This is a genomic window from Streptomyces sp. NPDC088124 (assembly GCF_040685895.1).
Taxonomy (GTDB): domain Bacteria; phylum Actinomycetota; class Actinomycetes; order Streptomycetales; family Streptomycetaceae; genus Streptomyces.
This window is the reverse complement of the sequence record NZ_JBFBJB010000027.1, coordinates 1-55206: the sequence shown is the minus strand read 5'-3', so window position 1 is coordinate 55206 and position 55206 is coordinate 1. Positions and strand designations below refer to the sequence as shown.

Annotated in this window: 54 protein-coding genes and 3 pseudogenes (1 of these 57 only partly in view); 33 read left to right on the top strand and 24 right to left on the bottom strand. The window is 71.2% G+C overall.

Annotation, left to right across the window (positions count from 1 at the left end; all coding sequences use genetic code 11):
* From AB0P17_RS22895 to AB0P17_RS22840, 12 genes and pseudogenes are all read left to right on the top strand, one after another.
* A protein-coding gene (locus tag AB0P17_RS22895) for a TnsA-like heteromeric transposase endonuclease subunit (RefSeq protein WP_365813711.1) crosses the window boundary here: on the top strand, nt 1-457 show its 3' portion. The gene continues 311 nt to the left of window position 1, outside the view; only the last 457 of its 768 coding nucleotides appear in the window; the start codon falls outside the window, past its left edge; it ends in the stop codon at nt 455-457.
* Nucleotides 423-2510: a transposase gene (locus tag AB0P17_RS22890; RefSeq protein ID WP_365813708.1), complete on the top strand. Its 2088-nt coding sequence runs from the start codon at nt 423-425 to the stop codon at nt 2508-2510. Before AB0P17_RS22895 ends, AB0P17_RS22890 begins: the two co-directional genes overlap by 35 nt.
* A complete protein-coding gene (locus tag AB0P17_RS22885) occupies nt 2501-3550 on the top strand; it encodes an ATP-binding protein (protein WP_365813706.1) in 1050 nt (349 codons plus the stop codon). Before AB0P17_RS22890 ends, AB0P17_RS22885 begins: the two co-directional genes overlap by 10 nt.
* A gap of 32 nt (nt 3551-3582) precedes the next feature.
* Nucleotides 3583-4458, top strand: a complete 876-nt coding sequence (locus tag AB0P17_RS22880) for a hypothetical protein (RefSeq protein WP_365813704.1) — start codon at nt 3583-3585, stop codon at nt 4456-4458.
* A 110-nt stretch (nt 4459-4568) separates the two neighbouring features.
* Complete coding sequence (locus AB0P17_RS22875; protein WP_365813702.1) at nt 4569-5465, top strand: aminoglycoside phosphotransferase family protein; 897 nt, start codon at nt 4569-4571, stop codon at nt 5463-5465.
* 297 nt (nt 5466-5762) lie between these two features.
* A complete protein-coding gene (locus tag AB0P17_RS22870; protein ID WP_365813700.1) occupies nt 5763-6230 on the top strand; it encodes a GntR family transcriptional regulator in 468 nt (155 codons plus the stop codon).
* A 4-nt stretch (nt 6231-6234) separates the two neighbouring features.
* Complete coding sequence (locus AB0P17_RS22865; protein ID WP_365813786.1) at nt 6235-7173, top strand: ABC transporter ATP-binding protein; 939 nt, start codon at nt 6235-6237, stop codon at nt 7171-7173.
* The gene (locus AB0P17_RS22860) at nt 7170-8249 is read left to right on the top strand and encodes an ABC transporter permease subunit (RefSeq protein ID WP_365813698.1); all 1080 of its coding nucleotides are present in this window, start codon (nt 7170-7172) and stop codon (nt 8247-8249) included. The genes AB0P17_RS22865 and AB0P17_RS22860 overlap by 4 nt, the downstream gene beginning before the upstream one ends.
* Before the next feature lie 112 nt (nt 8250-8361).
* A complete protein-coding gene (locus AB0P17_RS22855; RefSeq protein WP_365813696.1) occupies nt 8362-11724 on the top strand; it encodes a S8 family serine peptidase in 3363 nt (1120 codons plus the stop codon).
* 637 nt (nt 11725-12361) lie between these two features.
* Nucleotides 12362-12574 carry a hypothetical protein gene (locus AB0P17_RS22850; RefSeq protein WP_365813695.1) on the top strand — a complete coding sequence of 71 codons (213 nt, stop codon included), beginning with the start codon at nt 12362-12364 and terminating at the stop codon, nt 12572-12574.
* A 253-nt stretch (nt 12575-12827) separates the two neighbouring features.
* Nucleotides 12828-13857: pseudogene (locus AB0P17_RS22845) on the top strand (serine/threonine-protein kinase).
* Between the two features lie 218 nt (nt 13858-14075).
* Entirely contained in the window at nt 14076-14960 is an 885-nt protein-coding gene (locus AB0P17_RS22840) for an aminoglycoside phosphotransferase family protein (RefSeq protein WP_365813693.1), read from the top strand.
* 72 nt (nt 14961-15032) lie between these two features.
* Here AB0P17_RS22840 and AB0P17_RS22835 read toward each other — a convergent pair.
* Nucleotides 15033-16161, bottom strand: a pseudogene (locus AB0P17_RS22835) (NAD(P)/FAD-dependent oxidoreductase).
* A gap of 53 nt (nt 16162-16214) precedes the next feature.
* Here AB0P17_RS22835 and AB0P17_RS22830 point away from each other — a divergent pair.
* The 3 genes from AB0P17_RS22830 to AB0P17_RS22820 all read left to right on the top strand — a co-directional run bounded on the left by AB0P17_RS22830 (nt 16215) and on the right by AB0P17_RS22820 (nt 18850).
* Nucleotides 16215-16907: a TetR/AcrR family transcriptional regulator C-terminal domain-containing protein gene (locus AB0P17_RS22830; RefSeq protein WP_365813691.1), complete on the top strand. Its 693-nt coding sequence runs from the start codon at nt 16215-16217 to the stop codon at nt 16905-16907.
* A gap of 123 nt (nt 16908-17030) precedes the next feature.
* Complete coding sequence (locus AB0P17_RS22825; RefSeq protein WP_365813689.1) at nt 17031-17819, top strand: class I SAM-dependent methyltransferase; 789 nt, start codon at nt 17031-17033, stop codon at nt 17817-17819.
* 407 nt (nt 17820-18226) lie between these two features.
* Entirely contained in the window at nt 18227-18850 is a 624-nt protein-coding gene (locus AB0P17_RS22820) for a histidine phosphatase family protein (protein ID WP_365813785.1), read from the top strand.
* Nucleotides 18851-18860: 10 nt separating this feature from the next.
* Here the strand turns inward: AB0P17_RS22820 and AB0P17_RS22815 are convergent, their stop codons facing one another.
* Nucleotides 18861-19424: a CGNR zinc finger domain-containing protein gene (locus AB0P17_RS22815; RefSeq protein ID WP_365813687.1), complete on the bottom strand. Its 564-nt coding sequence runs from the start codon at nt 19422-19424 to the stop codon at nt 18861-18863.
* A 56-nt stretch (nt 19425-19480) separates the two neighbouring features.
* Here AB0P17_RS22815 and AB0P17_RS22810 point away from each other — a divergent pair, with 56 nt between their 5' ends.
* A complete protein-coding gene (locus tag AB0P17_RS22810; RefSeq protein WP_365813685.1) occupies nt 19481-20707 on the top strand; it encodes an MFS transporter in 1227 nt (408 codons plus the stop codon).
* A 3-nt stretch (nt 20708-20710) separates the two neighbouring features.
* On the opposite strand, the gene AB0P17_RS22805 is transcribed toward AB0P17_RS22810, so the two are convergent.
* From AB0P17_RS22805 to AB0P17_RS22790, 4 genes are all read right to left on the bottom strand, one after another.
* Nucleotides 20711-21370 carry an NAD(P)H-dependent oxidoreductase gene (locus AB0P17_RS22805; protein ID WP_365813683.1) on the bottom strand — a complete coding sequence of 220 codons (660 nt, stop codon included), beginning with the start codon at nt 21368-21370 and terminating at the stop codon, nt 20711-20713.
* Between the two features lie 166 nt (nt 21371-21536).
* A complete protein-coding gene (locus tag AB0P17_RS22800) occupies nt 21537-23723 on the bottom strand; it encodes an ATP-binding domain-containing protein (protein ID WP_365813681.1) in 2187 nt (728 codons plus the stop codon).
* Between the two features lie 68 nt (nt 23724-23791).
* Nucleotides 23792-24475, bottom strand: a complete 684-nt coding sequence (locus AB0P17_RS22795; protein WP_365813679.1) for a TetR family transcriptional regulator — start codon at nt 24473-24475, stop codon at nt 23792-23794.
* Between the two features lie 75 nt (nt 24476-24550).
* Complete coding sequence (locus tag AB0P17_RS22790) at nt 24551-25372, bottom strand: TetR/AcrR family transcriptional regulator (RefSeq protein WP_365813677.1); 822 nt, start codon at nt 25370-25372, stop codon at nt 24551-24553.
* A gap of 114 nt (nt 25373-25486) precedes the next feature.
* On the opposite strand from AB0P17_RS22790, the gene AB0P17_RS22785 reads away from it, so the two are divergent.
* A complete protein-coding gene (locus AB0P17_RS22785; protein ID WP_365813675.1) occupies nt 25487-26455 on the top strand; it encodes an ATP-binding cassette domain-containing protein in 969 nt (322 codons plus the stop codon).
* 70 nt (nt 26456-26525) lie between these two features.
* Nucleotides 26526-27263, top strand: a complete 738-nt coding sequence (locus AB0P17_RS22780; RefSeq protein WP_365813784.1) for an ABC transporter permease — start codon at nt 26526-26528, stop codon at nt 27261-27263.
* Here AB0P17_RS22780 and AB0P17_RS22775 read toward each other — a convergent pair.
* From AB0P17_RS22775 to AB0P17_RS22765, 3 genes are all read right to left on the bottom strand, one after another.
* On the bottom strand, nt 27244-28416 hold the full coding sequence (locus AB0P17_RS22775; protein WP_365813673.1) for a phosphotransferase: 1173 nt from the start codon (nt 28414-28416) through the stop codon (nt 27244-27246). The genes AB0P17_RS22780 and AB0P17_RS22775 overlap by 20 nt on opposite strands.
* Before the next feature lie 240 nt (nt 28417-28656).
* Nucleotides 28657-29040 (bottom strand): HAD family hydrolase, encoded by a 384-nt coding sequence (locus tag AB0P17_RS22770; RefSeq protein WP_365813671.1) that lies wholly within the window; start codon nt 29038-29040, stop codon nt 28657-28659.
* A gap of 469 nt (nt 29041-29509) precedes the next feature.
* Nucleotides 29510-30487 carry a GntR family transcriptional regulator gene (locus tag AB0P17_RS22765; protein ID WP_365813669.1) on the bottom strand — a complete coding sequence of 326 codons (978 nt, stop codon included), beginning with the start codon at nt 30485-30487 and terminating at the stop codon, nt 29510-29512.
* A gap of 154 nt (nt 30488-30641) precedes the next feature.
* On the opposite strand from AB0P17_RS22765, the gene AB0P17_RS22760 reads away from it, so the two are divergent.
* Nucleotides 30642-30833 (top strand): hypothetical protein, encoded by a 192-nt coding sequence (locus AB0P17_RS22760; RefSeq protein WP_365813667.1) that lies wholly within the window; start codon nt 30642-30644, stop codon nt 30831-30833.
* Nucleotides 30834-30902: 69 nt separating this feature from the next.
* Here the strand turns inward: AB0P17_RS22760 and AB0P17_RS22755 are convergent, their stop codons facing one another.
* From AB0P17_RS22755 to AB0P17_RS22745, 3 genes are all read right to left on the bottom strand, one after another.
* Complete coding sequence (locus AB0P17_RS22755; protein ID WP_365813665.1) at nt 30903-32159, bottom strand: GNAT family N-acetyltransferase; 1257 nt, start codon at nt 32157-32159, stop codon at nt 30903-30905.
* Between the two features lie 68 nt (nt 32160-32227).
* Nucleotides 32228-33277, bottom strand: coding sequence for an asparaginase (locus tag AB0P17_RS22750; RefSeq protein ID WP_365813663.1), 1050 nt, complete (start codon nt 33275-33277; stop codon nt 32228-32230).
* A 73-nt stretch (nt 33278-33350) separates the two neighbouring features.
* Nucleotides 33351-34031 (bottom strand): ABC transporter substrate-binding protein, encoded by a 681-nt coding sequence (locus AB0P17_RS22745; RefSeq protein WP_365813661.1) that lies wholly within the window; start codon nt 34029-34031, stop codon nt 33351-33353.
* 166 nt (nt 34032-34197) lie between these two features.
* Here AB0P17_RS22745 and dtd point away from each other — a divergent pair, with 166 nt between their 5' ends.
* Nucleotides 34198-34635, top strand: a complete 438-nt coding sequence (gene dtd / locus AB0P17_RS22740; protein WP_365813658.1) for a D-aminoacyl-tRNA deacylase — start codon at nt 34198-34200, stop codon at nt 34633-34635.
* A gap of 51 nt (nt 34636-34686) precedes the next feature.
* Here the strand turns inward: dtd and AB0P17_RS22735 are convergent, their stop codons facing one another.
* Genes AB0P17_RS22735 through AB0P17_RS22725 form a run of 3 tightly spaced genes read right to left on the bottom strand, consistent with a single transcriptional unit; the run spans nt 34687 to nt 36776 of the window.
* Entirely contained in the window at nt 34687-35667 is a 981-nt protein-coding gene (locus AB0P17_RS22735; protein ID WP_365813783.1) for a folate-binding protein, read from the bottom strand.
* Between the two features lie 37 nt (nt 35668-35704).
* A complete protein-coding gene (locus AB0P17_RS22730; protein ID WP_365813657.1) occupies nt 35705-36148 on the bottom strand; it encodes a transcriptional repressor in 444 nt (147 codons plus the stop codon).
* A 55-nt stretch (nt 36149-36203) separates the two neighbouring features.
* Complete coding sequence (locus tag AB0P17_RS22725) at nt 36204-36776, bottom strand: FABP family protein (RefSeq protein ID WP_365813655.1); 573 nt, start codon at nt 36774-36776, stop codon at nt 36204-36206.
* Between the two features lie 668 nt (nt 36777-37444).
* Here AB0P17_RS22725 and AB0P17_RS22720 point away from each other — a divergent pair.
* The 7 genes and pseudogenes from AB0P17_RS22720 (at nt 37445) to AB0P17_RS22690 (ending at nt 41908) form a co-directional block, all read left to right on the top strand.
* On the top strand, nt 37445-38656 hold the full coding sequence (locus AB0P17_RS22720; RefSeq protein ID WP_365813653.1) for a DMT family transporter: 1212 nt from the start codon (nt 37445-37447) through the stop codon (nt 38654-38656).
* Nucleotides 38657-38697: 41 nt separating this feature from the next.
* Nucleotides 38698-39075, top strand: a complete 378-nt coding sequence (locus AB0P17_RS22715; RefSeq protein WP_365813651.1) for a DsrE family protein — start codon at nt 38698-38700, stop codon at nt 39073-39075.
* 134 nt (nt 39076-39209) lie between these two features.
* Nucleotides 39210-39938 (top strand): VOC family protein, encoded by a 729-nt coding sequence (locus AB0P17_RS22710; RefSeq protein ID WP_365813649.1) that lies wholly within the window; start codon nt 39210-39212, stop codon nt 39936-39938.
* Nucleotides 39939-40130: 192 nt separating this feature from the next.
* On the top strand, nt 40131-40541 hold the full coding sequence (locus AB0P17_RS22705; RefSeq protein ID WP_365813647.1) for an ester cyclase: 411 nt from the start codon (nt 40131-40133) through the stop codon (nt 40539-40541).
* Nucleotides 40542-40679: 138 nt separating this feature from the next.
* A complete protein-coding gene (locus AB0P17_RS22700) occupies nt 40680-40883 on the top strand; it encodes a DUF397 domain-containing protein (RefSeq protein ID WP_365813645.1) in 204 nt (67 codons plus the stop codon).
* A 232-nt stretch (nt 40884-41115) separates the two neighbouring features.
* Nucleotides 41116-41496 carry a hypothetical protein gene (locus tag AB0P17_RS22695; RefSeq protein WP_365813644.1) on the top strand — a complete coding sequence of 127 codons (381 nt, stop codon included), beginning with the start codon at nt 41116-41118 and terminating at the stop codon, nt 41494-41496.
* Nucleotides 41497-41603: 107 nt separating this feature from the next.
* A pseudogene (locus tag AB0P17_RS22690) lies at nt 41604-41908 on the top strand (hypothetical protein).
* Between the two features lie 67 nt (nt 41909-41975).
* On the opposite strand, the gene AB0P17_RS22685 reads toward AB0P17_RS22690, so the two are convergent.
* From AB0P17_RS22685 to AB0P17_RS22655, 7 genes are all read right to left on the bottom strand, one after another.
* Nucleotides 41976-42242 (bottom strand): DUF3099 domain-containing protein, encoded by a 267-nt coding sequence (locus tag AB0P17_RS22685; RefSeq protein WP_365813642.1) that lies wholly within the window; start codon nt 42240-42242, stop codon nt 41976-41978.
* A 151-nt stretch (nt 42243-42393) separates the two neighbouring features.
* Nucleotides 42394-42681 carry a DUF1416 domain-containing protein gene (locus AB0P17_RS22680; RefSeq protein ID WP_030590573.1) on the bottom strand — a complete coding sequence of 96 codons (288 nt, stop codon included), beginning with the start codon at nt 42679-42681 and terminating at the stop codon, nt 42394-42396.
* A 29-nt stretch (nt 42682-42710) separates the two neighbouring features.
* Complete coding sequence (locus AB0P17_RS22675) at nt 42711-43550, bottom strand: sulfurtransferase (protein WP_365813640.1); 840 nt, start codon at nt 43548-43550, stop codon at nt 42711-42713.
* Between the two features lie 157 nt (nt 43551-43707).
* Nucleotides 43708-43815, bottom strand: a complete 108-nt coding sequence (locus AB0P17_RS22670; RefSeq protein WP_365813638.1) for a putative leader peptide — start codon at nt 43813-43815, stop codon at nt 43708-43710.
* A gap of 291 nt (nt 43816-44106) precedes the next feature.
* A complete protein-coding gene (locus AB0P17_RS22665; RefSeq protein ID WP_365813636.1) occupies nt 44107-44856 on the bottom strand; it encodes a DUF2993 domain-containing protein in 750 nt (249 codons plus the stop codon).
* 166 nt (nt 44857-45022) lie between these two features.
* Entirely contained in the window at nt 45023-46369 is a 1347-nt protein-coding gene (locus AB0P17_RS22660; protein WP_365813634.1) for a hypothetical protein, read from the bottom strand.
* 10 nt (nt 46370-46379) lie between these two features.
* A complete protein-coding gene (locus AB0P17_RS22655; protein ID WP_365813632.1) occupies nt 46380-46634 on the bottom strand; it encodes a MoaD/ThiS family protein in 255 nt (84 codons plus the stop codon).
* A 655-nt stretch (nt 46635-47289) separates the two neighbouring features.
* On the opposite strand from AB0P17_RS22655, the gene AB0P17_RS22650 reads away from it, so the two are divergent.
* The 6 genes from AB0P17_RS22650 (at nt 47290) to AB0P17_RS22625 (ending at nt 53121) form a co-directional block, all read left to right on the top strand.
* Nucleotides 47290-48147, top strand: a complete 858-nt coding sequence (locus tag AB0P17_RS22650) for a response regulator transcription factor (protein ID WP_365813630.1) — start codon at nt 47290-47292, stop codon at nt 48145-48147.
* Nucleotides 48148-48171: 24 nt separating this feature from the next.
* The gene (locus AB0P17_RS22645; RefSeq protein ID WP_365813628.1) at nt 48172-49194 is read left to right on the top strand and encodes a LacI family DNA-binding transcriptional regulator; all 1023 of its coding nucleotides are present in this window, start codon (nt 48172-48174) and stop codon (nt 49192-49194) included.
* 199 nt (nt 49195-49393) lie between these two features.
* Complete coding sequence (locus AB0P17_RS22640) at nt 49394-50500, top strand: trypsin-like peptidase domain-containing protein (protein WP_365813626.1); 1107 nt, start codon at nt 49394-49396, stop codon at nt 50498-50500.
* 62 nt (nt 50501-50562) lie between these two features.
* Nucleotides 50563-50748 (top strand): hypothetical protein, encoded by a 186-nt coding sequence (locus AB0P17_RS22635; RefSeq protein ID WP_365813624.1) that lies wholly within the window; start codon nt 50563-50565, stop codon nt 50746-50748.
* Nucleotides 50749-50806: 58 nt separating this feature from the next.
* A complete protein-coding gene (locus AB0P17_RS22630; protein WP_365813622.1) occupies nt 50807-51655 on the top strand; it encodes a response regulator transcription factor in 849 nt (282 codons plus the stop codon).
* Nucleotides 51652-53121 (top strand): HAMP domain-containing sensor histidine kinase, encoded by a 1470-nt coding sequence (locus tag AB0P17_RS22625; RefSeq protein WP_365813620.1) that lies wholly within the window; start codon nt 51652-51654, stop codon nt 53119-53121. The genes AB0P17_RS22630 and AB0P17_RS22625 overlap by 4 nt, the downstream gene beginning before the upstream one ends.
* A 46-nt stretch (nt 53122-53167) precedes the next feature.
* Here AB0P17_RS22625 and AB0P17_RS22620 read toward each other — a convergent pair whose 3' ends face one another.
* Nucleotides 53168-54085, bottom strand: coding sequence for a phosphatidylinositol-specific phospholipase C (locus tag AB0P17_RS22620; protein WP_365813618.1), 918 nt, complete (start codon nt 54083-54085; stop codon nt 53168-53170).
* Nucleotides 54086-54257: 172 nt separating this feature from the next.
* Nucleotides 54258-54665 carry a DUF4157 domain-containing protein gene (locus AB0P17_RS22615; RefSeq protein WP_365813616.1) on the bottom strand — a complete coding sequence of 136 codons (408 nt, stop codon included), beginning with the start codon at nt 54663-54665 and terminating at the stop codon, nt 54258-54260.
* Nucleotides 54666-55206 lie beyond the last annotated feature (541 nt).

Genomic DNA, 55206 nt, shown 5'->3' with positions numbered 1-55206 from the left:
GCCGGACTTCTTCGTCCGCCGGGCCGACGGCACGGCCCTGGTGGTGGACGTGCGCCCTGATGAGCGGATCGAGCCGCAGGACGCGGTGAAGTTCGCGGTGACCGCGGCGGCTTGCCGGTCGGTGGGCTGGGACTTCGCCCGGGTGGGGACGCCGAATGCGGTGCTGATGGCGAACGTGCGGTGGCTGGCCGGCCACCGGCATCCGCGGGTACACCACCCTGACGTCGCAGATCGCCTCGTGGAGGTATTCGCTGACGGCGCCGGTCTACTGGACGGGGCTCGGAGGGTGGGTGATCAGATCGCGGTGCTGCCGGTGCTGTTCCACCTGCTCTGGCGCCGGATTCTGACCACGGACTTGGAGAGCGGCCTGCTGTCGGCGGACACGCAGGTCCGGCACGGTGAAGTGCGGGAGGGAGGCGGGGATGCCGTCGCGTCCGCGGCTGCTGCGTGCGGGTGACTTGGTCCGCTTCGGCGGACGGCTTCATACGGTCGCCGCGTTGGAGGGGACTGCGGTCCGGCTGGTCGACGAGGGCCAGTCAGCGAGCGTGGTGATGCTGGCCCATCTGCTGTCCTCCAACGGCTTCGAAGTGGTCACACCGGCCTCGGTGCGGACGGTCGTCCCACCGGCTGGAGCCCTGGAAGGACTCCCAGCCAGGGCGGTTGAGCGGGCCGAGTGGTGGCAGCGGCACCTGGTGGAGATGCTCACCGGGAGGCCCCTGGAAGATCCACACGGCCCGGTGAAGCCCGAGTACGAACCGGCAGTCTGGTCCCTGCGTCAGCGGGAACTGGCGAAGGCCGCCGAGTTGGCGGCGGCGGGGACGGCGGTGTCGCTGACTGTCCTACAGGACATGCGGGCCCGGTTCGAGCGGGAGGGAATACTCGGGCTGGTCGACCCGCGGCTGCGGACCGTCTCGGACGGCACGGGCCGCACCGACCGGCGGGTAGTCGAGGCTCTTCGGAAGATCGTGGACGAGCAGACCGACCGGTCCACGGTCTCCGCGCAGGTGCTGCGGCGCCGAATGGAACGCCTCCTGGAGGCCGAACACGGCCCTGGAGTGGTGCCACTGCCGTCGCGGGCGACGTTCTACCGGCTGCTGAATGCGGTCAGCTTCGGGCGGCACACGTTGGGCTCGGCCCGCACCCGCCGCTCGCTGGCCAAACAGCCGGACGGCATGTTCGGCCAGCTCACCGCGGCCCGGCCGGGCGAGGTGATGGAGATCGACTCGACTCCGCTGGACGTGCTGGTCGTTCACGACGACGGCACGGTGGACAGCGTCGAACTGACCGGCATCGTCGACATCGCGACCCGCACGCTGGCCGCAGCGGTGCTGCGGCCGTCGACGAAGGCGGTGGACGCAGCACTGCTGCTGGCCCGGGCGATGACGCCGGAGCCGATGCGCCCAGGCTGGGCGGACGCCCTGCGAATGTCCCGCTCGGTGCTGCCGCACACCTCGCTCATGGCGCTGGACGAACGGCTGGCCCAGGCTGCAGCCGTCCCCGTGATCACGCCGGAGACGATCGTCTGCGACCGAGGCAAGGCCTTTATCTCTGACACGTTCCGCTCGGCCTGCCAATCGCTGGGCATCTCCTTCCAGCCCGCCCACCCCGATACCCCGACGGACAAGCCGCACATCGAGAAGACGCTGGGCTCGGTGGCCACGATGTTCGTCCAGCACGTTGCTGGCCACAAGGGACGCAGCACCGAACACCGCGGCGCCCATCCAGCCGCGGAGGCGGTCTGGACGATCCACCAGCTCCAGGAGTTGTTGCAGGAGTGGATCGTCCACTGGCAGAACCGGCCGCACGACGGGCTGCGGGATCCGCTGATGCCCGGGAAGGCGTTGAGTCCGAACGAGAAGTACGCCGCGTTGGTCGCGGCGGCCGGGCACGTCCCGGTCGCGCTCAGCCCAGATGAGTACATCGAGCTGTTGCCCCGGCACTGGCGGACCATCAACTCCTATGGGATCCGCATCAACCACCGCACCTACGACAGCACGGAGTTGAACCCCTTCCGTCGGCAGCCCTCCGGGATGGGCCCTGACGGTCGGAACTGGGAGGTCCACTACGACCCCTATGACATCTCCCGCGTCTGGGTACGCAACCACCGCCAAGGCAGCTGGATCACCGCTGTCTGGCGGCATCTTCGCACCGCACCGACGCCCATGGGCGAGCTGGCCTGGGACCATGCCCGCCGCATTCTGGCCCGGCGCGGCACCGATCCTGTCAGCGAGGAGGAGATTGCCCAGGCCGCCCTCGCGCTGCTGGATCGGGCCAGCGACGGACCACAAGAGTCCGCGGCCATGCCGGCGGAGCCAAAGCGGGGCAGTCGCAGGGATCGCAAGGTCGCCGCCCGCACCCGCACCACCAGTGCGCCCAACCGGCCCTGGACGCCGCCGGACCCACCCGAGTCCGGCAAGGACGACACCGGCGAAGGCGCAGACGACGAACTCGCCGACGTCATCCCGCTGGAGATCTTCGACGCCCGGAAGGAGGCCGAACGATGGTGGTGAAACCGCCCGAGCCGGACGAAGGGGACCCCGCCGGGGAACCACGCACCGACCCGTCCACCACGCTCGCCGGGTGGCGGCACTTCGTGGACGCCGATCCCGCCACGTTCGACCTGCTGCCCGACGACCGCTGGCAGGCGCTGGACGGGGCGCAGAGGGACGCCTACGACGAGGCTCGCATCGCCTACCACTCCGAACTCCAGGTCGTGCGAACCTCCACGGTCAAGGAGATCGCCCACCAGGGCCGACTGCTGACCCTGCTCAACCAACGCGAACACGGGGCTCGTCGCGGACTGATCGTCTCCGGCGAGTGGACCACCGGCAAGACAACCGCCCTCAAGCAGCTCGCTCGCCTCCATGAGCTGCGCGTCCGACAACGCTATCCGGGCAGCGGCCGCATCCCGGTTGTCTACATCACCGCTCCTCCCCGTGGGTCACCCCGCAAGCTGGCGATGGAGTTCGCCCGGTTCCTCGGCCTGCCGGTCATCACGCCTCGGCACAACACCACCGACGTCACCAGCGCGGTCTGCCAAGTACTGATCGAGGCCCGGACGGACCTGGTGCTGGTCGACGAAATCCATCTGATGAATCACGCAACGATCGCGGGTGAGGAGCTGTCGGACCATCTCAAGTACTTCACCGAGCACCTGCCCGCCACGTTCGTATATGCCGGGATCAACGTCGAACACTCCGGGCTGTTCGCCGGAATCCGCGGCAGTCAGCTCGCCGGCCGCTGCGTGCTCATCCGCACCGGCCCCTTCCCGCTCAACGCCGAATGGCGGTCGCTGGTGGCCAGCCTGGAGGGCACCTTACGGCTGCAGCAGCACGAACCCGGGACACTTGTGCGGCTGTCGAAGTATCTCCACCAGCGCACCGGCGGCATGATCGGAAGCCTCTCCCACCTGATCCGCGCCGCAGCCGTCACCGCCATCCTGGACGGCAGCGAGCGCATCACCCGCTCCGCCCTGACCACGATCCGCATCGACCACAGCAGCGAATCCACTCAGTCCGGCAAGCCCACCCCTCGGAAATCCGCTGGATGACCACTCCCTTCCGGCCTGTGATCTTCCGGCCGTTGCCCCGTCCACTCCCCCCGTTCCCGAACGAGACCCTGCAGTCGTACTGCCAGCGGCTGGCCCACGCCAACCGCATTCCCGCAGAACGTCTCCACACCCCCTCACTCTGGCTGGCGCACGACGGCGACTCCGTCACCGCGCTTCTGCGGCGTCTGACGATCCTCACCGGCCTGTCCCGAGAGACGTTCTGGCACGCGCTGCCGGAACTGCGCTGGAGACACGAGCACGGCATGAGCCCTCTGGGCCGCTCCCTGCCGCCGGTCGTGTCCATGCGTCTCCGCCGGCGCTGGGCCTGCCGACGCTGCACAGCCACCCGAACGCCAGGCCAGCACGTCATGACCTGGATTCCCATCTACACCCACGTCTGCCTCCAGCACAGGCTCTGGATCGGCGAAGCCGTCGCTGTCACGCGCGAACAGGTCGACCTCGCGCAGATGCCGGGAACCCTCTGGGCTCAGCGTCGCCACCACCGCCTCGTCCGACGTCATGGAGAGAGAGTCACCGCTGAGTGCTTTCGGACCGGCGGCGCCCTTTGGAAACTGTTCGCGGCGCATCACTACACGCTCGTCCCGGACGCCCTCGGCCAGGGACTCGCCAAGCCCCGCGGCCCCTACCTGTCCTGGGGGCCACAGCTCTACGCGGCGGCCTATCCAGCGGCCGTCACGATGATGTCGCTGGTCGCCTCACCTGCCTGGCGATCCCTCCTCGCCGACAGCATGTTCCCCAGCAATGTCGACCGCTTCATGAAGGAGTTCACGCGACGGCTCCCGCCAAACCACCCCGCCTATGTCACCAACCTGCCCACCCTCCCCAGCAAGACCGGCGCCATGATCCGCCGCGTCACGCAGATCCTGCGCGAGACCAAGGCCGCCTGAATCGGAAATCGACTGAGCATGGGCGCCTCCAGCTCGGGAGATCCAGCCGGGGAGTTGGATCTCCCAAAGTGCAAGGTGGCCTCCGCCTACCTCAAGTACGGTGACTCGGCATGATCGAGTCCGAGATTGAGATCAGCGAGGATCTGGTCCGCGACCTGCTTCGAGAGCAGCATCCAGACCTGGCCGAGCTGCCCATCCGCGAAGTGGCGGGCGGCTGGGGCAACCAAATGTGGCGCCTCGGTGACGAGTTGGCCGTCCGGATGCAGCGGATGGACAGGAGCCCCGATCTGCAGCTCAAGGAGCGCCGGTGGCTGCCGACTCTGGCCGCGCGCCTGCCGCTGCCGATTCCTGTCCCCCTACGGGACGGTGCACCATCCGAGCGCTTCCCCAAGATCTGGACCGTCATGACATGGGTCGACGGCACGCCGCTGGACCACGGCTCGATCACTCGCGGCGACCACGCGGCCGAGACGCTGTCGGACTTCCTCAGGGCGCTGCACGTGGAAGCGCCCACCGACGCACCTACCGCATCGGACTTCGGTGCTCACCCCAAGGACTGCACGAACGGCTTCGAGCACTTCTTCCAGGACGTTGCCCCTGCCGACCTCGCCGACGAGATCCGTGAAGTCTGGGGTGAAGCGGTGGCGGCCCCGGGGTGGGAGGGCCCACCCGTGTGGGTGCACGGCGACCTGCATCCCGCGAACGTCGTCGTCGCGGACGGGACACTGGCGGGTGTCGTCGACTTCGGCGCGCTGGTCGCCGGCGACCCGGCGTGGGACCTCGCGGCCGCCTGGCTGCTACTCCCCGCGGGCGGCGCCGCACGGTTTTTCAACAGCTACGCACAGGCGGACGACGCAGCGGTGCGACGGGCGCGCGGACTGGCCGCGATGAGGAGCCTGTTCCTGATGGCGATGGGCCGAGCCGGGGATCGCGGTCTGCCTGGCGGCAAGCGGAACTGGGGGCCCGCAGGCCGGTCCGCACTTGATCGTGTCCTGAAGGGCCTTTGACGTCGGCATGGATCGACAAGTTACGGATGCTGCCACGGTAGGACAGCTACCCGGAGCAAACTGAGACGATCCCAGATCCGGACGTCTCAGAGTTCTCCGGGCACCCCAGGTCAGAGGGCCCCAGATGCCCGGACCTAGCTGAGACAGGACAAAGATCCACTGCCCGTCCCCGGTGACCGCACCACGAAACCACCGCCCGTCACCGGTCCGAACATCGCTCAACTCCCCTCGTCCCCGGTCGGCATTGACAACCGCCCTCCCACCCTTCCATCATCATTCCACTAATCAAGTAGTGGAATGATGGTGGTGATCGTGGAGTACCGCATCGACAGGCGGAGCGGGGTCCCCGCCTTCCAGCAGATCGTGCAGCAGACCAAGCAGGCCCTCCGGCTGGGCGTACTCGTGCCGGGTGACCGGCTGCCCACCGCCAAGGAGGTCGCCGCGACCAGCACGGTCAACCCGAACACCACCCTCAAGGCGTACCGCGAGCTGGAGCGCGAGGGCCTGGTCGAACCGCGACCGGGCCAGGGCACCTTCGTACGCCGCACGCTGGGCCGCCCCGAGACGGGCACCGACTCGCCGCTGTACGTGGAGCTGGTGGCGTGGATGTCGAAGGCGGCCGGGGCCGGTCTGGAGCAGGAGGACGTTGCCGCGCTGGTCGCGTCGGCGATGGAGAAGCAGTACGCCGCCGGGAACGTGACGGCAACGGGGTCCATGACAACGGGGTCCACGGGGGCCACGACAACCAGGAGCACAGGTGAGTGAAGGTATGTACGCGGGGGAACCGGCGATCGAGGCGTACGGGCTGGGGATGCGCTACCGGCGGGGCTGGGCGTTGCGGGACTGCTCCTTCCGGCTCCCGGCGGGACGGATCTGCGGCCTGGTGGGGCCCAACGGGGCGGGCAAGACCACGCTGCTGAGCATCGCGGCCCATATCCTGCAGCCGACGAACGGCTCGATCAGCCTGTTCGGTGAGGCTCCGGGCTCGGTGGAGTCCGGTCGGCGCACAGCGTTCCTCGCCCAGGAGAAGCCCCTGTTCCGCCGCTTCACCGTGGCGGAGACCCTGCGTCTGGGCCGGGAGCTGAACCCCGGCTGGGACCAGCGTGCCGCCGAGGACATCATCCGCGCGGGCAACGTGCCCTTCGACGCGAAGATCAGCACCCTCTCCGGAGGCCAGCGCACCCGCGTCGCCATCGCCCTCGCCTTCGGAAAGCGCCCCGACCTGCTGATGCTCGACGAGCCGATGTCGGACCTCGACCCGGTCGTGCGCCACGAGATCATGGGCACCCTCCTCGCCGAGGCCGCCGAGCGCGGAACCACCGTGCTGATGTCCACCCACGTCCTGGCCGAACTGGAGAACGTGTGCGACTACCTCGTCGTCGTCTCCGGCGGCGGAGTGCGCCTCGCCGGTGACGTGGACGAGCTGATGTCCGTGCACACCCTGGTCACGGGCGCGAAGGAGGGTGACGGCATGCCTCCCGCCCTCGCCCTCGGGCACCACACCCTCGTCGAGTCCCGGACCAGCGGACGGCAGTTCACCGCGCTCATCCGCCCCGAGGGCCCGGTCACCGGCCCCTGGGACATAAACGCCCCGAACATGGAGGAACTCCTGCTCGCCTATCTCCGCTCACCCGACGCACCACCGCTGATCACCCCCACCGCACAGGTCCACGGCCAGGGGTTCGGCACCGGGGCGGTGGCGGCATGAGCACCTTCACCCGCAGCTCGACCAGCACCTCGACCGGCTCCACGAGCGACGGCAAGAACGGGACCATGAACGGGACCACCGACGGGACCTTGAACGCGACCACCACGGAGGCCAACCGGCGCCCCCGACTCAGCGGTATGACCTGGCTGGTCTGGCGCCAGCACCGGGCCGCGTTCTGGACGATCCTCGCCGCCACCGCGCTCTCCGTGGCCTGGATCGTCTACCAGCGCGGCCAGCTGGTCGACTTCCTCGACGGCTACGGCTATCCCGGCAAGAGCCTCGACGAGGCAGGCGGCAAGTTCCAGCAGTACAACGACGCGTTCTCCTTCGTCTCCACGGGTCTCCAGGCGATACCCATCCTGCTCGGTGTCTTCCTCGGCGCCCCGCTCATCGCGGGCGACCTGGAGAACGGCACCGCCAAGCTGGTCGCCGCCCAGTCCATGAGTCGGACCCGCTGGCTCGCCACGAAGCTGGCGCTGGCCGGACTGGTGGTCGTGGTGAGCACGGGCGTGTTGTCGGCGGTGTTCGGCTGGTGGTGGAACCCCGTCAAGTCCGAGGACACGGTCATGGACTGGACCTCGGGCGCCGCGTTCAACACGACGGGCCCGGTGCCTGTCGCCCTCACCCTCTTCTCCGTCTTCGGCGGGGTGGCGATCGGTGTGGTGCTGCGGCGCACGCTGACGGCCATGGTGGTCACCTTCGGTTTCACCGTCGTCCTCCAGCTCGTCTGGGGCTACCTCCTGCTGTCGTTCGGCAACGTCGTCACGGTCACGACGAACAAGGGTGTCACGGGCGAGAACGTGTCCCCGTCGCTCCCCCGCAGCGCCTACGAAATCGACCAGTCGTATCTCACCGGCAGCGGGGATCTGGTGGGATGGGGCACCTGTTCGGGGTCGCAGACCGACGCGGCACGGCAGGTGTGCCTGGACAAGGCCGATGTCGTGGGCTGGTCGGTGGATTACCTCCCGATGTCGCAGATGAACGCCATGCAGTGGTTCGGGGCGTCGATTCTGTTCGCCCTGACCGCCGGTGTCGTGGCGTTCCTCTTCTTCTGGGGTCGTAAGCGGCTCGTCTGAGTCCGTACGCCCCGCGCCCCTTTGCGAAGGGGCGCCTCTTTCCCCTCTGTTTCTTTGTCCCGTCCGCCGGGCTGCTCTGCCATGCCCGAAGGTCCGGAGAGAAAGGCATGCCTTGAATCACCGTAAGAGGCGAGCGAGTGAGGCATCCGCTCTCGCCGTGCTCGTCGCCGCCGCCCTTACCGCGGCCCTGCTCGGTGCCCCGGAATCCGGGGCCGCACAGTCCGCCGGCGGTACGGCAGGTACGGCCGGCGCCCTCGGCAAGGCCAGGACAGTCACCCTCGTCACCGGCGATCGGGTCACCCTGGACGCCACCGGACAGGTCACCGGTGTGCGGCCCGGCAAGGGGCGGGAAGGTACGGCCTTCCGAATAGCGCGGGACGCCGACCGCACCTACGTCGTGCCGCGTGATGCCGAGCGGCTCCTCGCGAACGGCACCGCCGACCGGCGGCTGTTCGACGTGACGCAGCTGGTCAAGTGGGGTTACGACGACGCGGCCCGCCCCGACCTCCCGCTGATCGTGACGTACGCCAAGGGCCGCACCCTCGCGCCGAGCGCGCTGTCCGCCGCCGGAGCCCGGGTCAGCCGGGACCTGTCCAGCGTCAACGGGGACGCGCTGAAGGCCCGTAAGTCCGAGGGCGCCGAGCTGTGGGAGGCGCTCACCGGGAGCGGGGGGACGGCGCGGGAGAGGTCGGCCGCCGCCGACCGGGTCGAGAAGATCTGGCTCGACGGGAAGGTCGAGGCGGCCCTCGACCGGAGCACCGCCCAGATCGGCGCCCCCGAGGCCTGGGCGGCAGGGTACGACGGCACGGGCGTCAAGGTCGCCGTGCTGGACACCGGGGTCGACGGCACGCACCCGGATCTGAAGGGCCGTATCGACGCGGCGAAGAACTTCTCCGAGGCGGCGGACACCGTCGACCGGGTGGGTCACGGCACGCATGTGGCGTCCACGGTCGCGGGGTCCGGCGCGCACTCCGGGGGGAAGTACAAGGGGGTCGCGCCGGGCGCCCGGCTGATCAGCGGCAAGGTGCTCGACGACGGCGGCTACGGCGAGGAGTCCGGCGTCATCGCCGGTGCGCAGTGGGCCGTCGCGCAGGGCGCCGAGGTGGTCAACCTGAGCCTGGGCGGCCCCGACAGCCCCGGTGACGACCCCCTCGAACAGGCGGTGGACGAGCTGTCCGCCTCCTCCGGCGCCCTCTTCGTGATCGCCGCCGGCAACGAGGGCCCCGCCGCCGGCACCGTCGGTTCGCCGGGCAGCGCCGCCGCCGCGCTCACCGTGGGCGCGGTGGACCGCACCGACGCGATGGCCGATTTCTCAAGCCGCGGCCCGACGGCGGACGGTTCTCTCAAGCCCGACCTCACCGCCCCCGGCGTCGACATCGTCGCCGCGAAGGCCGCCGAGGGCACGGAGGGCGACCCGGCCGCCGACGGCTACGTCTCGATGAGCGGTACGTCGATGGCGACCCCGCATGTCGCGGGCGCCGCCGCGATCCTCGCCCAGCGCCACCCCGACTGGGCCGGTGAGCGCATCAAGGCCGCGCTCACCGCATCCGCCAAGCCGACCGCCGGTGTCTCGGCGTTCGCGCAGGGCACGGGCCGTACGGACCTCACGCGAGCCCTCGACCAGCAGCTCACCACCAACCCGGCCACCCTCGGCTTCCCCGCCCAGCAGTGGCCGCACACCGACGACCGGCCGGCCACGAAGACGGTCACCTACCGCAACGACGGCGACCGCCCCCTCACCCTCGACCTGAGCACCGAGGCGTACGGCGAGGACGGAAAGCCCGCCGCCGAGGGCATGTTCGAGGTCTCGCCGAAGCAGCTCACGGTTCCGGCGGGCGCCACCGCGACCGCCCAGGTCACCGCCGACAGCGGCGCGGGCACGGCCGACGGCTCCTTCGGCGGCGCGCTCACCGCGACGGACGGCGCGGGTACGACCGTACGGACCGGCATCGGCGTACACCGCGAGGTCGAGTCGTACGACCTGACGGTCAAGCACCTCGACCTGCAGGGCAAGACCGCCACCCGTTCGCAGACCGGGGTGCAGGGCCTGGACAACGAGATCTGGCAGGACTACTCCGACGACACGGACGGCGAGTTCACCGTACGGCTACCCAAGGGGCGTTACAGCCTCGAAGGCCGGATCGACACGGGCGCGACCCCCGACGCCGACTCCGGGGAGCTGGCCCTCCTCCTCAACCCGAAGTTCTCGCTCACCCGTGACACCACCCTCGTCATGGACGCCCGCAAGGCCGAGCCGATCCGGATCACCGTGCCGGACAGCAGGGCCAAGCACACCGACGCCACCCTCAACTACGGGTTCGACATCGGCGGGAACCGGAGCACCTCCACATACGACATGGGCGACTTCGGCAGGCTGCGCGTCGGTCAGTTCGGGGCCCGGCTTCCGGCGGGCGAGGCGTTCGCGCAGTACAACGGCACCTGGACGCACGGCAGTACGCACTACCGGCCGACCTGGAACCGTACCGGCGACCTGTCGGGCTTCACCGCGAACCCGAAGCGCGGGCAGTTCGCCAAGGTCACGCTCGCCGCCGGTGCGCCCGCCAGGGGCAAGACGGCGACGCTCGTCGCCGCGCCGATGACTCCGGGCGGCTCGTCGTTCGACTTCCACCTCGACACGCGCTCGCTGCCGGGCGCTTTCACCGAGTACGTCCTGCCGGGCGTGCGGTGGCGGTACTCCGTCTCGCAGAACGGAGGCAAGGACGCGGACGGCGAACCGGTGTGGGAGGCCGGCCAGTGGATCGCGAAGCCCCGCTCATACAGCGCGGGCAGGCAGTACACCGAGCGCTTCAACACCGGCGTCTTCGGCCCGCACCTCACCGGCCCGCTGACGGACGGCGAGGACCGCCCCGGCGCGGTCCGCGTCGGCGACACCTTCCTCGCCTACCTCCCCCTCTTCTCCGACGGCGCCGGCCATATCGGAGACTCCCGGTACAGCAGGGCCAGGAGCACCCTGTACGCGGGCGGCACGCGGGTCTTCGCCGTGGACACGCCGCTGACCGGCGTCCCGTACGAACTCCCCGCTGCCAAGCGCTCGTTCCGTCTCACCACGGACGTCTCCCGCCCCACCACGCTGTCCTCGGTCAGCACCCGGGTCACCGCCGAGTGGACCTTCACCTCCGCGCACGTCACCGGTGTCGGGCAGCGGCTGCCGCTGTCGGTGGTCCGCTTCACGCCCCGGCTGTCCACGGAGAGCACGGCCAAGGCGGGTACCCGCTTCTCCGTCCCGTTCACGGTCGAGGGCGCGGCCACCGCGCGCACCGCCCGCAAGTTGGCCTTCTCCGTCTCGTACGACGACGGCCGGACCTGGCGCCCGGCGAAGGCGGTCGACGGCAAGCGCCTCGACCTGCGTCACCCGGCGAAGGCGGGCGCGGTCTCTCTGCGCGTGACGCTCACGGACGCGGCAGGCAACACCCTGAAGCAGACGATCCACCGGGCCTATCGGACCGTCAAGTAGGCCTCTGTACAGGTGTGTTGGTTGGACGCCCGGGTCGGCTTCGGCCGGCTCGGGCGCTCTTGCCGTGAACGGGACCCGCTGCCGTCGGAAAGTGAGAGGGGCCGGAGGGGAGGAGGGGAGCAGCTCGATCAACAGGGAGACGATCGGCACGAACGGCAACATCGAGGCGAGCTCGTCGCGCAGCGCCTTGGCCTCGGCCGGGATGTCCTCGGCCGACAGCGGCGGGATCACCAGCTTCCCCTGTCGTCCAAGCGGACCGCGCCCACGTCACCCGGAGAGGCGCTCGCCAGAGTCTCCTCCAGATCGGTGAGGGCCCTGGTGGAGCTGCATCCGGGCCCCCGACGGAAGAGACACGCCGATCGTCCCACCGCAAGCCCCCAACCGCCGCAAGGACGCCTACCTGGCCTACGTCGACGCAGCGCGGGCGTTCATACCCGTAACTGAGGAACTGTTCCGCGCCGAGGAACGCGACTACGTCGCCCATCAGACAGTGGCACCGATCTGGAGCCCGAGACGCTAGAGGAGACGATCACCTGGTCGGACACACTCTGGACGCCCTTCCCGGCCGAACCCAGTGCTGCCTCGCGCAAGAAGGCACCCGAGCGTCTGCACGCGTTGACCACCGCGTTCGATCGCATTGACCTGGAGGGTCCGCCGAAGGTCATCGCCCCCAGCGCACCGCCTGATCGCGGGCTCCGAACTCTTCGCCAAGGAAGCTGAGCAGGAAGCCGCCGAGGGCGGCAGCGCCACCGAAATGGATCTGCTGCGCGCCGAGGTCCACCACTACAGGATGCTCTGCGGCGAGTTCCGCAAGCAGGCCAAGAAGGCGCTGGATCTCTCAGGCAGCTGAGGCACATGCCCCAAGCCAGCATGCCCGGAGTCAGCCGAGACGAACACAAGCTGAACCGTCTCACTGATCTCCGGGCACCGCAGGTCACCGACTCGCGCTACCCGGACTTACCTGAGACAGGACACCAGTGCTTGTGCGGGTTACCCGGTGGATCCGCTCAGTAGAGTGATCTGGTCCCGGCCGCTGTGCGCAGTGAGGTCGGCGGCAGTCGGTGGGCACTCGGGTGCATGGTGGAAACGGGGTCGGCATTCCAATGCAGCTATCGGCCGCGCATCCCGATACGCCGGAAAGCACACGCTTGGCCTCCTACAGCACGGTCTCCACGTCCCTCGCCCTGCACAGTGATCGCCGGCTGGGCGAGCTCGTCGACGCCGCCCTACCTCTTGGCTCCGGTATCGGCGGGAGGTCCTCGCTGCTGGAGGTTGGCGGGAAGCCGGTCTTCGTGAAGCGGGTGCCGCTCACGGACATGGAGCGGCTGCCGGAGCACGCACGATCCACGACCAACCTGTTCGGGATTCCCACCTTCTGCCAGTACGGCGTCGGTGGGGGGCCTGGTTTCGGGGCATGGCGGGAGCTCGCCGTTCACACCATGACGAGGGCCGGACACGGCCGCGCTTCCCGAGGAACTCGCGGACGTGGAGCGGGTCGTGGCCTATTGGGGAGGCAGGCCGGAGGTGCGTTGTCGTATCGAGGCGCTCCAGCAGTCCTCTGCGAGCCTCGTGCTGTTCCTGGAGTACATCCCTCAGACGCTCGACGAGTGGCTTACCGAGCAGATACAGGCTGGTGAAGAGTCTGCCGACCGGGCTTGTTCCCTGGTGGAGGGCGAGTTGGAGGCTGGTACGTCCTTCATGAACGCTCGTGGGCTTCTGCACTTCGACGCACATTTTCAGAACATCCTGATCGACGGCCGACGCCTTTACTTCGCCGACTACGGCCTCGCCATCTCGTCCCAATTCGATCTGTCACCGTCCGAGACCAGCTTCTTCGAACTGCACGGGACCTACGATCGCTGCTACACACGCAGTTGGCTGGTGAACAGGCTGATCACGAAGCTTTACGGATACGAGCGGAAAGAACGCGAGGCGCTTGTCCGCGCATGCGCGGAAGGGGAGGACCCGCCGGACGGGCCACAAGAGGCCAGGGCGATCCTCTCCCGCCATGCACCGCTCGCCGCGGTGATGACGGACTTCTACGGCAAGGTCCAGGACGAGAACAGGGAGACCCCGTATCCGTTGGAGGAGCTCCGCCGGGCTCTCCATGGAGACAGGTCCCGTCGCGGCTGAGCAGACACTTCATCTTGTCCTGAGCTCAGATCCGGGGCCCCGTCGGCACATCGCCGTCAATCCCGAAGTCGTGGATGCCATGTCGCTCTACGCCTCCCCTCACCGGCGCCGTCTCCATCAGCGCCGTCACACACCAGAGTTGACGTGAGGCATCTGCCCGGGAAGACCGGCAAAAATCGCTGTCCCCCCGCGGACCGCCTCGTTAGGGTCTCGGACCGATGATGCACGAGAATGAGATTGCGACCGACGGCGCGCTGGTGCGACGGCTGCTCACGCACCAATTCCCGCAATGGGCGGATCTGCCCATCAGCCCGGTGGACTCCGCTGGCACCGAGAACGCGATCTACCGGCTGGGCGACGAGCTTGTGGCCCGGTTGCCCCGGGTGGAGGGTGCTGTCGGCCAAGTGGACTTCGAGCAGGACTGGTTGCCACGGCTCGCCCCCTGCCTCCCCACTGCCGTGCCCGAGCCGATCGCCGTGGGACAACCGGGACACGGGTATCCCTTCCCGTGGGCGATCAGCCGCTGGATCTACGGCTCGCACCCCACCACCGAGCCGGACGAGCTTTCCGACGGCCACCGGCTCGCCAGAGACCTCGGCGAGTTCGTCACAGCCCTGCGCAAGGCCGACACCACTGGGGCCCGCCGGGGCTACCGGAGCGTGCCCCTGCGCACCCGCGACGCCTCCGTACGGGAGTGGACCGCCAAGGCAGCGGACGACATCGACGCCCCCGCTCTCCTGTCCGCCTGGGAACAAGCCCTCGACCAGCCGGACTGGGACGGGCCACCCCAGTGGACACACGGCGATCTCCTCCCCGGCAACATCCTCGTCAACGACGGTCGGCTCCGAGCGGTGATCGACTTCGGCGCTGCGGGCGTGGGCGACCCCGCCTGCGATGCCATCGCCGCATGGACGCTGCTCAGTGCGGAGACCCGGGAAACCTTCCGCGCGGCAGGAGGATTCGACGACGACGCCTGGGCCCGGGGACGAGGCTGGGCACTCACCTTCGTCAGCGGGATCGTCTATTACCGCCACACCAACCCCACCATGGCCGAGCTGGGACGCCGCGCCGTCACCGAGGTCCTCGCAGAACTGGCCGGATGAACCACACCTCTGCGGCGAAGGGCACGGAAACGTGCGGCGAGCTGCTGATGCCGGCGCTCTCGCGTTTGGCGGTCAGGATGGCTGGACTTCGTCGAAGAGGGCCAGAGCTTCGGCGGGGTCCGGGCTCACGAGGCGTTCCAGACCGGCCGTCGTGATCTTCGCCCATCCGCCGGCCCGTGCCCACATCTGTTCTTCGAAGGCGCGGACGGCCTCGTCCAGATCCCCAGGGCCGGTGGCAGTGGCGATGGACTCGGCGAGTTCGGCGCCCTCCAGCATCGCGAGGTTCGCGCCCGCCCCCAACGGGGGCATCAGGTGGGCGGCGTCGCCCAGGAGCGTCACCCCGGGGACGTGGGTCCAGGTGTGGGACACGGGCAGGACGTGGAGGGGGCGGTGGACGAACGCGGTGCCGTGGCGGAGGAGAGCGAGGACGGGCGCGGCCCAGCCGTCGAACAGAGTCAGCAGGCTCGATCGCACAGCCTCGGCGTCGGCCAGGTCCACGTTCGGGTACCAGTCCAGCGGCGCGCGGAACTGGGCGTACACCTTGACGTGACCGCCGCTGTTGCGCTGGGCGACGAGAGCCCGGTTCACGCCGTACACGGCTACGGAGCCGTCGCCGATCAACCGGGCGAGGTCGGGGTGGCGGGTGTCGACGTCGCCGAGGGAGGTCTCGACCAAGGTGACGCCGGTGTAGTGCGGCGTCACCGACGAGACTGCCGGGCGGATCCGGGACCAGGCGCCATCGGCGCCGACCACGAGGTCGAACGTTTCCTGTCGCCCGTCCGCGAAATGGACCAGTACGCCGTCCCGGGTCCCCGGCACCACCCGCGTCACGCCCCGTCCCCACTGGACGTCGAGAGGGCCGAGCAGCAGGTCACGGAGGTGTCCGCGGTCGATCTCGGGATTGGCCCGGTCATCCGGACGGGGCCGCCAGTCACGCAGGACGGTCCCGGCCGTGTCCAGGATGCGCATGGCCTGCCCCTCGGGACGGGACAGACAGTGCCTGGAACTCCGCCAGCAGCCCCGCCTTGTCCAGCGCGAGCTGACCCAGCCCCTCGTGCAGGTCCAGTGTGCCGCCCGGGGGGCGGGCGTCGGGGGCGGGATCGCGTTCGAGGACGGTGACGGGATGGTCATGGCGGTGCAGGACGCGGGCGAAGGCAAGGCCGGCAGGACCGCCCCCGACCACTGCGATGCGGCGTCTCATGTCAATACACTGTATTGCTCACATACGATGTATCGCAACGGTACGGTGTGAGCATGACTGTCTGGGACCGGCCGGAACCGCCGACTCGCCCCGTACCGCTCGACCGGGAGCGGATCGTCGCCGCCGCCATCGCGCTGGCCGACGAGGGCGGGCTGGAGGCGGTGTCGTTGCGCAGGGTCGCCGCCCGGCTGAACGCCGGCCCGATGCGGCTGTACGGATACATCTCCACCAAGGAGGAGCTGTTCGACCTCATGGTGGACGAGGTCCAGGCCGAGATCCTCCCCGAGGAGCAGCCCGGTGGCTGGCGGGAGGCGCTGCGCGTCCTCGCCCACCGCACCAGGCAGGCCGCTCTCCGTCACGAATGGCTGGCCGACCTGCTCGGCGGTCGCCCGTCCCTGGGGCCGAACGGCCTCGCCGTGACCGAGACCACGCTGGCCGCCTTCGACGGCCTCACCGATGTCGACACCGTCATGCGCGCCGTGGAGACTGTCAGCGCCTACTTCACCGGCGCGATCAGGCGCGAGATCGCGAACCTGCGGGCCGAGCGCGCCACGGGCCTGTCCAAGCACGACTGGCAGCGCGCCCACGGCCCTCATGTGACGAGAATGCTGGCCACCGGCCGCTTCCCGGCGCTGGCCAAGGCCGTGTACGACGGCACGGACGTGGACGCCGAGGCATCCTTCACGACCGGCCTGGAGTGGGTCCTGGACGCCGTGGCCGCCCAACTCACCCGGCCGCCGGCGTGACGTCCGGCTCCTGCGGGAGGTGAGCGAGGTCGTGGGCGGTGTCGCCCGGTTCCGGCAGGTGGGAGCCGCCTACCCCGGGAACTCGGGTGACGCCCTCGGAAGCCCTCGGTAGCCTCCCGGATCATGACATCCTCCGCCGCCCCTGCCGCCCCCTCCGCCTCGTCCTCCCCGCCGCCCCTGCACGCCCACCTCGACTTCAACTCGCCGCTCTCACCGGCACGGGCGGCCCGCCTCGTCGAACGCCTCGCCGCGAGCGGACCGTCCACCGTGCTCGATCTCGGCTGCGGCTGGGGTGAGTTGCTGCTCCGGCTGCTGGCGGCGGCGCCGGGTGCCGCCGGTACCGGGGTCGACATGAACGGGGAGCTGCTGGCGCGGGGACGCGCGAACGCCGCGGAGCGCGGACTCGGCGACCGGGCCACGTTCGTCGAAGGGGCCGTCGCCGACTTCGCCCCCGGCCGCGGCGACGTCGTCCTGTGCGTCGGTTCGAGTCACACGTTCGGGGACGCCGCGCCACCGGCTCACACCGAGGTGGCGCTGCGCGCCCTGCGGGAGCGGGTGGACGTCGGCGGCCGGGTGCTGTTCGGCGAGGGATTCTGGCAGCGGCCGCCCACGGACGGCGAACTCGCGGCCATGTGGCCCGACGCGTCCGCGGACGAGCAGACGGACCTGGCCACGCTCGTCGGTCTCGCGGGCGCCGCCGGGTTCCGGCCCCTGTGGATCGAGACGGCCTCCCTCGACGAGTGGGAGCACTTCGAGTCCGGATATCTCGCCGGCAAGGAGGAGTGGCTCGCCGCCAACGGCGGCCATCCCGACGCCGGCTCCGTCCGCGCCGCGGCCGACGCGCACCGGGCGATGTGGCTGGGCTACCGGGGCATCCTCGGTTTCGCCTACCTCACCCTCGTGGCGTGCTGACCCTGAGTGATCTGTTTACGGTGATGTGTACGGGGTCCGTCGCGCGGCGGTCCCCCGCGGGAAGGTCGCCGCGAGGGCTTCCCGGGGTCAGGAGCCCTGGTCCGCGAGGCCCGCGCCTCCTCCGGTATCAGTACTGACGGCTCCTGGCGCATCGACATCGGCCACGACGCGGGGACGGACGCCCTGGTCGTCCGGGTGACCGTGAAGGGCGCCCAAGGAACCGTCACCCTGCGCGCGGACGCCCGGGGCCGCATCACCGAACCCGCCGCCGCACCCCGCTGACCGCCCGTCACCGGACCGCCTCACCGCGGCCCGCGAGGACCCACCGTGCCCCGGAGCCGGCCCATCGGGGAGAGTGGCTGTCTGCAGTCGACCATCAAGGGAACCGATGGAAAGAGGCACGGACGATCATGAGTGACGCACCCCGGTGGCTCTATCTCGCCCGGCACGGCGAGGCGACGGCGGACGAGACCGCGCTGACCGCCAACGGCCGCCGGCAGGCCGTGCTGCTCGGCCGGCGGCTGCGCGACGTACCCCTGTCGGCGGTGCACCACGGGCCGCTCCCCCGGGCCGAGGAGACGGCCGCCCTGCTCACCGCCGAGCTCGACGGCGTACCGGCACACCGGTCGGAGGCGGCCGGCGACTACATCCCGCATCTGCCGCGGCGGGAGGAGCTGCAGCCGGATTCCGCCGACGCCCTGCTCGCCTTTCTCGCGGAGGTGACGGAGGAGGAGGCTCGGCTCGGCAGCGCCCTGGCGCGCGAGGCGCAGGCGCGGTTCACCGGTACGGTCACCGGTGACACGCCCCGCCACGAACTGGTCGTCACACACAACTTCCTCATCGGCTGGCTGGTGCGCGCGGCCCTCGACGCGCCCCCCTCTCGCTGGCTGGGCCTCAACTTCGCCAACGCCGCGCTGACAGTGATCCGTTACGCGCCCGACAGGCCGCCCATCGTGGTCTGCGCGAACGACATGCGGCATCTGCCCGACGAACTGCGCTGGACCGGGTTTCCGCCCGAGTACCGGTTCTGAGCGCCGCGCGTCAGACCGTCCTGGCGGCCCGGCGGTGCGCCGCGACCCTCTCGCGGGTCGCGCACCGCCGGGAGCAGTAGCGGCGGGCCGGCCCCGCGCCCTGGGTGAGGAAGACGTTCCGGCAGCTCGACGAGGCGCAGAGGCCGCCCGGCGGGCGCTGCCGGTCCCAGACCAGGACGGTCAGGGCGAGACAGGACGAGGCGAGCAGCCACTCGCCCCACGGGGCCTCGTCGTCGCTGTCGAGGTGCGGATGCCAGGGCGTGCGGCCCTCGTGCGAGGTGAGGCGCACGGTGCCGAGAGTGCGCCCCAGGAGACGGTTGAGGACCGCCGCGGCGGCGTCCACGCCGGGTGCGGCGAAGACCTCGCGCAGGTGCAGTGCCGCCGAGCGCAGCTCCGCCACGTCGTCCGCCGAGAGCCGTACGGGGCCGGGCTCGCCGTGGGCGAGCAGGACGTCCGCGACGGCGTCCGGTTCCGGCGGGTCCCCGTCCTCCGAGGCAGTCAGGGCGTTGACCAGGGCGACGGTGCGGTCCGCCGCGGCCCGTACCGAGAGCCGGGTCGAGAAAGGGGGCTCCATGGCGCGACTGTAACGCATCTGGCGGATATTTGAGTTACGTGAGTAACGTCCCGCACATGAAGAGGCGTTACGCGCTCCCGGTGTACGTCGCCGGCGCCACGGCGGCCCGTACCGGCGACGAGATGTCCGGCCCAGCCCTGCTGGCGGCCGCACTGGCGGCCACCGGATCCGCGTCCACCGCGTCGTCGCTGCTGGCCGGGGTCATGGTCGCGGCGGCGGTCGGCGGACCGCTCTTCGGCATGCTCCTCGACCGGTCGGCCGCGCCGGGGCGGCTGCTCGGCGGGGCGCTCGCCCTGTACGCGGCGGGGCTCGGCGTCCTTCTGGCCCTGGTGCACCTGGACCGCGTGCCGCTCTGGACCGCCCTCCTCGTCGCGGTGGCCGCCGGGCTGCCCGGGCCGGCCCTGTCCGGGGGCTGGACCTCCCAACTGCCGCGCGTCGTACCGCCGGACGGGCTGCGGCGCGCCACCGCACAGGACGCGATGACCTTCCACGTCGCGAGCCTCGCGGGGCCCGCGCTGGCCGGTGCCGTCGCAGCGCTCCACGGGGCACCGGCCGGGGTGCTCGTGTCCGTCGCGCTGATCTGCGCCGCTCTGCCGTCGGCGCTGACGCTCCCCGTCGTCGGACCGTCCGGCGCCCAGCCGTCCGGCGCCGGGCCGCCCGCCTCTCCTGCTCCGGTCGTCGCCGAACTCGCCGCCGGATTCCGCGCCGTGGCACGCGCCCGGCCGCTGGCCCGCGCGACGGCGGCGTCGGTCGTCTCGTCCGTGGGCAGGGGCATGCTGATCGTCTGCTGCCCCCTGCTGGGCGAGCAGGCCTTCGGTACGGCGGGCCACGGCGCGCTCCTGCTCTCCGTCGTCGCCGCCTCCGCCCTCGCGGCCAACGCGGCGCTCTCCCGGCCGCGGGCCCCGGCCCCCGCGCCGGACGCCGTCCTGTGGCTGGGCAGCCTCGCCGTGGCCGTCGCCCTGGTCCTCGCGGCGACCGGCCGGCCCGCCCTGGTCCTGGCCGCGATGGTGCTGGCCGGTGCCGGGGAAGGCCCGCAGCTCACCGCCCTCTTCGCGATACGCCACCGGGAGGCGCCCGACCGGCTGCGGGGGCAGGTCTTCACCACGGGTGCCAGCCTCAAGATCACCGGATACGCTCTCGGCGCCGCCCTCGCCGGACCGGTCGCCACCTGGTCGCTGCCGGGCGCGCTGCTGACGGCGGCCGCGTTCGAGGCACTGGCGGTCGCGGTGTGCGCCGCGTTCCGCCCACCGCCCGCCTCCCGGAGCCGCCTCAGACCGCCCTGAGGCTCAGACCGCCTTGAGCGTGACGGCCTCGGCGAGCGCCGCCTCGATCGCGCGCTTGCGCCGCTCGGGCCCGTAGTTGATGCCCTCGGCGCGGACGAATTCGAGGTTCCGCACCCCGATGAAGGCGAAGAAGCTGCTGAGGTAGGTCTCCTGGTGGTCGAAGCCCCCCGTCGGGGTGTCCGCCACGTACTCGCCGCCGCGCGAGGAGGCGACGATGACGCGCTTGTCGCCCGCCAGCCCCTCGGGGCCCTGTGAGGTGTAGCGGAAGGTCTTGCCCGAGACCGGCAGGGTGTCGATCCACGACTTGAGCTGGCTGGGGATGCCGAAGTTGTACATCGGGGCACCGATCACGACGACCTCCGCGGCCAGGAACTCGCCCAACGCCTCGTCGAGCCTGCTCAGTTCGCCCAGTGCGCGGGCACCCGCGTCGATGTCCGTACCGGCCGCCACGACCGGGTCCATGGACGCCTCCTGCACCATGGAGGCCAGCTTGAGCTTCTGGACGGCCTCCGAGTGGTGCGGCAGCGGCTCGGCGGCGACATCGCGGTACGTGACCTCAAGGCCGGGGTGCTCGGCCCTGAAGCGGGCGACGACGGCCGCCGAGATCTGGCGGCTGGCCGACTCGGCGCCCGAGATGCTGGAGTCGATGTGCAGAAGCTTCATGAAAATGGCCTCGCTGGTGCGCCCGGAACACCTGGATCCGGTTCATCTGGACATGGACGGAATATCGCTGTACGACCGCATACGGATAAGGCTCCCCACTTCGCCGAGAGCAACGTACAGCCCAGGGCTTCCGTTCCGCTTCCGCCCCCTGCCCGAACGCCGTCCGTCAGCGGCCCGGCGCCGCCAACTCCCCCGGGAGCGGGCGGCTGTGGACGATGTCCAGGCGGGAGACCGCGCGAGTGAGCGCCACGTACAGCCGGTGTGCCCCGCGCGCCTCGGCCGCCATGACGGCCGCCGGTTCGACCAGGACGACATGGTCGTACTCCAGCCCCTTCGCGGCCGTCGCGGGCAGCACCGTCACCCGCGCCGCCGTCGCGCCGAGGTCGTCCGCCGTCGCGGTGGCCACCCCCGCCCCGGCGAGTACGGTACGGAGCCGCTCCGCCTCGGCTCCGGCCGCGATCACGCCGATCGAGCCCTCGCGGGCGAGCGCCCGGCGTACGGCGTCGACCACCGCCGCGTCCAGGCCGCCGGTCCCGTCGTCCGGCCCGCCCGGCGCGCCCGGCCCGTCCGGCCCAGTGATCGTCAGCTCCCCCGCACCCCGCAGGGAACGCGCCGGCGGTACGTCGACGTCGAGCGAGGCGAGCAGCCGGTTGGCGAGTTCCACGACCGCGCCGGGCACCCGGAATCCGGTGGTCAGCGGCGTCACGACCGCGTCGGGGCGGCCGAGATGGGTGAGCAGCTCGGGCCAGGAGCGGGCCGCCCACGGGGTGGTGCCCTGCGCGAGATCCCCCAGCACCGTCAGCGAACCGAAGGACACCCGGCGCGCGATCGCCCGGCACTCCATCGGGGAGAGGTCCTGCGCCTCGTCGATGACGACATGCCCGTACCCCTCGGGGTGTTCGATCAGCCCGGCGAGCTCGTCCAGCAGCACCAGATCGGCCGTGGACCAGCGCAGCGACCGAGCCGCCCGCGGCCCCGAGGGGACGCGCATCCCTGCGCGGCGGAGCGCCCGCCGCTCCTCGGCGGTGAGGATGCCGTCCGCCGGCGCCGCCGGATCGGCCAGCACCCCGGCCAGTACCTCCTCGGGGCTCGCCTTGGGCCAGACCGCGTCCAGATACGCGGTGACGGGGCGCGAGGTGCTCAGCCGCCGTACCCACAGCGCAGGCTGCGGCCCCGCGCGCCGCTCCGCCTGGAGCTGGAGGGCCCGTACGACACGGCTGCGCACCCGCTCCCGGCCGGTGCCGTACGGGGGCGCCTCGGCCCGTACCTCCGCGACGATACGGGCCAGTTCGCCGGGCCCGACGCGCCAGCGGTACGAGCCGTCCGGCACGACCAGGGGCGCCAACTGGGCCGTGTGCGTCGCGACCCGTCCGTACAGCGCGCGGCGCAGCACCTCCGCCATGCGGGCGTCGTGCTTGACGGCCGCGGTCTCCTCCGTGTCCTGGATCCGCACCGGATGGCGCGCGATCTCCTCGCCGACCGTCGACTGGCGGACACCGAGTTCACCGAGGCCGGGCAGGACTTCGGAGATGTAGGAGAGGAAGGTGCGGTTGGGCCCGAGCACCAGCAGCCCGCCGCGCCGCAGCCGCCGCGGGTAGGTGTAGAGGAGGTATGCGGCACGGTGCAGGCCGACGGCGGTCTTGCCGGTGCCGGGGGCGCCCTGGACGCAGAGGGAGCGGCCGAGTTCGGAGCGTACGAGTTCGTCCTGCTCGGGCTGGATGGTGGCGGCGATGTCACGCATGGGCCCGATACGGGGGCGCTCGATCTCACCGGTGAGGATGGCGCTCGCGGCGGGGCCGCTCGCCACCGTATCCGGCCCCAGCGGCTCGTCCTCCAGGCCGGTCAGGTCCGCCGGCTCCCCCTTGCTCCAGGGCGCCCACCCGAACCTGCGGCGTACGGCCACGCCCTGCGGGTCGGCGGCGCTCGCGCGGTAGAAGGCGCGCGAGACGGGCGCGCGCCAGTCGACCACGAGGGGCGGGGCGGCGGGGTGTTCGGTGACCCGGCGGCGGCCGATGTGATAGCTCTGCCCGCTGTGGTCGCCGGCCGCCGGGCCCTCGGTGAAGTCGAGCCGGCCGAAGAACAGCGGGCCCTCCGGCTCCTGCCGCAACTCCTTGGCGTAGCTGCGCAGATAGCGGCCGAGGACCTCGGCGTCCGCACCGGACGCGAAGGCGTTCTCGCCGGTGACGACCTGTTCGTGCGCGTCGTCCACCATGCCGGCCAGGGCGGCGCGGCAGACCTGGTGGTAGGTCCGCTCCTCGTCGAGCGCTTCGGAAGCCGCTTCGGAAGCCGCTTCGGAAGCCGTCCCGGATGCCGCCTCGGATGCCGTCTCGGGTCCCGCCTCGGATGCCGTCATTCCACCGAGAATAGCGTGACCAGGTAAAGAACGTTACTCAGTAAAACAAAAAGGTCGGGTCACCAGGGTCACCAGAGCACGAGCCCGTGGCGCAGCCGCTCGAAGGCCAGCTCCGCCGCCGCGACCGCGTCCGGATGGACCGCCCCGGCCGGTTCGCCCGCCGCGATCCGCCGCCAGTTCTCCTGCGCGAGGATGCGCTGTACGGCGATGATCTGCCCGGCGCCGAGCGCCCCCTCGATCCCGCCCCCGAGGGCGGCTGCCAGCGCCTCCTCGGAGCGCCGCTGGTATCCGTACAACCGGGCCACCAGGCTCGGCGTCCCGTACAGCAGCCGGTGGTACGCGAGCACGCCCTCGTGGTCGTTGAGGCCGGTCACCGGGTCGCGCCCGTCGAGTCCGGCCAGGAAGTGCAGGCGCAGCGCCTCCAGCGGGCGTACGCCGCCGGGCCGGCCCGCGACCACCCGCGCGGCCTGGTCCTCGTGGTCGGCGAACCGGTACAGCGCCAGGTCCTCCTTGGCGGGGAAGTACCGGAAGAGGGTCGGCTTGGAGATCTCGACCGCGGCGGCGACCTCCGCGACCGAGACCCGGTCGAAGCCCTTCGCGAGGAAGAGCGCGATCGCGGTCTCCGAGATGTCCTGGTAGCGGCGCTGCCTCTTGCGCTCGCGCAGGCCGACCTCGGCATGGGGGGAGAAGTGGGGGGCCGGATGGGAGGCCGGGTCGGGGTCGAGGACCTCGTTGTCTTCGTCGCCGTTCATGACGGTGAAGCCTACGCAGCGGCGCCCCGGTGCCGGGGAGGCGGGGCATACGGCCTGACACCCCCGCCCGCCCGCTCACCCCGTGCGCCGGATCAGCGCCTCCACCCCGTCCAGGAGGCAGTTCAGGCCGAAGGCGAACTCGATGTCCGCCTCCTCCTCCCCGCCGGACCCGGCCTCGCCGAACCCTCCCTCGGCCATCACGCGGGCGATCGACGGATAGCGCGCCGGGTCGGCCAGCCGGCGGAGGGTGTTCTCATACCCCTCCATCACCTGCCGGGGCGTGGCACCGCTCGCCTCGACCGCCGCGTCCAGATCCGCCATCAGCAGCGCCTCGTTCCGTACGTAGCCGCTGACCAGCAGGATCACCGAGAGCCTGGTGCCGTCGTCCAGACCCGTGCCGTCCAGCGCCACCATCCCCCGCTCCCACCACGCCACCATGTTCGGCGTGCTGGGCGGGCCCGGGATCGGGAGGCGCAGCGCCCACAGGTTCCGGTGGAACGCCGCCCGCTGGCCCCGCGCCCAGAGCGTCAGCGCCTCGCGCCAGCCGACAGCCGGGTCCGGCGGCGGGGGCGGCGCGCCGAGAGCCGCTTCCATCATGAGGATGTACAGCTCGTTCTTGGCGGCGACGTACCGGTACAGCGACATCGTGGAGACGCCGAGTTCCTTGGCGACCCGCCCCATCGAGACCGCGGCCAGCCCTTCCGCCGCCGCGAGGCCGACCGCCGCGTCGACGATGCGCGCCAGGGTGAGGCCGGGCTTCGGCCCCTTGGACGGGCGGTCGCGCAGCCCCCATGCCGCCTCGATGCTGGCGGGAAGCCCGGGCGGCCCCAGGGGTCCCGAAGAGCCCGGACGCCCCGTACCGCCGTCGCCGGCCGCGCTGTTCGCGTTGCCCGTCATCGCCGCACCTCTCTTCTGCCGCTCCCCGCCGCTTGACGCCCATCCTAGTAATGCGTAACCCTTACACAGTAACGCGTATGTCATACGCAGAAGAGACCCGAAGGGGGAACGATCGTGCGTTCACAACCGGCCGTCGAAGCCACCGGCCTCGAAAAGTCCTACAAGGGGCAGGGGAAAACACCCGTCCACGTCCTCCGCGGTATCGACCTCCGTGTCGAGCCCGGCACCGTCTTCGCCCTCCTCGGACCCAACGGCGCCGGCAAGACCACCGCCGTACGGATCCTCACCACCCTCACCACCCCCGACCGCGGCACCGCCCGCGTCGCCGGGCACGACATCGTCGCCGACCGGCGCCGCGTGCGCGGGACCATCAGCCTGACCGGGCAGTTCGCCGCCGTCGACGAGAAGCAGACCGGCGCCGAGAACCTCCGCATGATGGCCCGCCTCGGCGGACTCCCCCGGGACGCCGCCCGGCGCCGGGCCGCGGAACTCCTCGACCGGTTCGGGCTCACCGACTCCGGCCACCGCCTCGCCGCCACGTACTCCGGCGGCATGCGGCGCAGGCTCGACCTCGCCGCCGGGCTGGTCGGCGCCCCCGAGGTCGTCTTCCTCGACGAGCCGACGACCGGCCTCGACCCGCGCAGCCGCCAGGAGTTGTGGCAGGTCGTACAGGACCTCGCCGCGCAGGGCTCCACCGTCTTCCTCACCACCCAGTACCTGGAGGAGGCCGACCGGCTCGCGGACCGTATCGCGGTCATGGACCAGGGCCTGATCGCCGCCGAGGGCACCGCGGACGAGCTGAAGAGCCTGGTCTCCGGCCACCGGCTCGACCTCGTACTCACCAGCCCCGACGCCTATCTGCGCCTCGCGGACCGCGCGGTGCACCACGTCCCCGGGTCACTCACGCTCGGCCTGCCGACCGACGGCAGCGCCGCCCAGGTGCGCGCCCTGCTGGACGAGATCGACCCGGACGGTACGGAGGTGGCGCGCTTCGCCGTCCACAGCGCCACCCTCGACGACGTGTTCCTGGCCCTCACCCGCTCGTCCGCCCACTCCCACCCGAAGGAGTCCGCCCGTGTCTGAGGCCCTGCCCCGCCCCGGCGCCCGCCCCGCCGCCGGTTCCGCCACCCGTTCCGCAGCCCGTTCCGCCACGCTGGCCGGCACCCTGGCCGGGCGCGGACTCCGCCTCAGCCGGCGCAACACGGACGCCGTCATCACCTCGATGATGCTCCCGGTGATGATGATGCTCGTCTTTGTCTACTTCTTCGGCGGCGCCATCAACACCGGGACCGAGTACGTCACCTACGTCGTCCCCGGCGTCCTGATCCTCTGCGCGGGCTACGGTTCGGCCGGCACCGCCGTCAGCGTCAGCGAGGACATGAAGGACGGCATCATCGACCGCTTCCGCTCCCTCGACGTCGGCGGTGCGCCGATCCTCGCCGGGCATGTCGCGGCGAGCGTCGTCCGCAACCTCGTCTCGACCGCGCTCGTCCTCGGCGTCGCCCTGCTGATCGGCTTCCGTCCCTCCGCGGGGCCGGCCGCCGCGCTCGCCGCCGCCGGGATCCTGATCGCCTTCATCATCGCGATGTCCTGGTTCTCGGCGGCCGTGGGACTGCTCGCCAAGTCCCCCGAGGCGGCCTCCGGTTTCACCTTCTTCGTACTGTTCCTGCCCTACCCGAGCAGCGCCTTCGTGCCCATCGGGACCATGCCGTCCTGGCTGCACGGCTTCGCCGACCACCAGCCGGTCACACCGGTGATCGAGTCGCTGCGCGGCCTGCTGCTGGGGCTGCCGGTGGGCACGGCGCCGTGGACCGCGCTGGCCTGGACCGCGGGGATCCTGGCCGTCTCACTGGGGCTGTCGGGCGTGCTGTTCAGGGCGCGGACGTCGTAGCCGCGTCCTCGTCCGGCTCGCGCGTCGTACGGAACCAGTTCCGGTAGGCGGTCATCACCTGCCGTACCGTCGGCGCCGCGTCCGCCCCGTACAACTCACGCTCCGCCGCGGCCAGTACGCGCTGGATCCGCCACGCCACCCGGGGCAGCACCCGCCAGTTCGACTCCGCGTCGGGGCCGAGCAGCAGCGCCGTACGGATGATGTCGGTGAAGACGGACTGCACCCGCTTGTACGCGAGGAGCAGCGGCAGGTCCTCCTCCCAGCCGTACGAACTCCCGGCGCGCGCCTCCTCCACCGCAGCCACCCACAGCTCCTTGACGCGCGCCTCCTCCTGCCTCGGATAGCCCATCAGGTGGAGGTGGGTGGCCAGGTCGTAGAGCGGATCGCCGATCATGGCGAGTTCCCAGTCGATGACCCAGAGGTCACCGCCCCGGTCGACGATCAGGTTCTTCCGGTGCAGATCGCAGTGGAGGAGGGCGAAGGGGCGCGAGCGCAGCTCCACGGTCCGCTTCCGCAGCCGGCCGAGGGCGTCCGCGCCGACGCCGAGTTCCGCGAAGAGCGTCCGGTAGGGCTCGCCGTGCCCCAGGTGGACCTGCTCCTCGGTGAACCGGATCAGCCGGTCCAGGAACGCCGCCGAGTCGCCCTCCGCCGTCCGGTCGTCCGGGGCGCAGATCCGCGTCACCCTGTGCTCCGCCAGCTCCTTCGGGTCGATCGAGACCAGTTGGCGGAAGAACTCCCGGAGTTGGCCGGCATGGCGCCGGGAGAGCCCACGGCCGGAGACCTGGTGTCCCGGCACCTGGCGGGCGTCGAGGGTCCGGCCCTCGATGAAGCCCTGGAGGTATACGCCGTCGTCCACCCTGATGATCTCCGGGATACGCACCACCCGGCCCTGGAGCGCGGTGAGCAACAGGTCCTCGGAGGCGAAGCAGCGCCGGTCGAACCAGAGCAGCCCGGGGCGGGGCGCACGGAGCTTGGCGCGCTCGAAACGGGCGCTGAGCGCGTTCGTGGCGGGCAGCGGAAAGGCGTACGTCTCGTGGTGGTAGCCGTTCAGGGGGCCGGTGACCCCCTGGCCGTCGCGGCTCAGCTCGCCCGCCTGCCTGCGAATGTCGGATCCCGTCGCGGATGCCCTGCGGGATGCCCTGCCGACTGTCATTGCCCTGTGCACTGTGCCTTATGCCCTCGGTACGGGTGATGTCTCTGAAGTACGTGGCTCTGCGGTGTATGTGGATCTGTGGTGTGTGTGGCGTGTCCGGCGCGTGTGGAGCCGTCCTGCGGAAGCTACCTCTCCGGTGGCCGCAGTGAGGGCAGGTCGGCGCCTTCTTCACCAACTCGGATCAGCGGTCGCCCGCCCACCGACGTCGCCCACGGACGACGTCGCGCAGCGACTATGGCATCAAAGGTGGCGGGTTTGGTGGACTTGGCGGACTTTGGCTGCCAACTTCGTCAAGTTGTCCGGAAGTTCGTCCATCACCACCCGTGCCCCCGCGCCGTACAGCACGTCGCTCTTCGTCTCCCTCGTCGCATACCCGAGAAAACGGACGCCGAGCTGCTCCGCAGCGCGGAGGTCGGCCTCCGCGTCACCGATCATCACCGACTCGCCCGCGGGTACGCCCGTCCACTTGAGCGCGCGTTCCAGGCAGTCCGGATGCGGCTTGAGCAGCCTCGGATCGTGCCGGCGTCCGTAGACGTGACCGCCGAAGCACCGGGTGAGGCCGGTCCGTTCGAGGTAGCGCCGCACGGCCCTCGGCGAGTTGTTCGTGGTGATCGCCAGAGCCACCCCGGCGTCACCGGGAACCTCCGAGGATGCCCCGGCCTTCAGGCCGGGGAGGAATCGGATTCCTGCGGAGCAGGGCGGGAAACGGGGTTTCGCCTCCAGGGCGAAAGACCGCCCGCAACGTCGGGTATCCTGGATGCCGTGCGTTGCGAGAACCAAGCGCGTACGACGTGTTGAGCGAGAACCAAGCCAACACGACGATCCCCCTTGCTTTGCTGTGCAAACCGGGCAGGTTCCGTCCCGGCCGGCGCTGAGGGAGTAAGACCATTCAGGTTGTCAACCTGTGAGGCTTCCTGAGTCAGGAATCCCCCCTGCTTTAGCTGGGGGAGGGTTCAAGTCGCTCCGTTCTTCGGGTTTCCGGGCCTTCGGGCCTTCAGGAATGCGGACCTTCAGGGCTCCACGCCTTCATGCCTTCAGGCCCTCGGACCGTCCGCCCCACATCCTGCCCCGAACCACACCCGTACGACACGGGTCATCCCAGCGCGAGGTCCGTCGCGATCGTCTCCCAGAGCGCGTCGAACCAGGCCCCCGACTCCGCCACGAACGCGTTGTCGCGCTGCGCCCGCAGCTCCCCCGACCCGAAGGAGAACAGCGTCGACCGGTCCCCGAGCGCGTCGTACATCTCGACGGACGTCCGGTGGATCTCCGTCTCGCGCACGGTGACCTTGTAGTACGCGAACAGCGCCTCGCTGCCGTTGAGCACGTACAGCTTCACCGGCGGCGTGAAGGGCAGCGCCTTGAACCGTACGTCGACGTCGATGCCCGCCGAGCGCATCCCCATCAGATGGTCGCTCAGGACCGTGCCGTGCGCGTTGCGCTGCTGGAGCCAGCGCTGGTGGACGAGGTCGCTCTCGTCCGGGTGCGTGCCGGTGGCGGCGACGGAGCGCGGGAACGCCAGGTCGATGTCGCGGTTGGGCAGCAGCACCCGGACCGTCACCGTGGCGGGCAGCGCGCCCGCACCCGGCATCCCGGAGCCGGCTTCGGCACCGGCCTCCGCCGACAGGGCCGCCCGGTCCCGGACGCGCAGGCGCTGCTCGCCCAGGGCCGCGCTCAGCGACTCCGCCGTCAGACAGAGGGCGTCTATCCGTACGTGCTCGGCCTCGAACGCGGCCATGATGCGCGGGCGCAGCGCGACCATCGTCTCCTGCGGCGCCTCGTCCCCGCCCGCCGCGGCCCGCCGGGCGGCGGCCCGCTCGGTGGCGGCGCGGTCGGCGATACGGGGCGGGGCGCCGCGCGTGACCTCGGTGAGCAGCCCGTCCTCCCGGAGGCGCCGCAGGGCCTGCCGGATCACCCCGCGCTGCACCCCGAACTCGGCCACCAGGTTCTTCTGCGTGGGCAGGGCCTGACCCGCTCCGAGCTCACCCGATTCGATACGGGCACGCAGGGCCTCCGCCACATCCTCCGGCGTGGGCTTTCCGGTGCCGTTCACAGCAGCCTGTTCAGACGTCACAACCCTACGTTACAACTTCCTGCCATCTCCTGGCAGTTGTAACAGTGAACTTGTTTATGGATCGCAACTTGGCGGGACAGCTTCATTAGTTGGCGTCGAGTTGGCAGCCAACTCGACTCCTGCTCTCCCCACCCGCCGTAAAGGAGTGACCGCCATGCCTGTGTCCGCGCTCCTCACCACAGCCTTCGGCATCGGGCTCGACCAGCTCGTGCACTGGCGCTTCGGCACCGCGGGGACCGTCGCGCTTCTCCTGCTCACCTTCGGCATCAAGGCCAGGAACGCCACCTGCGCGGGAATCGGCGCCGCGGTCCTGGCCCTCCTCGTCACCCGGCTCGGCCACGGTTGACCCCCGTACGGCCAACTGACCCTCGTACGGCCAACTGCCCGTCCTACGGACCGACCGGCCCCGTACGGATCAGAAGACGTCCGGACACCAAGGCCGCCGCCCCGTACGGAACAGCGCCTCCGCCACCGCCGCCGCCCCGGGCCGCTCCTCCGTCACCGTCCCCAGCGCCGCGAGCCGCAGCGCAGACGTGTCGCCCAGGTACAGCGCGCCCAGCTCCCGCACGTCCAGGGCCAGTCCGGCCGCCTCCGTCGTGGGGGCGCAGCTCGCGCCCTCCGGCGAGGCCTCCAGCCGGAAACGGCCGCCCGCCAGACCCGCCGCGTCGTGGATCTCCAGCACCAGCGCCCCGGGAACGGCGTACGTACGCGCCTCCAGGGCCCGTACGGTGTCGAGGATCCGCACCCACAGGTAGTCCGCCTGCGTCACGACGCGCGCCGCACGCGGGTCCGGCAGGAAGTGCGGCAGCAGGTCGTCCGGCGCGCGGTAACCCGTCCGCACCGTCGTGATCCAGTCGATCGAGCAGACGAACCGCCACAGCGCACGCTCGGCCGCCGGGGTCAGCGCGATCAGGTCCCGTACGGACGCGGTGTTCAGCGGCTGCTTGGCGTCGCCCCAGTTGCCGTCGGACGCGTACGTGGCCAGGCCCTCCACCTCACCCGCCGCCGAGCGGTACACCGCGTGGAAGGGCTCCACCCAGGCGTGTCCGGGTCCGTCGGGCGCCTGCCCGGTCTGCCTGAGCCACCAGCGCTCGTCCCGGCCGACCGCACCCGGCTGCCGCGCCCGGAAGCGCTCGTGCAGCTCGGGGCCGAGCTTCCGTACGTCCGCGCCGTCGACCAGGTCGATCCGGCCGCCGCCGTCCTCGGCGCCGGGGCCCGCCCAGCGCGGATCGAGCCCCGAGCGCGCCACGTCGACCGCCCACTCCGTGATCGACGCGGCGGGCCCGAAGCCGTACCGCCCGTAGATCGGGTACTCGGCGGCGATGAGCGTGGCGAGGGTGTCCCCGCGCTCCTTCGCCTGCGCCAGATCGGCCCCCATCATCCGGCCGAGCAGCCCGCGCCTGCGGTGGGTGGGCGAGACGGTGACGTTCGAGACCGCGTCGGCGGAGAGCACCGCGCCGCCGGGCACCGTCAGCTCCTGGGCGAAGGAACGGAAGGTCCCGACGCACCGCCCGTCCTCGAACGCCCCGCGCGTACGCGTGAGGTCCGCGCCCTCGCGCCGCCACGCCACCATCGCGTCCGAGTCTCCCGGCGGACGCAGGAAACCGGTGTTCAGGGCGCGATTCCAGTCGGGGAACTCGGCTTCGGTGACGGTACGGACCTCAGGGCTCATGGTCGGCACGGTATGCGCGCTCTCCCGGCGGCGCACCCGGTTTTCCGCCGGTCCCCCGAGGGCGGGAATCAGAACGCCGCCCGTACCGCCCCGACCTCCGCGCCCCCGCCCAGCAGCGGCGCGCGTCCGATCCGGCCCAGCACCTCCGCCTCGACGCCCAGGAGCTGGAGCGCCCGCGCCAGCACCGGGCCGAGCGCCCGCGCCCCGCCGTCGTCGATCTTGAACGCGAGCGCGCGGCCGTCCGCCAGCGCCACCGCCTGGACCGCCTCCGCGCCCATCTTGGAGAGCGTCCCCGGCACCTCCCGCATCAGCCAGGTGTCGGAGCGCCGCGTGCCCGCCACGTACTCGGGGTGCGCGCGCATCGCCGCCGCGACGCGCCCCTCGGCCGTCGTCGGCGCCGCGAGGACGAAGTGGCGGAAGGCGCGGGCGAGTCCGGTGAGGCTGAGGGCCATCAGCGGGGCGCCGCAGCCGTCCGTACCGACCGTGGCGACGTGTTCCCCGGCCGCCTCCTCGATCACCGTCAGCACGAGTCGCTGCAACGGGTGGGCGGGGTCGAGGTAGTTCTCCGTCGGCCAGCCGTTGAGCGCGCAGACGGCGAGCATGGCCGTGTGCTTGCCGGAGCAGTTCATCGTGATCCGCTCGCGCACCCCGCCCGCGGCGAGGTACGACTCCGCCTCCACCGGATCGAGCGGCAGGTCCGGCGGGGTCTGGAGGTCGTCGGGGGTCAGCCCGTACTCGGCGAGCATCGTCCGTACGAGGTCGAGGTGGAAGCCCTCGCCGGAGTGGCTCGCGGCGGCCAGCGCCAGCCGCTCCCCGGAGAGTTCGAGCCCGGCCCGCAGCACGGCCGCCGCCTGCATCGGCTTGTTGCTGGAGCGCGGGAAGACCGGCGCGCCCGGATCGCCCAGCTCCAGCTCGACCGTACCGTCGGCGGCGAGCAGCACCAGCGCGCCGCGGTGCCGTCCCTCGACGAAGCCGGAGCGTACGACCTCGGCGAGTACCGGCGCCGACACGTCCCGGGGTATGCCGGGGCCCGTACCGGTGCCGGGGCCCGTGCCCGGACCGGTGCCACCGGACGTACCGACCGCGGTGGACGTGCTGCTGGGCGTGGTGGAGGTCATCCTCGGCCTTCCGGAGAGGCAGGACGGACCCCGCCCACGCACGGACGGATCGGCGCCGGCATGAGCAGGCCGCCTACATGAGCAGGTCGTCTACTTGTGCTTCGCCTTCACGGTACCTGCGCGCGATCTCCGCGCTGCAATCGTCCGCCGTCCGCTGGAGCTGGTGACGGCGGCGCGAGAGCTGACGCTCGTTGCGCACCAGCCGCCTCATCGCCGAGTGCAACTCCTCGTCCGTACGCGCCTCCAGGTCCGACAGCTCCACCTCCGCCAGCGTCTCCGCGGCCAGCGCCCGGTACTCCGCGCTGCGCGGCGTGGAGAGCGTGACGTGCCGGGCGGAGCTGCGGTGCCGCGACGGGGCGTCGGTGAGGATCTCGGAGAGCCGGTCGAGCAACGGGGTCTCTGGCGCCGTACGGCGCGCCAACTCGGCCCGCAGGATGTCGATACGGCCCTGCAGCAGCCGCCGCAGATAGCTGAGGTCCCCCTCGTCCCGGTGCGAGTCCCGGCGCAGCGCGCGCAGTTCGGGCAGGAGCAGGACGCTGAAGTCGTACGGCCGCGGCGCGGGCAGCGCCGCCGTCCCCTCTCCGCCTCCCGGAGCCCCGCCCCCCGCACATCCCACCGGTCCACCGCCCACCGGTCCGCCGCCCACGGGGCCACCACTGCCGACCCCGCTGGTCGTACGGGTCGCCGGCGCGGGGCCGTGCGGCCTCGACCGCTGCGTCGGCTGTCCGGCGCCGGATGTGCTCGATGTGCTCATCGCGCGTATTTCCCCTCACTCCACTGGGGAGACCCGTCCCGCACACCGCTGGGGACCCCCATCCCTCGACGGGTGCCTGCCGCGCACCGCCTCTGTGCATCGTGCCACTCCCGGCACCGCGCAGGGGGGCGCTCCGCACCCGTTCGGCCCCGATAGGTTGGTCCGTATGCGAGCAGTGGTACAGAGAGTCGACGGCGCGAGCGTCGTCGCCGTGACCGGGTCCGGGACGGAAACCGTCGGCGAGATCGTCGGCGAAGGGCTGTGTGTGCTGGTGGGAGTCACCCACGAGGACACGGTGGAGCAGGCACGGCGGCTCGCCGACAAGCTCTGGTCGATACGGATGCTGGAGGGCGAGAAGTCCTGTTCGGAGGCGAACGCCCCGCTCCTGGTGATTTCGCAGTTCACTCTCTACGGGGACGCCCGGAAGGGCCGCCGTCCCACCTGGAACGCCGCCGCGCCGGGTCCGGTGGCCGAACCGCTGGTCGACGCGGTGGTCGCGCGGCTGCGGGAGCTGGGGGCGAAGGTGGAGACGGGCCGGTTCGGAGCGGAGATGCGCGTCTCGCTCACGAATCACGGCCCGTTCACGGTGCTGCTGGACTTCTAGGCCCTCCCGGGTACCTCCGGGCCCTCCCGTACCGCTGCCCGCCCCGGCGGCCTACGGCTCGACCACGACCTCCTGAGCCGCCGCCGTGTCCCCCGCCAGCAGCGGCGCGTCCACCGGCACATTGCGCTTGACCAGCGCCAGCGCGATCGGCCCCAGCTCGTGGTGGCGGGCCGAGGTGGTGATGAAGCCGAGCTGCCGCCCCTCGGCCCCGTCCGCCGCGAGCCGCACCGGCGCCCCGTGCCCGGGGAGGTGGACATCGCTGCCGTCGAGGTGCAGGAAGACCAGCCGGCGCGGCGGCTTCCCCAGGTTCTGGACGCGCGCCACGGTCTCCTGGCCCCGGTAGCACCCCTTGTCGAGGTGGACCGCGCCGCCGATCCACCCCACCTCGTGCGGGATGGTCCGGTGGTCGGTCTCGAAGCCGAGCCGCGGCCGGTGCGCCTCGACGCGGAGCGCCTCGTAGGCGAGGATCCCCGCCGGCGGACCGTGCTGCTCCGCGTACGCCGTCAGCCCGTCGCGCGGCAGGAAGAGATCACGGCCGTACGGGGTCTCCCGTACGACGACGCCCTCCGGTGGAGCGGCGATGGAGCCGGCCGGGAGGTGCACCACCGCGAAGTCGTCGGTACGGTCCGCGACCTCGACCCGGTAGAAGAACTTCATCGACTCCAGGTAGCCCACCAGGGCCTCCCGCGTCCCCGGCTCCACGTGTGCCCAGACCGTCGCGCCGTCGTCCACGAGGTACAGGGCGTGCTCGACGTGGCCGTGCGCGGAGAGGATCAGTGCCTCGGTGGCCCGGCCCACGGGCAGCTCCGTGACGTGCTGGGTGAGCAGCAGGTGCAGCCAGCTCAGCCGGTCGTCGCCGGTGACGGTGACGACGCCGCGGTGGGAGAGGTCGACGAAGCCGGTGCCGTCGGCGAGGGCGCGTTGTTCCCGGAACAGATCGCCGTAGTGCGCGGCGACGCCTTCGTCCTGGCCTTCGGCCGCGACGGCTCCGGGCAGGGTGAGGAGAGGGCTGGTGGTCGAGTGTCGCTGCATAGTCATGAAGCCTACGACTCACCCGGGCGGCGCCGGGTCACCCGGCGGCGTCACCGTCCGCGGCACGGGCCGTGCACTCCCGGCAGCGGCCGAAGATCGCGAAGTGCTTCATGTCCGTGGTGAAGCCGAAGTCGCGGCGCAGCTTGGCCGTGAACTCGGCGGCGACCTCGGTGTCCGCCTCGATCACCGCCGTGCAGTCCCGGCAGACCAGGTGTATGTGGTGGTGCCGGTCGGCCAGGTGGTACGTCGGAGCGCCGTGCCCGAGGTGGGCGTGCGAGACGAGGCCCAGCTCCTCCAGCAGCTCCAGCGTCCGGTAGACCGTGGAGATGTTCACCCCGGAGGCGGTTCTGCGGACCTCGCAGAGGATGTCGTCCGGCGTCGCGTGTTCGAGGGAGTCGACGGCTTCGAGGACAAGCTGGCGCTGAGGGGTCAGCCGGTAGCCGCGCTGCCGCAGATCGCTCTTCCAGTCGGTGCTCACCACGCCCCCAGTGTAGGCAGGCGTGGCGGCGGTCCTCCGCGGCTTCCCGCGGAGCGGACTACTTGAAGAAGGCGATGCCGTCGTCCGGGAGGTCACCGAGGTCCTTGGCCCACTCGGCGACCTGCTCCGGGCTGACGGTCTTCTTCAGGTGCGCCGACATGTACGGGCGCAGCGGCACCTCCGGGGTGGACTTCTCACCCACCCACATCAGGTCACCCTTGACGTACCCGTAGAGCCGCTTGCCCCCGCTGTAAGGACCGGAGGCCGCCGTACGGGCCACCGCGTCGGTCACCAGGTCGATCTGCGGCTTCTGGTCCCCCAGCTCGCCGTACCAGACCTCGACGACGCCCTGGTCCCGCACCATGACGACCTCGACCTTGCGGTCCTTGTCGATGCGCCAGAAGCCGGACTCGGACTCGATCGGCCTGACCTTCTTGCCCTCGGCGTCGAGCGCCCAGGTGTGCGACACGTACTCGATGAAGTCCCGGCCGTCGTGGCTGAAGGAGACTTCCTGCCCGAAGTTGGCCTTCTCCTCACCGGGGAAGTCGAAGACGCCGACGCCTTCCCAGTCGCCGAGGAGGAAGACGAGCGGAACGAGGTCCGGGTGCAGGTCGGAAGGGATCTCGATCATCAGCGCTGACCCTGGTAGAGCTTCTTCACGGCCAGACCGGTGAAGGCGAGCACGCCGACACAGACAAGGACCAGCAGGGCGGTGAAGAAAGCCTCAAGCACGGGGTGCTCCTCGGATGAACGGTATGACGCGGTACGGGCCGGGCCCCAGCCTAATGGGTGGGGCGCCGGCCCTCTCGACGAGGTGCGCCGAGGGGCAGACACCGGGGCACTTGTACGGCCCCGGCGGTCACCATCCTGACCGGGCCGAGTGATCCGGCCGCCGTGGCCGGCCCGCGTTCCGGCAGGGGCCGAGGAGGCCGGGCCCGCGCCGGGTGACCCGGCGAAGCACCCGTGACCCGGCGAAGGTCCTGTGGGGCGGTGTCGCCTGGCCTCCGTGACACCGCGCCCGACGGAGAGGGCACGGGGCCCGGCGGCCAGGGCACGGGCTCCGGACAGCCCACGCCGACGCCGCGACAAGGCGGGCGGCGCTGACAACCCCTGGGCGGCCTCGCCCCGTCTCCCAGTCTGCCCCCCTTGCTGCCACCCTCCGCATTCCCACGGCACAGAAACCACGTACCCAATGACCCATACCGGACAGTCGCCCAAGGCACCCACCTCTCCCACCGCACCCGCCGCACCCGCCGCACCCGCCGCACCCGGAACGACCGTGGACGGCGGTACTCGCGCGTGAAATCCAGAATCGACCCACTGTCCGTCACGGCGATGGCCGTCACCGTCGTCTCCATCTCGGCCACCGCGCCTCTCACCGCCTTCGCCTCCGCCTCACCGCTCGCCATGGCCTTCTGGCGCAACGCCCTGGGCTTCGCCGTGCTCGGGCCGCTCCTTCTGCTGCTGCGCCGCCGCCAGGTGGCGCGCGTCGTACGGGGTGAGCGCCGCCTCCTGCGCCGGGAGCAGTGGGTACCCCTGATCTTCGGATTCCTCGCGGCCACGGCGCTCGCCCTCCACTTCGCGGCCTTCATGACGAGCACCCGGATGACCACGGTCGCCATGTCCACGGCGCTCGTCGCCACCCAGCCCGTCTGGCAGGCCCTCATCGCCGCGGGCCAGGGCGTCAAGACCTCCCGCAGGACCTGGACCGGGCTCTCGCTCTCCGTCGCCGGAACGGCCCTGGCGGCGGGCCTGGACATCCAGGCCGGCGGTACGGCGCTGATGGGCGACCTGCTCGCGCTCCTCGGGGCTATCGCCCAGGCCGCGTACACCGCCCTGAGCGAGCGGGCGCGCGCCGATGTGAGCACCCCCCTCTACTCGACGTTCACCTCGCTGGTCTGCGGTCTGGAACTCCTCGCCGTCTGCTGGCTGGCCGACATCCCGCTCACCGGCTTCGACCGGGAAACCCAACTGTCGCTGCTCGGGCTGCTGATCCTCCCCCAGATCCTCGGACTCGGCGCGCTGAGCTTCGTCCTCGGGAAGGTCTCGGCGACGACGGTCAGTGTCGTGCTCCTGCTGGAGACCCCGGTGGCCGCGTTCGCCGCGTGGTGGCTGATGGGGCAGAACTTCGAGTTCGCGACCGCGCCCGGACTCCTGCTGGTCATCGTCGGGGTCATCGTCGTGGTGACCAGTGACGGCGCGGAACAAGCCGCGGCACAGCAGGGCCAACACGGCCAACACGGCGCGGAGATACCACCGTATCCGTCCTACGCCCCGTACACCCCCCAACTGCCGCCTTCACCACACCGGCACGGGGGCGAACGGGACCCCAGAGTGGACTGGGCACGGCACACCGGGGTCGACAGTCCGACGGTCACGTTGACCTATCACGGCGCGGGGGCGTTCGACACCCTGACCTTCCGCAGACCGCTCCCGCCGGCACTGGAGGGAGGGGAGCCCGGCGACGACCATCCCACCACGGTGCTGACTCACCGGGACCGGCTGCGGTGATCACTCCGGGGACCTCGGGGCGACGGATTACCATGCGGCCCATGCAATCCGCCGAGAACGCCAAGAAGCTCGTGATCAAAGTGACCGCCGGGACCGACGCCCCCGAGCGCTGCTCCCAGGCCTTCACGGTGGCCGCGGTCGCCGTGGCCAGTGGGGTGGAGGTCTCGCTGTGGCTGACCGGCGAATCGGCGTGGTTCGCGCTGCCGGGACGGGCGGCCGAGTTCGAACTGCCGCACGCCGCGCCGCTGCCCGAGCTGATCGAGTCGGTCATGGCGGCGGGGCGGATCACGCTGTGCACGCAGTGCGCGGCGCGGCGTGGGATCACGGAGAAGGACGTGCTGGACGGGGTACGGATCGCGGGCGCCCAGGTCTTCGTCAGCGAGATCATGGCGGACGGCGTCCAGGCACTCGTCTACTGACACCGTGCGGAGCGGCGGGTCGGGCAGGACGGTGGTCTCGGGCCCGGGCCGTTAATCGGTTGACCGGATGGCACCGTCTGGGCAGGCTCCAGCCACGACTTGGACGAAAGCCTTCCTGAATCGGGGACCGAGGGATGACTTCCCACCTCCACGCGCTGTGCGTCGACGCGCACGACCCGCACCGCCTCGCGCACTTCTGGGCCGGCGTCCTGGGCTGGGAGACCACGGACGACGCCCACGACGGCCTCGTCCTCCTGCCGAGCGACGACACCGGGTTCCGGATCCGGTTCCTCCCTGCCCAGGAGCCGAAGACCGGCCAGAACCCGATGCACTTCGATCTGACGAGCACGTCCCTGGAGGACCAGCGGGAGACGGTGGACAGGGCGCTCGGGCTCGGCGGCCGGCACATCGACATCGGCCAACGCCCCGAGGAGGGTCATGTGGTGCTCGCCGACCCCGAGGGCAATGAGTTCTGCGTCATCGAACCGGGCAACAACTTCCTCGCCGACTGCGGATTCATCGGGGCGCTGGCCTGCGACGGCTCGCAGGACGTCGGGTACTTCTGGAGCGAGGCACTCGGCTGGCCGCTGGTCTGGGACCAGGACCAGGAGACCGCGATCCGCTCGCCGCACGGCGGTCCGAAGGTCACCTGGGGCGGCCCGCCGCTGATGCCGAGGACCGGGAGGAGCCGACTCCGTTTCGACCTCGCTCCCCCGGCCGGCGGTGATCCGCAGGCGGAGGTCGACCGGCTCGTCACCCTCGGGGCGACCCGGATCGAAAGCGGCGCGGACGAGGCCGGCCGGGTGATGATGACGGATCCCGACGGCCGTGAGTTCTCCGTGCTGACCGCTCCTCAGGGCTGATCAGCGGTCATCCTTGCCTTGATCGGTCGCCACCGGACTCACTCTCGACCGGCTCGTCCGCCCCGGGGCGACGCGGACCGGCGGGAACAGGCAGCCGAACACCTTCACCTCTACCGTGGAAGGAGAGAAAGGGTCGGCCATGGCAGCCCGGACCGGCGTGGCCCGCCCGACACCACGACGCCGGGGAGTGCCATGTCCCGCAACAGCAACCTCGCCACGTTGGAAAAGCTCGGATCAGCGGTCAACGAGAACCGTCTCGGTGAACTCGAAGCCTATTTCGTCTCCGATTCGGTGGATCACGACCCGGCTCCCGGCCAGATCCCGGGGCCGGCGGGCTACGAAGAAATGTTCGCCACGATGCGGCGGGCCTTCCCGGATCTGCACATCGAGGTCGAGCACGTCGTCGCCACCGACGACGAAGTCGCCTTCGCGTACACCATCACGGGAACCCACCTCGGTGAGCTGATGGGGCACGCCGCGACGGGACGGACGGTGAGCTACCGGGGCATGCAGATCAGCCGGTTCGCCGACGGAAAGCTCGTCGAGCGCTGGGGCAGCAGCGACGAACTCGGCATGCTGCGTCAGCTCGGCCTCGCGACGTGACGCGGCGTGACGTCACGCGGCGCGACGTGGCGGCGTAACCGACGCCACGCGGTCCCGTCCGGCCGCTGCTCTCGCGCTACGGACGGTTTCTCCGCTCCAGCTCGTCCAGCCAGCGCTCCGCCTCGTCGTTCTCAGAGCATGTCCACCTACGACTGGCAAAAGTCTTCCTACAGCGGCACCGCGGCCAACTGCGTCAACGTCGCCGCGGCCACCGACGGCACGATCAGGCTCCGCGAGAGCGAGGCCCCCGACACGATCCTCACGGCGACCCCCGAGAACCTGGCCGCCTTCATACGCGGTGTCAAAGCAGGCCAGTTCGACCACTTCGCCACAGGGCCGTAGACCAACAGGCCCACCACCACCGCCGAGGCGGAGCGCCGTACGCGATCCGGTCGGCCCCGAGCAGGGCGAGCGGCCCTGATGCCCACTCGCTGTCCCGTCTCATGACACCTTGCCTCCGTCTCACCTGGACTTGTTGGTCCGCACACAGAGACAACATCACGTGAGACGGCTCAGCGATGAGCCCGGAGAGCGCCGCCACGCTGCGAGAACCCGCTTGTTAGATTCGTCCGCCATGCGATCACGTGAATACGACCTCGACTTCCGCGACAGTGCCGCGCGCATACGTGCCTGGGGTATCGGCCTGCTGGCTGTGGCCACGCTCCAGTGGACATGGTGTGCCCTGTTGCTGCTCACGCCGTACAAGGTCGATGAGGAGCCCGACGACCGTTACCCCGCGGAGTGCGAGTCACGGTTGCTGACCGAACGTGGTACGGCCAACGATGGTCTGCAAAGGGGAGATTGGTGTCAGAACGAACGCGACTGGCCCGAAGTCCTGGCTGTGCTCGGACTGTCCGTTCCGGTGTCGGTCGTTGGTGTGGCGCTCTTCACGAGCGGCAGTGTGAGCATCCGGATGAGTGCCCACGCCGAGGCGATGCGCGAACTGGACAAATAACCCGGGCGCACGGAACGCGTAGCGTCCACGGGTTGGCCGGCCGCTGGTTCGGGTGAATCGGAGCTGTGGGTCCGGCATGCCGGAAGCGGCCGGTAGCCTCCGGCACCATGGGCATCCAGATCGATGTAGTGGTGGGTTACCCGATCAACGATGAGGTGGAGAGGGTGCTCGGGTTGGCCGAGGCGGTCGGCGAGCCCGTCACTGTCACGCGTTCACGCTCTTTCGCCGTCGCGCAGGAGGGCGCACGGCGGTTGCCCGCAAAGGAGTGGTGGTCGCCGAACTGCTGGGCCCCGACGAGGCGCACTGGCTCCAGGAGAAGGCCCGCGATGTCCGCCAAGGCTTCATGGATCCGAAGCAAAAGGCGGCGTTCGAGGAGTTCCTTGCCCGGCAGGCATCCCTGGACGATCGGTGACGCGCCACCGATCGTCCGCGGTTCGAGGTGGGCGACGGCCCCGGTGGCCGTGGCGGGCGGTGAGGGGTTACGGGCGGTTCCGGCGCTCCAGTTCGTCCAGCCAGCGCTCCGCCTCGTCGTTCTCGTGGCCCTGCGGGGGCTCGTCCCACCAGCGGTCGTCCTTGTCCTTCGTGTTGCCCACGATGGCGGCGATCGGCGGGATCAGCAGGGCGACCACGCAGAGCGCGATGGCCGCGGGGACGGACCAGATACGCACGAAGGCCCAGGCGGACACGAAGAGGAAGAGACATCCGCCCATCAGCGTGAAATACCGGCGACGGCGTCGCGCGTACATACCTTCAGCGTACGACTCACGGGGGCCGACCGGAACAGCGTCGGATGCCGGTAGGGCCGGAAGGCGCCGGAAGCGCCGAACGGCGCCGGAAACAGCGCGTAGGGCCGCGCCCCGGTCCCCCCGGGGTGCGGCCCTACGCGTGTGCGAGCGGTCAGACCGCGATCGCGACCTCGGAGAGGCCGCCGGTCTGCGCGACGACCGTACGGTCGGCCGAGCCGCCGGGGACGAGGGCGCGCACCGTCCAGGTGCCCTCGGCCGCGTAGAAGCGGAACTGTCCGGTCGCCGAGGTCGGGACCTCCGCGGTGAACTCTCCGGTCGAGTCCAGCAGGCGTACGTAACCGGTGACGGGCTCGCCGTCGCGGGTCACCGAGCCCTGGATGGTGGTCTCGCCGGGCTTGATCGTCGAAGCGTCGGGGCCACCGGCCTGTGCTCCACACATACTGTTCAGTCCTCCAGGTCGGGGCGGGATTACTTGTTGGCGCCGAGCTCGATCGGCACGCCGACGAGCGAGCCGTACTCGGTCCACGAACCGTCGTAGTTCTTGACGTTGTCGACGCCGAGCAGCTCGTGCAGGACGAACCAGGTGAGCGCCGAGCGCTCACCGATACGGCAGTAGGCGATGGTGTCCTTCGCCAGGTCGACCTGCTCCTGCGCGTACAGCTCCTTCAGCTCGTCGTCCGACTTGAAGGTGCCGTCGTCGTTGGCGTTCTTCGACCACGGGATGTTGCGCGCGGACGGGATGTGGCCCGGACGCTGCGACTGCTCCTGCGGCAGGTGCGCCGGGGCGAGCAGCTTGCCGCTGAACTCGTCGGGCGACCGGACGTCGACCAGGTTCTTCGTGCCGATCGCGGCGACCGCGTCGTCGCGGAAGGCGCGGATCGAGGTGTCCTGGGCCTTCGCCGTGTACGTGGTGGCGGCGCGCGTCGGGACGGCCTCGACCAGGTCGCGGGAGTCCAGCTCCCACTTCTTGCGGCCACCGTCGAGGAGCTTGACGGAGTCGTGGCCGTAGAGCTTGAAGTACCAGTAGGCGTAGGAGGCGAACCAGTTGTTGTTGCCGCCGTAGAGGACGACGGTGTCGTCGTTGGCGATGCCCTTGGCCGAGAGGAGCTTCTCGAAGCCCTCCTGGTCGACGAAGTCACGGCGGACCGGGTCCTGGAGGTCGCTCTTCCAGTCGATCCTGACCGCGTTCTTGATGTGGTTCTTGTCGTAGGCCGAGGTGTCCTCGTCGACCTCGACGATGACAACCTTCGGGTCGTCGATGTGGGCCTCGACCCAGTCGGCGTCGACCAGAACGTCGCTGCGGCTCATGCTTTTCTCCTCCGGGGCAGTGTGCGGGGGGCAGTGTGCTGCGAGGTGATGGTGCGGGCGTACGGCGCGCGAATGGCCCTGAGAGCGCTCGAAGGGCCCGGGAAGACGGGGCGGGGAGTATGCGGAACTGAACAGTCCCGCCGGTCCGGCGTCCCGCTCAGGCAGTGCGACAGAGCATGGCGGCGACGCGGCACAGGTCTACTGCCCGCCGCTTCGTGAGGTCCGCCTGTCCCCGCTGAGGGAGACCGCCGATAAAGCACTGCATGGGTCCGATCGTAGGGACGACCGGGCGGTCATGTCACCGGTGTGTCACATGTCAAGACACGATCATCCGCAATGTGGGACTCAGGGTGGCACGTGAAGCCCGCCCCGGGAAGGCGGCGCGGCGCCCCGGGCCCGCCCCGGCGGATGGCACGGGAGGCCGTCCGGAGAGCGTCCGGGGAGCGTCTGGAGAGCGGACGTGGCCGTCTCGGCATCCGGCCGCCAGGCCATACGCAGATCGGTCGGACCCTGCGTCGGGCCCTGGGGGCGGAGTCTGCGTCGGGCCGCATGTCACTCAGCCGGACAGGGAGACGTCCGTGCCCGTTCCGGAGAAGCTCAGGCCCGCCTCCGTCGCCGTGACCTTGTCGAGCTTGATCGTCGACGGCAGCCCGTCGATCTTCAGGTCGTAGTCGACGACCTCCCGCATCTGCTCCTCCGCCCCCGGCACGTACAGCTCGGGCAGGCTCGCCGCCTTCAGCCTGACCGTGTCGCCGTTGACCAGCGAGACCGCGCTGTACGCGGTGAGGGTCTTGCCGTCCAGCAGCCCCTTGAACGGGCCGGGGACGGTGATGCCCGCGCCGTCCAGCACCTCGCCCATCGGGCCGGAGAGCTTGACCTGCCCCTTGGCGGCCCGCTCGGCGCCCGCGTAACCGACGGTCGCGCCCTGCGGCGCGGAGCCCGAGAGGTCCGCGTACGAGATCTGCGCCGAGCCGGTGGCACTGGCGGCGGTCGCCGTCGAGAAGCTGCTGTCGAACTTCACGTCCTTCAGCTCCGCCTTGACCTCGGTCACCCGCACCGCGTGGCCGTCGGCGCTGGCGCTGACGCCGTCGAGGCCGATCCGGACGTCGTCCAGGGACGTGCCCACGACCTGGGTCAGAAAGGGGAACCCGTTGATGGAGACCTCCGGGTCGGAGGCGAGGCCCGCGCCGGACCTGATCCTGCTCGCCACCTGGTCCTCGGCGAAGGAGACCGCGACCCGGTCGGCCGCGACGAACAGCCCGCCGAAGACCACGACGAGTATCAGCAGTGTCCGCAGTGCGCGCATCGTTCGGTGTCCCCCACCCTGTTCATGACCGGTCTGTGTGGTCCGGTTCGCTCCCCGGCCGTCCCCTGGTCGGATCCGGTCGTACTGTCGCAGGACGTTTGGCGGAGACGTACGGTTCCCGCCGTACGGTTCCCGCTGTCATCCGCCGTATGCCCCGCGGCGGGTGTCAGGCCAGCGCGCGGCCCAGCAGGTAGACGGCGGGCGCGGCGGCCGTGAGGGGCAGCGCCACCCCGGCCGTCATGTGCACGAACTTGGACGGGTAGTCGTAGCTCGCCGCCCGCAGCCCGACCAGCGCGCAGACGCCCGCTCCGAGCCCCAGCAGCGCGCCCTGGACGCCCAGGTCCGTCAGCCCGCCCGCCACGATCCCGCCGCCCGCGCCGGCCAGCAGGGACACGGCGACCGAGACGAAGCCCGGCAGCGGCAGCGCGCGGGCGACCGTGGCCGCGGCGACCGCCACGCCGCCGACGGCCACCGCGTCCGGGGCGGCGGCGAGGTGGCCCGTGGCCAGGATGGCGAGCGCGGCGGAGACGACGGTGGCCATCAGGCCCGTCATGCGCTCGTCGGCGCTCGCGCGGCTGCGCAGTTGCAGGACGAGGACGAGCAGCACCCATACGCCGAGGGTCCCGATGATCGCGGCGGGACCGTTGGCCCGGCCCGCGGCGAGCACGGCGATGTCCGCGACGATCCCGCCGAGGAAGGCGAGCGCGATGCCCTGCCGGGCCGGCCACATGCCGTTCAGCCGGAACCAGCCGGCCGCGGTGACGGCCTGGAGCAGCACCAGCGGTACGAGCAGCGCGTACGGGCCGAGGGCCGCGCCCCCGGCGAGCAGCAGCCCCAGCGCCGCCGTCAGCGCGGCCGGCTGGACACCCGGCGGGATGATCGGCGAGCGGCCCTCGGCGCGGGCGCGCTGGGCGTCGGTGACGCGGGCGTTGCCGAGCGTGGTGGGCGCGCTGTATCCGGCGGCGTCGAGGGAGCCCGGGCCCGCCTGGGGCTGCCCCTGCGCCTGGGGCTGCCCCTGCGCCTGGGGCTGAGGCTGGGGCTGGACCCCGGCCTGGGCCTGGGGGGCGTGCGGGGGCGCCTGCGCGGGCGCGGGGGCCGGGGCGGGGGCCGCCTGCGGCGGAGGCGTGTAGGCGCCCTGCGGCGGCAGGTACGCGGTGTCGGCAGCGGCGGCGGCCTGCTGCTGGTACGGCTGCGCCGCCTGCTGCTGGTACGGATGGGGCTGGGCCGGGGCCTGCCCGTAGGACGGCTGCCCGTAGGTCTGCTGCGCGGGCTGCGGGGATGGCTGCGGGGCCGGCTGCTGGGCAGGAGGCTGAGCGAGGGGTTGTACGTGGGGCTGGTACTGGGTGTCCCAGGTCTGCCCCTCCCACGTCTGGGCGGCCTCCCCGCCCGGCTGCCCCGGCCCGGCCTGCTCGGGCGCGGCCCACCCCTGGTCCGGCGGACCGAACCGACCCTGTCGGCCCTGCTGCCCGTACGGGTCCTGCTGCCCGTACGGATACTGCTGATCGTTGCTCATGATGTGCGGTTCACCCTCCTGCGAACGGCGGGAGCACCTCGACCGTGCCGCCCTCGGCAAGGCGTACGGTCTCATGCTCGCGAGTGCCCACGGGGTCACCGTCGACAATGAAGGAACACCTCTGGAGTACCCGGGTCAGCTCACCCGGGTGCCGGACTCGCGCGCCGTCGAGCGCCTCGGCCAGGCTGTCCGCCGCGTAGGGCTCCTCCGCGATGCCTGCCGCTGCTCTGGCCGCCGCCCAGTAGCGGATCGTGCCGGCTGCCATAGAGGCAACTCCTTTCGTCGGACTCCATGATGTACGGCGCGGACACGCCTCTGTGCGCCCCCTGTGCGATCCGCACAACCGGGGCCCGGCGGTCTACGGTCCAAGTCCTGCGTGAATCCCCCCGCGAACCCCCGGACGGACCACCCGCACGAAACCCCCCGTACACAGGCAGTACACCGTTTCTTCGTGAGCGTTCCGGGCCCTCCCGACGCGGTTCCGGTGCTGCTCAGAGGCGGTTCCACGGGCCTGTGCCCGGGGTCCGACGGACCGGTGTCCTCGCATGATCTGCGCGATTGCCCCTCTGACATGGAAGGAATCTGGGTTATTCTCCTCCGGAGAGGATCCGGGCAAAGCAGCCCCCGGGTCCTTTTGTGTTTTCCGATCGTTGTTACAGCCAGATGTCACAGACGGAAGACACGGACATCCGGGCCGCGCCCCCGGGGACGAGGGGCAGCGCGGGCCGTACGGCAGTACAACAGCAGTAGGCACCAGGCAGTAGGCATGACGCAGTAAGCATTGAATTGAGCAGTGAGCAGTGCCGCATACGTCCTCGCAGGGACCGAGGAGGAACCGACGTAATGGGCAAACGAACCGTGAACGACAAGAGTCCGGGCAAGAGTCCTGGCAAGAGTCCGGCCGAGGCAGGTGAGCGGCGATGAGTTCTCTGCTGCTCCTGACGAACGCCCTCCAGCCCTCGACGGAGGTGCTGCCGGCCCTCGGACTGCTGCTCCACAACGTGCGGGTGGCCCCCGCCGAGGGGCCCGCCCTCGTCGACACCCCTGGTGCCGATGTGATCCTGATCGACGGCCGCCGTGACCTCCCGCAGGTACGGTCGCTCTGCCAGCTCCTGCGGTCCACCGGACCCGGCTGCCCGCTGATCCTCGTCGTGACGGAGGGCGGTCTCGCCGCCGTCACCGCCGACTGGGGCATCGACGACGTCCTGCTCGACACCGCGGGCCCGGCCGAGGTCGAGGCGCGGCTGCGGCTCGCGATGGGCCGCCAGCAGATCCAGACGGACGACTCCCCCATGGAGATCCGCAACGGCGACCTGTCGGTCGACGAGGCCACCTACAGCGCGAAGCTGAAGGGCCGGGTCCTGGACCTGACCTTCAAGGAATTCGAGCTGCTCAAGTACCTCGCGCAGCACCCCGGCCGGGTCTTCACCCGCGCCCAGCTCCTCCAGGAGGTCTGGGGGTACGACTACTTCGGCGGTACGCGGACCGTCGACGTGCACGTACGGCGGCTGCGCGCGAAGCTCGGCCCGGAGCACGAGTCCCTCATCGGGACCGTACGGAACGTGGGCTACCGCTTCGTCACCCCGGAGAAGGCCGAGCGCGGCTCCGAGGACGCCAGGGCGAAGTCCGCGGCCCGCGCGGAGGACCGCGCCGGGGACCGTACGGAGCCCCGCCACGAGAAGGCCGAGGCGCCCGGCACCGACGCCGGGGCGGCCACCGGAACGGACGCGGCGCAGGAGTCGGTCGAGGAAGCCTCCGTACGGCCTGCCCAGCGATAGGTCACCACGCGTAGACTGCCGCGCGTGGCCAAGGTGACGCGGGACGATGTGGCACGACTGGCGGGGACTTCCACCGCCGTCGTCAGCTATGTCATCAACAACGGACCCCGGCCGGTCGCCCCGGCCACGCGCGAGCGGGTGGTCAACGCCATCAAGGAGCTGGGGTACCGGCCCGACCGGGTCGCCCAGGCCATGGCCTCGCGGCGGACCGACCTCATAGGGATGGTCGTGCCGGACGCCCGGCAGCCCTTCTTCGCGGAGATGGCGCACGCGGTGGAGCAGGCGGCGGCCGAGCGCGGGAAAATGGTGCTGGTCGGCAACTCGGACTACCGCGACGAACGGGAGGTCCACTACCTGCGGGCCTTCCTCGGCATGCGGGTCTCCGGGCTGATCCTGGTCAGCCAGGGCTTCAGCGAGCGCGCGGCGGCCGAGATAGAGGCGTGGGACGCCCGCGTCGTGCTGCTGCACGAGCGCCCCGAGGGCATCGACGACATCGCGGTCGTCACCGACGACATCGGCGGCGCGCAGCTCGCCACCCGCCACCTCCTGGAGCACGGCCACCCGTACGTCGCCTGCCTCGGCGGCGTCGAGTCGACCCCGGCGGTCGGCGACCCGGTGACCGACCACGTGGAGGGCTGGCGCCGGGCGATGCTGGAGGCGGGGCGCCCGGTGGAGGGACGGCTCTTCCAGGCCCCGTACAACCGTTACGACACCTACCTGATCGCCCTGGAACTCCTCGCCCGCCCCGACCGGCCCTCGGCGATCTTCTGCGCCACCGACGACCAGGCGATCGGCGTCCTGCGCGCCGCCCGCGAGCTGCGCCTCGACGTCCCGGGCGACCTGGCGGTGGCCGGCTTCGACGACGTCAAGGAGGCGGGCCTGACGGATCCGCCGCTGACGACGGTCTCCTCCGACCGGCCCGCGATGGCGCGGGCGGCGGTGGACCTGGTGCTGGACGACGGCCTGCGGGTGGCCGGCTCACGGCGCGAGCGCGTGAAGCAGTTCCCGTCGGCGCTGATAGTGCGGCGCTCCTGCGGCTGCGCGTAGCTCCGGGACCCTGCCCGGCACCGGCTGCGCGTAGCTCCGGGACCCTGCCCGGCACGTGGCCCCCACATGTGGCCCCGGCCGGGGCGGCTGATCCGCCCGGCCTTTGCGCCTCGGCCTTTATATGGGGCATACACGGTTTTGTTGCCCTTCTCAGCGCCTCCTCAGCCTGTTCTCATGTACGGCGCCGAGAGTCGTTGCCATGACCGACAACTACCGCGGCAGCGGCGACGCAGACAGCACGCAGCAGCACCCCACCCAGGGGTTCCAGGGCCCGGCCTACCCGCCGCCGCCCTCGTACGGTCCGGCATACTCCGCCACCCCCGCGCCCGGCCCCGCCGCCACTGCCGCGGGCCCGTACCCGCACGGTGCGCACGACCCGCACGGTGCGCACGCCTCCGGCAGGACCGCGCGGCGCGCCAAGGCGCCCGTCGCGCTGCTCGCCGCGGTCGCGCTGGCCGCCGCCGTCGTCGGGGGCGGGTCGGCCGCGCTGATCGGCGCGTACACGGGGAACGGCGACGACGGCGGCAACGGGGACACCGCCATCCACGGGACGACGGTCTCGCAGAGCAGCACGGGCACCGTCGCGGGTGTCGCGCAGTCCGTGTCCCCGGCGATCGTCGAGATCAACGCGGCCTCGAACAGCGGTGAGTCCACCGGCTCCGGTGTGATCATCACGTCCGACGGCGAGATCATTACCAACAACCACGTCATCGCCGGGGCCTCGTCCGTGAAGGTCCAGCTCAGCACCGGCAGGACCTACACCGCGAACGTCGTCGGCACCGACCCGGACAAGGACCTCGCGCTGATCAAGTTGGAGGGCGCGAGCGGCCTGAAGACCGCCTCCCTCGGCGACTCCAGCCAGGTGAAGGTCGGTGACGAGGTCGTGGCGATCGGCTCCCCCGAGGGCCTGACCGGCACCGTCACCAGCGGGATCATCTCGGCCCTGAACCGCGATGTCACCGTCGCCAAGGACCAGGACCAGGGCCGGCAGCAACAGCAGGGCGGCAACGGCGGCGGCAACTGGCCGTTCGAGTTCGGCGGCCAGCAGTTCAACGGCGACACCGGCTCCTCGAAGACCACGTACAAGGCGCTCCAGACCGACGCCTCGCTCAATCCGGGCAACTCCGGCGGCGCCCTGATCAACATGAACGGTCAGATCATCGGCATCAACTCCGCGATGTACGCGCCGAGTTCGTCGTCCTCGATGGGCGGCTCCAGCGCCGGCAGCGTGGGCCTGGGCTTCGCCATCCCGATCAACACCGTCAAGGCGGACCTCTCGGCGCTGCGCTCCGGCGGCGCCGGCTGACCTCGCCACCACCGTTGACGTACCACCCCGTACGACCCCGTACGACCCCGCAGGAGACAGTCATGAACGGCACCCACGCCCCCCTCACCCGTCCGGCGGGACCGAGCGATCTGGCGCTTCCGCTCGCCCTCGTCCATGATCTTGCCCAGGCCGCGGCGCCCACGCGCCGCACGGACGAGATACGTACCGCCACCGCGTCGAAGAGGCGTGGAACGGGCCGCCGCCACAAGGCCGCCGTGCGAGGCTGAAGGCAGGCAGCACACCTCAGCGCCCACCCGCTGACCGAGACCGACGAGGTAGAAGCGAATGAGTCCCGCCGAAGGCGATCGCGATCCGCAGCGCATCCTGATCGTCGACGACGAGCCCGCCGTACGGGAGGCCCTCCAGCGGAGCCTCGCCTTCGACGGATACGGGACCGAGGTCGCCGTCGACGGGGTCGACGCCCTCGCCAAGGCCGCCGCCTACGCGCCGGATCTGATCGTCCTCGACATCCAGATGCCCCGCATGGACGGCCTGACCGCCGCCCGGCGGCTGCGCGCGGGCGGCTCGAAGGTGCCGATCCTGATGCTCACCGCCCGCGACACGGTCGGCGACCGCGTCACCGGTCTGGACGCGGGCGCGGACGACTACCTGGTGAAGCCGTTCGAGCTGGACGAGCTGTTCGCCCGGATCCGCGCGCTGCTGCGGCGCAGCTCGTACGCCTCGACCGGCTCCGGCGAGGTGGCCGCCGAGGACGTCCTCTCCTTCGCCGACCTGCGGATGGACCTGACGACACGCGAGGTCACCCGGGGCGACCGGCGCGTGGAGCTGACCCGTACCGAGTTCACACTCCTGGAGATGTTCCTCGCGCACCCGCGCCAGGTACTGACCCGGGAGCAGATCCTCAAGGCCGTGTGGGGCTTCGACTTCGAGCCCAGCTCCAACTCGCTCGACGTGTACGTGATGTACCTGCGCCGGAAGACGGAGAGCGGCGGCGAGCCGCGCCTGGTGCACACGGTGCGCGGGGTGGGATACGCGCTGCGCGGCGACACGGGCGGCGGCGGCGCGGGTACGGGCTTCGTCACCGACGGCGGGCACGGCGGACCTGCTGGACACGGCGGCCACGGCGGATACGGCGGCCACGGCCACCGGCACCGGAACGGCGGTCCGGCGTGACCGGTCCCGTCCAGCGGTTCCGTGCGCTCCCGCTGCGCTCCCGCCTCGCCCTGCTGGTCGCCTCTGCCGTCGCGATCGCCGTCGCCGCCGTCGCCGTCGCCTGCTGGCTGCTGACCCGCACCCAGCTGCCGAGCGAGCTGGACTCGTCCCTGGAGAACAGCACCGCACCGCTCAGCTCGGTACAGGACGCGATCGCCGCCTGCAACGCGGGCACCAACCCCGAGACCAGCGCCACCTCCGGGTTCGCCTACATCCAGGTGGTCCTGCCCAGCGGGCAGCGCTGCGTCTCTCCCGGCTCCGAGCCCGTGAAGGTCCAGCAGGAGGACCTTCAGGTCGCGGACGGCTCCCTCCACACCGCGCTCCACGACAGCGTGACCGACGACGGCGCCAAGGTCCGCGTCTTCACCCAGCGCGCCGCCTACCGGGGCCTGCCGCCGGTCGCCGTCTCCGTCGCGCGCCCCCTCGCCGAGATCGACGCCTCCCTCAACGAGCTCGCCGTGCTGCTCGCGCTCGTCGCCGGGGTCGGGGTGGTCGGCGCGGGGCTGGCGGGTCTCTGGGTCGCCAGGTCGGGGCTGCGGCCGGTCGACGGGCTGGCCCGCGCGGTCGAGCACGTCGCGCGTACGGAGGACCTCACCGTCCGGATCCCCGTCGAGGGCGAGGACGAGATCGCCCGGCTGTCGCGCTCCTTCAACTCCATGACCGCGGCCCTCGCGTCCTCCCGGGACCGGCAGTCGCAGCTCATCGCCGACGCCGGGCACGAGCTGCGGACACCGCTCACCTCGCTCCGTACCAACGTCGAACTCCTCGCCCGCAGCGAGGAGACCGGCCGCGCCATCCCCCCGGCCGACCGCAGGGCGCTGATGGCGTCCGTCAAGGCGCAGATGACCGAGCTGGCCTCGCTCATCGGGGACCTCCAGGAGCTGTCGCGGCCGGACGCCGCCGACCCCGGGCCCCTCCAGGTCGTCGCGCTCCACGAGATCATGGGCAGCGCGCTGGAACGGGCGCGGCTGCGCGGCCCCGACCTGACGATCACCACGGACCTGCGGCCCTGGTACGTACGGGCCGAGCCGGCCGGCCTGGAGCGTGCGCTGGTCAATGTGCTGGACAACGCGGTCAAGTTCAGCCCGTCCGGCGGTACGGTCGAGGTCGCGCTGAGCGGCGGGGAGGGCGGCACCGGCGAGCTGACCGTACGCGATCACGGCCCCGGCATCCCGGCCGAGGAGCTGCCGCACGTCTTCGAACGCTTCTGGCGCTCCCCGACGGCGCGCGCCCTGCCCGGCTCGGGGCTCGGCCTGTCGATCGTCGCGCGTACGGTCCAGCAGGCGGGCGGCGAGATCGCGCTGCGCCAGGCGGCGGGCGGCGGGACGGTCGCGGCGATCCGCATCCCCGGCGCCCCGACACCGCCGCCGGAGGGCCTGGACGGGCTGGGCGGCCTCGGCAACCTGGACGGCGCGCACCGGGTGTGAGGGGGCGGGGCCGGGCCACGGCCCGACGCCCGCCCCCTCTCCGCTCTCAGCCGTTGTGCCGTATCAGCGACTCCACCAGCCCGGCCCGGGTGGCCGGGAAGTCCAGCGGCACGATCCCGAGACCGCGCCAGCCGCTCGCCTCCGACCCGTCGAGGAGGGTGTGCACCCGCGGGTTGAGGGTGTCGGAGTTCCAGCGGGGCGTCGACAGGAACGCCGTACTGACGAAGTTGATGTACATCTTCCCCGGCTGCGCCACGGCCTTCCGGAAGTGGGCCTCGATCTTGGAGTACTTGGCGCCCGGCTCGGCCTGGTAGTCGTCCTGGATGTCGAAGTACGCGCCGTCCCCCCACCGCAGGCCGGGCAGCCCTCCGTTGTCCCCGATCAGCACGACCTTGCCGCGCGCCGCGCCGAGAGTGGGCAGGCCGTTGTCGAGCCGGAAGAGGGAGCGCCAGCCCTTGCCGTCGAGATACGTGTCGAAGATCCGCCGGAACTCCGCGTCGCTCTCGGTGGAGTACTCCTGCTTGACCCGCATGAGGACGGTCTCGGAGGGGTTGGCCCGGAGGAAGTTCCGGCAGGCATTGAGGACGTCGTCGAAGTTCAGGTTCTGGTAGAACGCGCCGTGGTGGATGGAGAACGCGCCGTCGAAGAGCCGGCAGCGGATGTCCAGGAAGCGGATGCCGCTGGTCAACTGCTCGGCTATGGAGGTGTTCTGGCAGGCCACGAAGAGGCCGCCGGAACGGGCGCCGGAGTTGTGCGTACCGGGAATGGTCAGGCGCTGTACGGGGGTCGAGTCGGCGAAGCCGCCCATCCAGTCGTGGGTGGCGAATACGCGCGGGGACGTGGCCGCGCGGGCGGAGGCCGCGACAGCGGTCCCGCCACCGGCGCCCACGCCCACCAGGGCGGTGGCGGACACGGCGAGGGCGCCGGCGAGAAAGCCGCGGCGGGTACCGGGGGATGTGCTCATGTGGGGGTGCCTCCGTCGTCCGTAAGGGCATCAGGGAAACAGCCCTCGGATTATGACGGGTACACATCACGAGTGGAACACATTCACGGGGATTGGTCTGTACCAGGTGCGCCAGGGCCCTGCACCTGCCGACCCGGCACACAGCGCCCGATCACTCGAACCACCCCTCGAACTACTGCTCTTCCTCCTGCGATTCGCCCTTCCGCCGCGGCGCCGACTGCACGGACACGGGGGCGGCCTGCGTCGTCTCGGCCGCCTTGGCCGCGCGCTCGTGCGGGTCACCCTCGCTGCTCATCGTCATCCCGTTACCGACCGACGTCCCCGAGACCGCACCCTCGCGCTGCTGGAGCACATGCGCGGTCTCGTGCCGCTTGGTCTTGATGTCATGGCCGCCCTTGCCGAGCACGATGTGCTCGCCGGCGGTGTACGCACGCGCCCCGATACCGGCCGCCGCACGCTGCGCCTTCGCATCGTCGTGCACCTGCACCCCGGAGAGGTCGGCACCGCCGTGCCACGCCTCCAGTTCGCGGAGCTCCGCCCCGGCGAGCCGCTTCCCAGGGCTCTGCGTCACTTCTTTCACGAGGTCAAGAGTGTGTGTCTCGTCCTCGGGCTCGGACTCGGGCGCGCGCATACGACGCTGTACGGGAAGGGACGCCCCGGCATCCCCATGACCGCACGTCGGGCTGTGGCTGTGCCGCTCGTCCGCCAGCATCCGTGCGACGGCCGCGTTGCCCACGGACCGCTGCAGCGCCAGCACCGACTCCCCGCTCCGGCCGCCCGGTGCCGCGACCGGCGAGAGAGGGGCAACGGGCGGGGCAGCAGCCGTCCGGCCATGCGCGCCGACAGAGGGCAACGGCATACCCCGCCGGGCGCCCTTGTCCGACTTCTCTTCGTGACCAAACAAGGGGATCGCCTCATTCGCGCAGCACCGACACAGGCCGAAATGAACTCAACCAATGACGGAGCCGGGAAGGGAAGGACCCGGAGGACACCGGTAGAGGCAGATGCGCTGCCCCTTCCGCTCCTGGCTCGTCGTCGAGCGCGAGCGCGAGCGCATCGCCTTCCGCTCCGCCGAGTACTGGGACCTGACCGGCACGTTCGCCACTGGCCGCCCGGGGGAT

Excerpts from the sequence above, each read along its gene's own strand:
- AB0P17_RS22890 (WP_365813708.1), top strand. The coding sequence starts at position 423 with ATGCCGTCGCGTCCGCGGCTGCTGCGTGCGGGTGACTTGGTCCGCTTC.
- AB0P17_RS22885 (WP_365813706.1), top strand. The coding sequence starts at position 2,501 with ATGGTGGTGAAACCGCCCGAGCCGGACGAAGGGGACCCCGCCGGGGAA.
- AB0P17_RS22875 (WP_365813702.1), top strand. The coding sequence starts at position 4,569 with ATGATCGAGTCCGAGATTGAGATCAGCGAGGATCTGGTCCGCGACCTG.
- AB0P17_RS22870 (WP_365813700.1), top strand. The coding sequence starts at position 5,763 with ATGATGGTGGTGATCGTGGAGTACCGCATCGACAGGCGGAGCGGGGTC.
- AB0P17_RS22865 (WP_365813786.1), top strand. The coding sequence starts at position 6,235 with ATGTACGCGGGGGAACCGGCGATCGAGGCGTACGGGCTGGGGATGCGC.
- AB0P17_RS22860 (WP_365813698.1), top strand. The coding sequence starts at position 7,170 with ATGAGCACCTTCACCCGCAGCTCGACCAGCACCTCGACCGGCTCCACG.
- AB0P17_RS22840 (WP_365813693.1), top strand. The coding sequence starts at position 14,076 with ATGATGCACGAGAATGAGATTGCGACCGACGGCGCGCTGGTGCGACGG.
- AB0P17_RS22830 (WP_365813691.1), top strand. The coding sequence starts at position 16,215 with ATGACTGTCTGGGACCGGCCGGAACCGCCGACTCGCCCCGTACCGCTC.
- AB0P17_RS22825 (WP_365813689.1), top strand. The coding sequence starts at position 17,031 with ATGACATCCTCCGCCGCCCCTGCCGCCCCCTCCGCCTCGTCCTCCCCG.
- AB0P17_RS22815 (WP_365813687.1), bottom strand. The coding sequence starts at position 19,424 with ATGGAGCCCCCTTTCTCGACCCGGCTCTCGGTACGGGCCGCGGCGGAC.
- AB0P17_RS22810 (WP_365813685.1), top strand. The coding sequence starts at position 19,481 with ATGAAGAGGCGTTACGCGCTCCCGGTGTACGTCGCCGGCGCCACGGCG.
- AB0P17_RS22805 (WP_365813683.1), bottom strand. The coding sequence starts at position 21,370 with ATGAAGCTTCTGCACATCGACTCCAGCATCTCGGGCGCCGAGTCGGCC.
- AB0P17_RS22800 (WP_365813681.1), bottom strand. The coding sequence starts at position 23,723 with ATGACGGCATCCGAGGCGGGACCCGAGACGGCATCCGAGGCGGCATCC.
- AB0P17_RS22795 (WP_365813679.1), bottom strand. The coding sequence starts at position 24,475 with ATGAACGGCGACGAAGACAACGAGGTCCTCGACCCCGACCCGGCCTCC.
- AB0P17_RS22790 (WP_365813677.1), bottom strand. The coding sequence starts at position 25,372 with ATGACGGGCAACGCGAACAGCGCGGCCGGCGACGGCGGTACGGGGCGT.
- AB0P17_RS22775 (WP_365813673.1), bottom strand. The coding sequence starts at position 28,416 with ATGACAGTCGGCAGGGCATCCCGCAGGGCATCCGCGACGGGATCCGAC.
- AB0P17_RS22760 (WP_365813667.1), top strand. The coding sequence starts at position 30,642 with ATGCCTGTGTCCGCGCTCCTCACCACAGCCTTCGGCATCGGGCTCGAC.
- AB0P17_RS22755 (WP_365813665.1), bottom strand. The coding sequence starts at position 32,159 with ATGAGCCCTGAGGTCCGTACCGTCACCGAAGCCGAGTTCCCCGACTGG.
- AB0P17_RS22750 (WP_365813663.1), bottom strand. The coding sequence starts at position 33,277 with ATGACCTCCACCACGCCCAGCAGCACGTCCACCGCGGTCGGTACGTCC.
- AB0P17_RS22745 (WP_365813661.1), bottom strand. The coding sequence starts at position 34,031 with ATGAGCACATCGAGCACATCCGGCGCCGGACAGCCGACGCAGCGGTCG.
- dtd (WP_365813658.1), top strand. The coding sequence starts at position 34,198 with ATGCGAGCAGTGGTACAGAGAGTCGACGGCGCGAGCGTCGTCGCCGTG.
- AB0P17_RS22735 (WP_365813783.1), bottom strand. The coding sequence starts at position 35,667 with ATGCAGCGACACTCGACCACCAGCCCTCTCCTCACCCTGCCCGGAGCC.
- AB0P17_RS22725 (WP_365813655.1), bottom strand. The coding sequence starts at position 36,776 with ATGATCGAGATCCCTTCCGACCTGCACCCGGACCTCGTTCCGCTCGTC.
- AB0P17_RS22715 (WP_365813651.1), top strand. The coding sequence starts at position 38,698 with ATGCAATCCGCCGAGAACGCCAAGAAGCTCGTGATCAAAGTGACCGCC.
- AB0P17_RS22710 (WP_365813649.1), top strand. The coding sequence starts at position 39,210 with ATGACTTCCCACCTCCACGCGCTGTGCGTCGACGCGCACGACCCGCAC.
- AB0P17_RS22705 (WP_365813647.1), top strand. The coding sequence starts at position 40,131 with ATGTCCCGCAACAGCAACCTCGCCACGTTGGAAAAGCTCGGATCAGCG.
- AB0P17_RS22700 (WP_365813645.1), top strand. The coding sequence starts at position 40,680 with ATGTCCACCTACGACTGGCAAAAGTCTTCCTACAGCGGCACCGCGGCC.
- AB0P17_RS22695 (WP_365813644.1), top strand. The coding sequence starts at position 41,116 with ATGCGATCACGTGAATACGACCTCGACTTCCGCGACAGTGCCGCGCGC.
- AB0P17_RS22685 (WP_365813642.1), bottom strand. The coding sequence starts at position 42,242 with ATGTACGCGCGACGCCGTCGCCGGTATTTCACGCTGATGGGCGGATGT.
- AB0P17_RS22680 (WP_030590573.1), bottom strand. The coding sequence starts at position 42,681 with ATGTGTGGAGCACAGGCCGGTGGCCCCGACGCTTCGACGATCAAGCCC.
- AB0P17_RS22675 (WP_365813640.1), bottom strand. The coding sequence starts at position 43,550 with ATGAGCCGCAGCGACGTTCTGGTCGACGCCGACTGGGTCGAGGCCCAC.
- AB0P17_RS22670 (WP_365813638.1), bottom strand. The coding sequence starts at position 43,815 with ATGCAGTGCTTTATCGGCGGTCTCCCTCAGCGGGGACAGGCGGACCTC.
- AB0P17_RS22665 (WP_365813636.1), bottom strand. The coding sequence starts at position 44,856 with ATGCGCGCACTGCGGACACTGCTGATACTCGTCGTGGTCTTCGGCGGG.
- AB0P17_RS22660 (WP_365813634.1), bottom strand. The coding sequence starts at position 46,369 with ATGAGCAACGATCAGCAGTATCCGTACGGGCAGCAGGACCCGTACGGG.
- AB0P17_RS22655 (WP_365813632.1), bottom strand. The coding sequence starts at position 46,634 with ATGGCAGCCGGCACGATCCGCTACTGGGCGGCGGCCAGAGCAGCGGCA.
- AB0P17_RS22650 (WP_365813630.1), top strand. The coding sequence starts at position 47,290 with ATGAGTTCTCTGCTGCTCCTGACGAACGCCCTCCAGCCCTCGACGGAG.
- AB0P17_RS22640 (WP_365813626.1), top strand. The coding sequence starts at position 49,394 with ATGACCGACAACTACCGCGGCAGCGGCGACGCAGACAGCACGCAGCAG.
- AB0P17_RS22635 (WP_365813624.1), top strand. The coding sequence starts at position 50,563 with ATGAACGGCACCCACGCCCCCCTCACCCGTCCGGCGGGACCGAGCGAT.
- AB0P17_RS22630 (WP_365813622.1), top strand. The coding sequence starts at position 50,807 with ATGAGTCCCGCCGAAGGCGATCGCGATCCGCAGCGCATCCTGATCGTC.
- AB0P17_RS22620 (WP_365813618.1), bottom strand. The coding sequence starts at position 54,085 with ATGAGCACATCCCCCGGTACCCGCCGCGGCTTTCTCGCCGGCGCCCTC.